Origin of the sequence: Mesorhizobium salmacidum (SeqCode) (assembly GCF_037179605.1) — a bacterium.
In the GTDB taxonomy this organism is placed as follows: Bacteria; Pseudomonadota; Alphaproteobacteria; order Rhizobiales; family Rhizobiaceae; genus Mesorhizobium; species Mesorhizobium salmacidum.
The window spans coordinates 225,029-280,261 of sequence record NZ_JAPYKS010000002.1 but is presented as its reverse complement, the minus strand read 5'-3'; the positions used below and the strand labels follow the sequence as shown (position 1 = coordinate 280,261).

Annotated in this window: 56 protein-coding genes, 4 pseudogenes and 1 riboswitch (1 of these 61 running past the window's edge); of the genes and pseudogenes, 44 read left to right on the top strand and 16 right to left on the bottom strand. The window is 63.1% G+C overall.

Annotation, left to right across the window (positions count from 1 at the left end):
• Positions 1-230: 230 nt before the first annotated feature.
• The 8 genes from O7A60_RS03940 (at position 231) to O7A60_RS03905 (ending at position 6,312) form a co-directional block, all read left to right on the top strand.
• A complete protein-coding gene (locus tag O7A60_RS03940) occupies positions 231-626 on the top strand; it encodes a terminase large subunit domain-containing protein (protein WP_337105108.1) in 396 nt (131 codons plus the stop codon).
• Positions 536-2,854, top strand: a complete 2,319-nt coding sequence (locus O7A60_RS03935; protein ID WP_337105107.1) for an SGNH/GDSL hydrolase family protein — start codon at positions 536-538, stop codon at positions 2,852-2,854. The genes O7A60_RS03940 and O7A60_RS03935 overlap by 91 nt, the downstream gene beginning before the upstream one ends.
• Positions 2,855-2,935: 81 nt before the next feature.
• Positions 2,936-4,018, top strand: a complete 1,083-nt coding sequence (locus O7A60_RS03930) for an acyltransferase family protein (RefSeq protein WP_337105106.1) — start codon at positions 2,936-2,938, stop codon at positions 4,016-4,018.
• A gap of 541 nt (positions 4,019-4,559) precedes the next feature.
• Positions 4,560-5,273, top strand: coding sequence for a glycoside hydrolase family 108 protein (locus O7A60_RS03925; protein WP_337105105.1), 714 nt, complete (start codon positions 4,560-4,562; stop codon positions 5,271-5,273).
• Positions 5,274-5,275: 2 nt separating this feature from the next.
• Positions 5,276-5,476, top strand: a complete 201-nt coding sequence (locus O7A60_RS03920) for a hypothetical protein (protein ID WP_337105104.1) — start codon at positions 5,276-5,278, stop codon at positions 5,474-5,476.
• The gene (locus O7A60_RS03915) at positions 5,473-5,712 is read left to right on the top strand and encodes an ABC transporter permease (RefSeq protein WP_337105103.1); all 240 of its coding nucleotides are present in this window, start codon (positions 5,473-5,475) and stop codon (positions 5,710-5,712) included. The genes O7A60_RS03920 and O7A60_RS03915 overlap by 4 nt, the downstream gene beginning before the upstream one ends.
• Positions 5,712-5,891 (top strand): hypothetical protein, encoded by a 180-nt coding sequence (locus tag O7A60_RS03910; RefSeq protein WP_337105102.1) that lies wholly within the window; start codon positions 5,712-5,714, stop codon positions 5,889-5,891. Before O7A60_RS03915 ends, O7A60_RS03910 begins: the two co-directional genes overlap by 1 nt.
• 103 nt (positions 5,892-5,994) lie before the next feature.
• Positions 5,995-6,312: a hypothetical protein gene (locus O7A60_RS03905; RefSeq protein WP_337105201.1), complete on the top strand. Its 318-nt coding sequence runs from the start codon at positions 5,995-5,997 to the stop codon at positions 6,310-6,312.
• 194 nt (positions 6,313-6,506) lie between these two features.
• Here the strand turns inward: O7A60_RS03905 and O7A60_RS03900 are convergent, their stop codons facing one another.
• On the bottom strand, positions 6,507-7,454 hold the full coding sequence (locus O7A60_RS03900) for an IS481 family transposase (protein ID WP_337105101.1): 948 nt from the start codon (positions 7,452-7,454) through the stop codon (positions 6,507-6,509).
• An 84-nt stretch (positions 7,455-7,538) separates the two neighbouring features.
• Positions 7,539-8,246 carry a hypothetical protein gene (locus tag O7A60_RS03895; protein WP_140510677.1) on the bottom strand — a complete coding sequence of 236 codons (708 nt, stop codon included), beginning with the start codon at positions 8,244-8,246 and terminating at the stop codon, positions 7,539-7,541.
• A 231-nt stretch (positions 8,247-8,477) separates the two neighbouring features.
• On the opposite strand from O7A60_RS03895, the gene O7A60_RS03890 reads away from it, so the two are divergent.
• Together O7A60_RS03890 and msrA are read left to right on the top strand one after the other, a co-directional pair.
• On the top strand, positions 8,478-9,992 hold the full coding sequence (locus O7A60_RS03890) for a glycosyltransferase family 39 protein (RefSeq protein WP_337105099.1): 1,515 nt from the start codon (positions 8,478-8,480) through the stop codon (positions 9,990-9,992).
• A 186-nt stretch (positions 9,993-10,178) separates the two neighbouring features.
• Positions 10,179-10,697 carry a peptide-methionine (S)-S-oxide reductase MsrA gene (msrA, locus tag O7A60_RS03885; RefSeq protein WP_337105098.1) on the top strand — a complete coding sequence of 173 codons (519 nt, stop codon included), beginning with the start codon at positions 10,179-10,181 and terminating at the stop codon, positions 10,695-10,697.
• Between the two features lie 192 nt (positions 10,698-10,889).
• On the opposite strand, the gene O7A60_RS03880 is transcribed toward msrA, so the two are convergent.
• Complete coding sequence (locus O7A60_RS03880; RefSeq protein WP_337105097.1) at positions 10,890-11,198, bottom strand: hypothetical protein; 309 nt, start codon at positions 11,196-11,198, stop codon at positions 10,890-10,892.
• A gap of 274 nt (positions 11,199-11,472) precedes the next feature.
• A riboswitch (TPP riboswitch) is annotated at positions 11,473-11,586 on the top strand.
• Between O7A60_RS03880 and O7A60_RS03875 the strand changes: the two genes are divergently transcribed.
• The 9 genes and pseudogenes from O7A60_RS03875 to O7A60_RS03835 all read left to right on the top strand — a co-directional run bounded on the left by O7A60_RS03875 (position 11,577) and on the right by O7A60_RS03835 (position 18,590).
• Complete coding sequence (locus O7A60_RS03875; protein WP_337105096.1) at positions 11,577-12,185, top strand: YkoF family thiamine/hydroxymethylpyrimidine-binding protein; 609 nt, start codon at positions 11,577-11,579, stop codon at positions 12,183-12,185. (Overlaps the previous riboswitch by 10 nt.)
• Before the next feature lie 104 nt (positions 12,186-12,289).
• A complete protein-coding gene (locus tag O7A60_RS03870) occupies positions 12,290-13,045 on the top strand; it encodes an ABC transporter permease (RefSeq protein WP_415926797.1) in 756 nt (251 codons plus the stop codon).
• A complete protein-coding gene (locus O7A60_RS03865; protein WP_337105094.1) occupies positions 13,042-13,809 on the top strand; it encodes an ABC transporter ATP-binding protein in 768 nt (255 codons plus the stop codon). Before O7A60_RS03870 ends, O7A60_RS03865 begins: the two co-directional genes overlap by 4 nt.
• Entirely contained in the window at positions 13,802-14,818 is a 1,017-nt protein-coding gene (locus O7A60_RS03860) for an ABC transporter substrate-binding protein (protein ID WP_337105093.1), read from the top strand. Before O7A60_RS03865 ends, O7A60_RS03860 begins: the two co-directional genes overlap by 8 nt.
• A gap of 243 nt (positions 14,819-15,061) precedes the next feature.
• Positions 15,062-15,697, top strand: a complete 636-nt coding sequence (locus O7A60_RS03855; protein ID WP_337105092.1) for a methyltransferase family protein — start codon at positions 15,062-15,064, stop codon at positions 15,695-15,697.
• Between the two features lie 285 nt (positions 15,698-15,982).
• Positions 15,983-16,147, top strand: coding sequence for a DUF3309 family protein (locus tag O7A60_RS03850; protein ID WP_023768317.1), 165 nt, complete (start codon positions 15,983-15,985; stop codon positions 16,145-16,147).
• A gap of 329 nt (positions 16,148-16,476) precedes the next feature.
• A pseudogene (locus O7A60_RS03845) lies at positions 16,477-16,603 on the top strand (spermidine/putrescine ABC transporter ATP-binding protein); the annotation flags it as partial.
• 302 nt (positions 16,604-16,905) lie between these two features.
• Complete coding sequence (locus tag O7A60_RS03840) at positions 16,906-18,153, top strand: aconitase X (protein WP_337105091.1); 1,248 nt, start codon at positions 16,906-16,908, stop codon at positions 18,151-18,153.
• Entirely contained in the window at positions 18,150-18,590 is a 441-nt protein-coding gene (locus tag O7A60_RS03835) for an aconitase X swivel domain-containing protein (RefSeq protein WP_337105090.1), read from the top strand. The genes O7A60_RS03840 and O7A60_RS03835 overlap by 4 nt, the downstream gene beginning before the upstream one ends.
• An 8-nt stretch (positions 18,591-18,598) precedes the next feature.
• On the opposite strand, the gene O7A60_RS03830 is transcribed toward O7A60_RS03835, so the two are convergent.
• Positions 18,599-19,627, bottom strand: a complete 1,029-nt coding sequence (locus O7A60_RS03830; RefSeq protein WP_337105089.1) for a LacI family DNA-binding transcriptional regulator — start codon at positions 19,625-19,627, stop codon at positions 18,599-18,601.
• 6 nt (positions 19,628-19,633) lie between these two features.
• Positions 19,634-19,933 carry a hypothetical protein gene (locus tag O7A60_RS03825; protein ID WP_337105088.1) on the bottom strand — a complete coding sequence of 100 codons (300 nt, stop codon included), beginning with the start codon at positions 19,931-19,933 and terminating at the stop codon, positions 19,634-19,636.
• 51 nt (positions 19,934-19,984) lie between these two features.
• Here O7A60_RS03825 and O7A60_RS03820 point away from each other — a divergent pair, with 51 nt between their 5' ends.
• The 12 genes and pseudogenes from O7A60_RS03820 to O7A60_RS03765 all read left to right on the top strand — a co-directional run bounded on the left by O7A60_RS03820 (position 19,985) and on the right by O7A60_RS03765 (position 32,194).
• Positions 19,985-21,598, top strand: a complete 1,614-nt coding sequence (locus tag O7A60_RS03820; RefSeq protein WP_337105087.1) for an extracellular solute-binding protein — start codon at positions 19,985-19,987, stop codon at positions 21,596-21,598.
• A gap of 173 nt (positions 21,599-21,771) precedes the next feature.
• Positions 21,772-22,599, top strand: a pseudogene (locus O7A60_RS03815) (ABC transporter ATP-binding protein); the annotation flags it as partial.
• A 3-nt stretch (positions 22,600-22,602) separates the two neighbouring features.
• Complete coding sequence (locus O7A60_RS03810; protein WP_337105086.1) at positions 22,603-23,664, top strand: ABC transporter ATP-binding protein; 1,062 nt, start codon at positions 22,603-22,605, stop codon at positions 23,662-23,664.
• Positions 23,665-23,699: 35 nt separating this feature from the next.
• The gene (locus O7A60_RS03805) at positions 23,700-24,797 is read left to right on the top strand and encodes a Gfo/Idh/MocA family protein (protein WP_337105085.1); all 1,098 of its coding nucleotides are present in this window, start codon (positions 23,700-23,702) and stop codon (positions 24,795-24,797) included.
• Between the two features lie 74 nt (positions 24,798-24,871).
• Positions 24,872-25,786 carry a sugar phosphate isomerase/epimerase family protein gene (locus O7A60_RS03800; RefSeq protein WP_337105084.1) on the top strand — a complete coding sequence of 305 codons (915 nt, stop codon included), beginning with the start codon at positions 24,872-24,874 and terminating at the stop codon, positions 25,784-25,786.
• A 56-nt stretch (positions 25,787-25,842) separates the two neighbouring features.
• Complete coding sequence (locus O7A60_RS03795; RefSeq protein ID WP_337105083.1) at positions 25,843-26,787, top strand: sugar ABC transporter substrate-binding protein; 945 nt, start codon at positions 25,843-25,845, stop codon at positions 26,785-26,787.
• 43 nt (positions 26,788-26,830) lie between these two features.
• A complete protein-coding gene (locus tag O7A60_RS03790; protein WP_337105082.1) occupies positions 26,831-27,850 on the top strand; it encodes an ABC transporter permease in 1,020 nt (339 codons plus the stop codon).
• Positions 27,851-27,852: 2 nt separating this feature from the next.
• Positions 27,853-28,635, top strand: coding sequence for an ATP-binding cassette domain-containing protein (locus O7A60_RS03785; protein ID WP_337105081.1), 783 nt, complete (start codon positions 27,853-27,855; stop codon positions 28,633-28,635).
• A 10-nt stretch (positions 28,636-28,645) separates the two neighbouring features.
• Positions 28,646-29,827 carry an aldose 1-epimerase family protein gene (locus O7A60_RS03780; protein ID WP_337105080.1) on the top strand — a complete coding sequence of 394 codons (1,182 nt, stop codon included), beginning with the start codon at positions 28,646-28,648 and terminating at the stop codon, positions 29,825-29,827.
• A gap of 85 nt (positions 29,828-29,912) precedes the next feature.
• Entirely contained in the window at positions 29,913-30,995 is a 1,083-nt protein-coding gene (locus O7A60_RS03775) for a fatty acid desaturase family protein (RefSeq protein WP_337105200.1), read from the top strand.
• A 28-nt stretch (positions 30,996-31,023) separates the two neighbouring features.
• Positions 31,024-31,335, top strand: coding sequence for a MocE family 2Fe-2S type ferredoxin (locus tag O7A60_RS03770; RefSeq protein ID WP_337105079.1), 312 nt, complete (start codon positions 31,024-31,026; stop codon positions 31,333-31,335).
• Positions 31,336-31,393: 58 nt separating this feature from the next.
• Positions 31,394-32,194: a 3-methyl-2-oxobutanoate hydroxymethyltransferase gene (locus tag O7A60_RS03765; protein ID WP_027141523.1), complete on the top strand. Its 801-nt coding sequence runs from the start codon at positions 31,394-31,396 to the stop codon at positions 32,192-32,194.
• Here O7A60_RS03765 and O7A60_RS03760 read toward each other — a convergent pair.
• Positions 32,159-33,676: an HAL/PAL/TAL family ammonia-lyase gene (locus O7A60_RS03760; protein ID WP_337105078.1), complete on the bottom strand. Its 1,518-nt coding sequence runs from the start codon at positions 33,674-33,676 to the stop codon at positions 32,159-32,161. The genes O7A60_RS03765 and O7A60_RS03760 overlap by 36 nt on opposite strands.
• The gene (locus O7A60_RS03755) at positions 33,673-34,674 is read right to left on the bottom strand and encodes an ornithine cyclodeaminase family protein (protein ID WP_337105077.1); all 1,002 of its coding nucleotides are present in this window, start codon (positions 34,672-34,674) and stop codon (positions 33,673-33,675) included. The genes O7A60_RS03760 and O7A60_RS03755 overlap by 4 nt, the downstream gene beginning before the upstream one ends.
• 115 nt (positions 34,675-34,789) lie before the next feature.
• Here O7A60_RS03755 and O7A60_RS03750 point away from each other — a divergent pair, with 115 nt between their 5' ends.
• From O7A60_RS03750 to O7A60_RS03690, 13 genes and pseudogenes are all read left to right on the top strand, one after another.
• Positions 34,790-36,253, top strand: a complete 1,464-nt coding sequence (locus tag O7A60_RS03750) for a DHA2 family efflux MFS transporter permease subunit (protein ID WP_337105075.1) — start codon at positions 34,790-34,792, stop codon at positions 36,251-36,253.
• A 240-nt stretch (positions 36,254-36,493) separates the two neighbouring features.
• A complete protein-coding gene (locus O7A60_RS03745) occupies positions 36,494-37,480 on the top strand; it encodes an ABC transporter permease (protein ID WP_337105074.1) in 987 nt (328 codons plus the stop codon).
• Between the two features lie 88 nt (positions 37,481-37,568).
• Positions 37,569-38,264 (top strand): annotated as a pseudogene (locus O7A60_RS03740) (sugar ABC transporter substrate-binding protein); the annotation flags it as partial.
• Positions 38,186-38,446: pseudogene (locus tag O7A60_RS03735) on the top strand (ABC transporter permease); the annotation flags it as partial. The pseudogenes O7A60_RS03740 and O7A60_RS03735, both read left to right, overlap by 79 nt.
• Before the next feature lie 60 nt (positions 38,447-38,506).
• Entirely contained in the window at positions 38,507-38,824 is a 318-nt protein-coding gene (locus O7A60_RS03730) for a hypothetical protein (protein ID WP_337105073.1), read from the top strand.
• Complete coding sequence (locus O7A60_RS03725) at positions 38,821-39,873, top strand: SMP-30/gluconolactonase/LRE family protein (protein WP_337105072.1); 1,053 nt, start codon at positions 38,821-38,823, stop codon at positions 39,871-39,873. Before O7A60_RS03730 ends, O7A60_RS03725 begins: the two co-directional genes overlap by 4 nt.
• Positions 39,873-41,369, top strand: coding sequence for a sugar ABC transporter ATP-binding protein (locus tag O7A60_RS03720; RefSeq protein WP_337105071.1), 1,497 nt, complete (start codon positions 39,873-39,875; stop codon positions 41,367-41,369). Before O7A60_RS03725 ends, O7A60_RS03720 begins: the two co-directional genes overlap by 1 nt.
• Positions 41,370-41,767: 398 nt before the next feature.
• Entirely contained in the window at positions 41,768-42,178 is a 411-nt protein-coding gene (locus tag O7A60_RS03715) for a carboxymuconolactone decarboxylase family protein (protein ID WP_337105070.1), read from the top strand.
• Positions 42,179-42,324: 146 nt separating this feature from the next.
• A complete protein-coding gene (locus O7A60_RS03710) occupies positions 42,325-43,161 on the top strand; it encodes a metallophosphoesterase family protein (RefSeq protein WP_337105069.1) in 837 nt (278 codons plus the stop codon).
• Entirely contained in the window at positions 43,158-44,315 is a 1,158-nt protein-coding gene (locus O7A60_RS03705; RefSeq protein ID WP_337105068.1) for an ABC transporter ATP-binding protein, read from the top strand. Before O7A60_RS03710 ends, O7A60_RS03705 begins: the two co-directional genes overlap by 4 nt.
• On the top strand, positions 44,308-45,231 hold the full coding sequence (locus O7A60_RS03700) for a carbohydrate ABC transporter permease (RefSeq protein WP_337105067.1): 924 nt from the start codon (positions 44,308-44,310) through the stop codon (positions 45,229-45,231). The genes O7A60_RS03705 and O7A60_RS03700 overlap by 8 nt, the downstream gene beginning before the upstream one ends.
• The gene (locus tag O7A60_RS03695) at positions 45,228-46,058 is read left to right on the top strand and encodes a carbohydrate ABC transporter permease (protein WP_337105066.1); all 831 of its coding nucleotides are present in this window, start codon (positions 45,228-45,230) and stop codon (positions 46,056-46,058) included. The genes O7A60_RS03700 and O7A60_RS03695 overlap by 4 nt, the downstream gene beginning before the upstream one ends.
• 26 nt (positions 46,059-46,084) lie before the next feature.
• Entirely contained in the window at positions 46,085-47,350 is a 1,266-nt protein-coding gene (locus O7A60_RS03690; protein ID WP_337105065.1) for an ABC transporter substrate-binding protein, read from the top strand.
• Between the two features lie 48 nt (positions 47,351-47,398).
• Here O7A60_RS03690 and O7A60_RS03685 read toward each other — a convergent pair whose 3' ends face one another.
• The 9 genes from O7A60_RS03685 to O7A60_RS03645 form a co-directional block, all read right to left on the bottom strand.
• Complete coding sequence (locus O7A60_RS03685) at positions 47,399-48,286, bottom strand: amidohydrolase family protein (protein ID WP_337105064.1); 888 nt, start codon at positions 48,284-48,286, stop codon at positions 47,399-47,401.
• Entirely contained in the window at positions 48,286-49,422 is a 1,137-nt protein-coding gene (locus O7A60_RS03680) for a vWA domain-containing protein (protein WP_337105063.1), read from the bottom strand. The genes O7A60_RS03685 and O7A60_RS03680 overlap by 1 nt, the downstream gene beginning before the upstream one ends.
• Before the next feature lie 202 nt (positions 49,423-49,624).
• A complete protein-coding gene (locus tag O7A60_RS03675; protein WP_337105062.1) occupies positions 49,625-50,506 on the bottom strand; it encodes an AAA family ATPase in 882 nt (293 codons plus the stop codon).
• Between the two features lie 9 nt (positions 50,507-50,515).
• Positions 50,516-51,517 (bottom strand): xanthine dehydrogenase family protein molybdopterin-binding subunit, encoded by a 1,002-nt coding sequence (locus tag O7A60_RS03670; protein WP_337105061.1) that lies wholly within the window; start codon positions 51,515-51,517, stop codon positions 50,516-50,518.
• Position 51,518: 1 nt separating this feature from the next.
• Positions 51,519-52,886, bottom strand: a complete 1,368-nt coding sequence (locus tag O7A60_RS03665) for a xanthine dehydrogenase family protein molybdopterin-binding subunit (protein WP_337105060.1) — start codon at positions 52,884-52,886, stop codon at positions 51,519-51,521.
• Positions 52,887-52,897: 11 nt separating this feature from the next.
• Positions 52,898-53,380: a (2Fe-2S)-binding protein gene (locus O7A60_RS03660; protein WP_337105059.1), complete on the bottom strand. Its 483-nt coding sequence runs from the start codon at positions 53,378-53,380 to the stop codon at positions 52,898-52,900.
• Between the two features lie 57 nt (positions 53,381-53,437).
• Positions 53,438-54,226, bottom strand: a complete 789-nt coding sequence (locus O7A60_RS03655) for an FAD binding domain-containing protein (protein ID WP_337105058.1) — start codon at positions 54,224-54,226, stop codon at positions 53,438-53,440.
• 11 nt (positions 54,227-54,237) lie between these two features.
• Positions 54,238-54,681: an SRPBCC family protein gene (locus O7A60_RS03650; RefSeq protein WP_337105057.1), complete on the bottom strand. Its 444-nt coding sequence runs from the start codon at positions 54,679-54,681 to the stop codon at positions 54,238-54,240.
• A gap of 115 nt (positions 54,682-54,796) precedes the next feature.
• Positions 54,797-55,233, bottom strand: partial view of an AraC family transcriptional regulator gene (locus tag O7A60_RS03645; RefSeq protein ID WP_337105056.1) — the 3' portion only. Its footprint extends 391 nt past the window's final position; 437 of the gene's 828 nt are visible here — the last part of the coding sequence; its start codon lies off the right edge, out of view — the gene reads right to left on this strand; its stop codon occupies positions 54,797-54,799.

The following is a 55,233-nucleotide window of genomic DNA, read 5'->3' as shown; positions in this document are numbered from 1 at the left end:
AAGCGCCGAGACCGTTGAGGGGTGATGGCGGGAACACCGGCCTCGCCAAGCTGGAACACCCCTCATCCGACCTCGCTTCGCGAGGCCACCGCCCTGGGCGAGTCACTGGCCTCGCCCGCCCTTCGGGCCCCACAAGGGGAGAAGGTAAGTGATGTCGCACCAAGCCCGAAAACGCGGTTCAACCAACGCGGTGCGACCCTGGGCTGGTATAATGGTTCAAGGGACAAAAAATGAGCCGCCATGTCACCTTCATGACCATTGACGATGCGGCTCACTACAGTGCCGAGCAGCGCGCGGCGATCGTCGCCGCCTATCCCGAGCATGAGCGCGAGGCCCGCGCGCGGGGTATTCCGGTGCTGGGTTCGGGCCGCATCTTCCCGGTCGCCGAGGCGCTGATCGCCTGCGAGCCATTTCGCCTGCCGCGCTATTGGCCGCGCCTTGGGGCGCTGGACTTCGGCTGGGATCATCCTTCGGCCGCCGTCGAGCTCGCCTGGGATACGGAAGCCGATGTCGTCTATGTCACCAACGCGAACCCGTGCGCCTGGCGACCACCGTCAACATTGCCCTCCAAGGGCTGCAAACCATCGATGGCGTGGCCACCGCCGTGGGCGACCGCGTGCTGGTGAAGAATCAGGCCACGGCTTCCGAGAATGGCATCTACACCGCCAGCGATGGCCAGTGGTACCGCGCGGCGGACGCCCGCAGCGCACGCACCCTGCAGAAGGGCACGACCGCCTTTGTCCAGGACGGAGCCTCGAACGGAGAGATTACGTTTCGGTTCAACACGATGGACCCGGTCATCGGCACCGACGCAATCGACATCACAGGGGACGGCGATGCCCTTCTCAGGGCGGACCTTCTCGACGAAGACGATATGGCGTCCGACAGCGACTCGAAGGTCCCGACGCAGCAAAGCGTCAAGACCTACGTCGATGGAAAAGTGTCGCCGCGATACACTACCGAGTTCGGCTTTGTGGACGACGGTATCACCAACAATGATGCCGCGTGGAACCTTGCCGTAGCAAGTTTGACGCAGGGCCAGATACTCGTCACCGTCAAGCAGCATGCCACGCACAATTACAAGTTCTTCGCTGTCGGGGATTTTACGGCCCTGGCGATTGACGCTACCAGCGGCCCGACTTTCACCGGCGATTTCGTCTACAACTACGGTACGACGAACATCAAAGCCGGCAATCTGAAACTGCTCAACACCGGAGCAACTTCGTGGAAGCGTGGTTTCGACATAGTGCCGAAGCCTGACAACAGGCGGCCCAAGGAAACCTTCCTTCACGCGCAGAATTTCGACCCAGCGGCGGTCGTGCCGATTGACCTTTCCAACGCAAGTCTTGAACGCATAGCATGGCCGGCCGGCGACACCTGGGCAGTCGGGCCAGCCGGGGCAATGCAGACGGCGACACAGGCATCCTTCGACCTTGGCACTATCGCCACCGCCTTCTGGTACGGGGCTTTTGTGCCGGCCAAGTCGGGAGGTGAGTACAAGGCTTGCTGGCACGGCAACGGCACCACTCGCGGCATCATGGTCCGCACTGAAGCCGGATATCGTATCGCCTACGGCACGACCCTTGCCGAGGCCGTGACTTACACGACACGCACCTATGGTGTCGGTTCCTCCTCTGCTTCCCTTCCGTCCGTAATGAACAACGACAACCAGGACGGCTATCGACTACCCAATGCCACGCTTGGGGTGCGCATTATCAGCCCCACGAAGTTTTGCTTTACGCTCAATGGGATAGACATCACAACACAGCAAACAACCGCTAGCCCAATCGTTGATGTGGGGATGGTAGTCTTTCAAAACCCCGGCGAGACTGGGAGCGTCGTTACCGACAATTGGGTGCGGGTGGATAATGGACCGGCTCCGGTGCCGAACGGCCAACGTATTCTCATCTTCGGCGATAGCATCACGGATGGCGTCAATCCCGGCTGGCCCGAGTGGCTTGCTTGGTTCCTGCAGGGCTCCTGCGGTCTGCAAGTCGATTACGTCAACAACATCGCAGTGGCGGGGCAGACGGCAGAACAGCAAGACACCATTATGGCTGGCATGAGCTTGTCCGGATACACATTGGCGATTGGTATGGTAGGCACGAACAACATTCAGGGACAAACGGCCAGCTTCCCGACCGTCATGCAGAGCATCATAAACCGTCTGGCGAATGCCTTTATCCCACTGGTGGTTGCGGTGCCGCCGATGTTCTACAACAGGGCCGATGCAGTTCGGAATGGCGCGGTCGGCCAAAACTCCGTTAATGGCGGGTTCGGCTCGTATTATCGAAACGTAATCATGAAGACCATCGCGGATAAGGCAGCTCAAGGCTATCTGGTCGGGATGGTCGAAGCCGCGCAAGCCATGACGCCAGCTCTTGCCTATCATCTCGCCTGGAACGCAACCGGGATGATGCAGACTGGGGCCGTATTCGACAATATCCATCCAGACATGCAGAATCGTATCGCCTTCGCCTTCGCCCTGGCGCGCAAAGCGATGGCCCTTCTCGCTCCGCCCTATGACAAGAGCTTGCCGTTTACCGCCATTCCAGCCAGCTGGTACAGGAACAGCTGGCAGGCTCTTACCACGCCAGTTTTTTGGCTGGATGCCACAGGCAGGAAGCATCTGGACGGGATCATCAACACGGCCGCCGGCCCAACTGCGGATGGCACCCAAGTGTTGCAGTTGCCAAAATACATGTGGCCGCAGCGGGCACAATGGCAACCGGTGATCACACAGAAGGCCAATGTGCAAAGCTGGCTGGATGTTACCACGGCAGGGGTGGCTACTGCTTACGGGGTCGATGCGACAAACAAATTCATCCGGCTTGGCGACGTGAACTGGGAGTGATGCAGAGTCAGGAGCGGCCAACATGGTTGCCGCACGCGGCCGTCGCTGGTATCGCTCTGCCGCGGGGAGAAGGCAGGATCGGTGCTCTATAAGAACATTCAAGGCCTACGAGCAGTCGCAGCATTGATGGTGGTGATAAGCCATATCTATTGGCCTATCCTGCCGATGCGCATTCATTGGACACAACAATTTGTGACTGCGGTCGGCCCCGGCGGCGTCGACCTGTTCTTTGTGATATCGGGCTTCGTGGTGTTCCTCGCCGCTCAAAGGCTTGGTGACAAGGCAGAGGTCGTTGGCCGGGTGAGCGCGTTCCGGGAGTTCGCGATTAAGCGAGTATTTCGAATCTATCCTATTTATTGGGTGGTGTTTGCTATCGCAACGCTTCTCATGCCATGGGTAGAGTTCTCGCCGGCCTTCATCAAGGTGGCACCTACATGGCAGCAGGTGCTTCTGATCAACAGCCCCAACAGTCGCGTTCAAGCGGCGTGGACGCTGCAATACGAAATGTATTTCTACGCCATGTGCGCGCTCGGGATCCTGTTCTTTCCTCGCAGGATTGCTCTGATACTTGGTGCATGGTTCGCGATGGTTGCCGCTGCTTCGATGGCGTCGTGGTTCGGAGTCTCTACATCGTCTTCGTGGCTGAATATCCTCGCGTTGGAGTTTGGCCTTGGCATCGTGATTGCCCTTCTGGCCTCACGGAAGTATTCGGAATATGCAGTCGCAGCGATCGGAGTGGGATTGGCTGGTTACCTCTGGGGCGCGATATATTTCAATCTCAATGGGGGGTGGACCCTGCCGAGTTCGTGGCGCGTCGTCTGCTTCGGCCTTCCGAGTGCGCTGATCGTCTATGGTTTCGTCGCCCTCGAAATCAGGCAGATGTGGACGTTCTCGAAAGGATGGGTCGCGCTAGGAGATGCTTCGTACTCGCTCTACCTATGGCATCAGGTGCTTTTCGCAACAATCGCTGCGTGGCTTGTTGCTGGCGATCTGATCAATAGACTGCCAGCCCCAATCTACGGCGTTGCATTCGTCTGTGTGGCGGTGCTGGTCGGGTTTCTCAGCTTCAATCTAATTGAACAGCCTATCAACAAAAGCGCATGGCTTGCGCGTCTGGCCAAGGGATCGAGTGGAATTGTGGCGCGTGAGCCGGTGCCCGCCTAAATTAGAAATGCCGACTGCCCTTTCGCTCTCAGGGCGCGCCGACCAGGTTTTTGAAGTGGTCAGCCTCATCCTTGGTCATTTTCCGGTATTGCCAGCGGTCACCCGACCAGCGGCTCATGATAGGGACGCCGGACACGTCCACCCCATCTTCGACCGTAACATACGCATCAGGGGTGTAATATTGCCACTGGCCGTCCTTGCTCAGCCCGAGATGGTCCCCCTGACCAGACGAAGAAGACCACTGCGGCCAAGAAGACTGCAAAGCTTGCCCTGATCCGCTCTGATTGCCTGAGCGTGAATATCGAAGTGAAATAGCTCATCCGCATCCTTGCGCAATCAACCGCCAGCCCGAAACCAGTTCGTGCGCTCGCTGACAACCTGCGTCACCCGGACCCATTCCCCCGAAGTCGGCTCCCGGCCCAGCCTTGACCGGCCAAGCGTTGCCGCTGCCTTATCAAAGGTCCCGGCCTGAACATCGGTTCGCTTCACGGCCACGCCGTCCACTGTGAACTGCATCTCTTGACCATAAAAGGAAATCCCCATGGACCGCAACTTCGCGCGGGCGCTTGCGCTCGTCTTGAAATCCGAGGGCGGCTGGTCGGACAATCCGGCCGATCCGGGCGGCGCCACGATGAAGGGCGTCACACTCGCCAACTTCCGTCGCTATGTGAAAGCCGACGCCAGCAAGGCCGATCTGCGCAAGATCGGGGATGACCAGGTGGCCACGGTTTACCGCCGCTTCTACTGGGATGCCGTGGCCGGCGCGGAACTGCCCGATGGCGTCGACTATGCTGTCTTCGATTTCGCCGTGAACAGCGGCCCGGGCAGGGCGGCCAAATACCTGCAGGCAACCCTGGGCGTCTCCCAGGATGGCCGCATCGGGCCAGCCACGCTCGCCGCGGCCAGGGCAAAACCGGCCGGCGTCGTGATCGACCAGCTCTGCGATGCGCGGCTGGCGTTCCTGCAACGCTTGCCGACATGGGCGACATTCGGGCGCGGCTGGTCGGACCGGGTCAAGTCGGTGCGATCGCAGGCCTTGCTGATGTCGGCGCCGGCGGTTGTGTCCGCGCTGCCCGCAAAGCCGCCGCCGGAAGCGGCTCCGCCCAAGGCCGCGATGCCCGAGGGCAATGCGCCGGCGCCTGACAGTTCCGGCATGCCGATGGCCGCGAAGACAGGTGGGATCATCGCCGCCTGCCTGATCGTCGTCCTCGCCGCCTGGCGCCATATCGCTATCGCCCTTGAAGGGATGTTTTGACCATGGCCGCCGTCACCCAGCCGACTATCCGTCCAACCAACAAGCTGACGGCTGCCACGATCGCTGCCGCGGCCATCTCTGTTTCCGGCGTCTTCGTGCGCAATGTCTGGCCTTCCTGGTACGACGCCGAGACATGGGCGACGCTTCTGCCGATCGCAGTCTTTGCCGTCGGCTACCTGGTGAAGGACGAGCCAAACCGATGAACACGCTGCTTAATCTCCTGCTCATCAATCCGACCATTCTGGGCGTTGGTGCCGCGATACTGGCGGCATTCGGCTGGGGAGTTCGTCAGCGGCTGGCCGGCGAACGAGCGGAGCGCGTCCGACAGGCCGCCACCGAAGCCGAGGCGCGCGAGGTTGCCGACCAGGTCCAGAACGACATCGGTGCGCTGCCCGCCGCCACCGCCCGAAAGGAGCTCAAATCACGGGCAAGGGATTGATGCTCGCCTGCGTCGTGGCCGCGCTGGTTGGCTGTACCACCGCCAAGGGCGGATTTTGCGCGGTGTCGAGCCCGCTGCGCCTGTCGGTGGCCGCGATCGACGCGCTGTCGGATGCCGAGGTCAAGGCGTTGCTGGCGCACAACCGCAAGGGCGAAAGACTGTGCGGATGGAAGCCATGACCGTCATCTTCCTTCCGATGGGCTCGGTCCTGCTGCTTGGCGGCGTGACCATTTTCAGCGCTGGATCGATCTTCGGGTTTCTCGTTGCGAGGGCGGTGAAATGATGCACGATCTGTTCGACCTGCTCGGCATCAAGGGGCCGGTGGTTGCCGCCGGTCTTGCCGGCGGCGTCCTGCGGGCTTTGTCGCGTCATCGCTACAAGCTGCGCGAGATGGTGGCATCGCCAATCTGCGGCGCGCTCGCCGCGGCCTATCTGACGCTGCCCGTGGTCCAGTATGCCCGCGCCACCGGGCTGCCGCTGGCCAGTGACGACACGACAACGCTGGCGGCGGCTTTCCTCATCGGCGTCTGCGCCATGTGGATCTCGGATATATTGTTCGAGGTGATCGTGCGGAAGTTCAGGCCAGCGGGGGAGGGATGATCCCGGGCCTTGCCCGGCGTTGAGAATCCGCGGCTCGGTCGAGCCAAAGCCCGCCTCGGCTCGCGCCGGGGCGGGCTTTTTGCATTTGTGGCTCCTGCCCAAGGCGCGTTTGAATGGTCGAGGCGCCGCGCGCTCAGGTCTTCGTCTTCATGCCTGCCGTTCTCCCGGTGCCCGGTGGGCTTGGGTGACGTGCCTTAGGTGTGGAGCCTCAACACGTTGTCCTTGGTCAGGCCCAGGCGACTGATTGGCGGTTTGGACTTTAGGCTTCCGTGCGGACGGTGCCAATTGTACCGATGCAGCCATATGGGCAACTCGGCGGCGCGATGGTCGGAGTTCGCATAAGCCACGGCATATGCCCACTCCCTGAGTGCGGTCTGGATGAACCGCTCGGCCTTGCCGTTAGTCTTGGGGGTATAGGGCTTGGTCCTGACATGCTTGAGGCCGAGATCGCGGCAAGCGAAAGCCTTTGATCTGTAGCAGGAGCCGTTGTCGGTCATGACGCGCGTTACGGTGACGCCGAGGCTTGCATAATAGGCGACCGCCGCCTTGAGGAAGGCGACGGCGCTTTCCTTCTTCTCGTCGGGCCGGATTTGCGAGAAGGCGATGCGAGAGGCGTCGTCGATGCAGACATGGACGAACTCCCAGCCGGCGCCGCGCGATTTGTCCTTTTGCGGATCACCGGTGATGCGGTGCCCGACCTGGCTGAAGCGGCCGAGCTTCTTGATGTCGATGTGGATCATCTCGCCGGGGTGCTCGCGCTCGTAGCGCCGGATCGGTTCGGCAGGTTCAATGTCCTTCAGCCGCGACAACCCGGCGCGCTTCAGCACCCGACTGACAGTGGCGGACGACACACCCACCTCCATGGCGATGTGCTTGCCGGTCAGCCGCCTTCGGCGCAATGCCACGATGCGCTCGGCCACCGCCTGTTCGGTCATGCCCGGCATGGCATGGGGCCGGGATGAGCGGTCGACCATGCCAGCCCGTCCCTCCGCCTTGTAGCGCTCGACCCAACGCGCCACGATCTTCGCTGACACACCATATCTCCGCGCCGCATCGGCTTTGGAAAGACGGCCTTCAATAATCGACAGCGCCATCTCCTCTCGACGCAGCGGCGTCAGACGGGCATTCTTGTGGATGTTCATTCGGACCCTCCGATGTGTACTGAAGCCTGGTAACTCCAGTCTCCTCGGTCCGGTCCGAATGGACAACCTCCCGAAAGCTCACACTTAGGCCAGGATGTTCACGGCGCGGGCCGCGACCAGCGCGATCGTCAGCAGCGAGATCATCGCCTCGGCCATCATCAGCAGCTTGGCGCGTTGGGAGAGCGGCAATGTGTCGGTTGGCGAAAACGCGGTCGCATTGGTGAAGGCGAGGAAGAAATAGTCGACGAAGCCCGGCAGCCAGTCGCGGATTTCGCGGTCGCTCAGGGTCATTTGCGGAAACAGGAAATCGGCATGGGCGCGTGTGACGAGGCCGCAGGTCGGCGGCCCGCCCCGGTCGGTGCTCCAGAACCACAAGGCAAAGACGATCACGTTGGTGACCCAGATGTTGAGCGCGTCGACCAGCAGCGTCTGGCCGCTGGAGCCCGCATGGCCGGCCAGCAAGGCGCGCACCAGAAGCGCCAGCGAGCCGCAATTCATGACGCTGACGAGGCCGGTCATCACCAGGGCCGTCCTGCGGATCATCACGCGAAACCGGCCAACCAGATACCAGTGCTCCTCCTCGACCGCTTTCTGGGTGGCGACCTGCGTCCAGGCGGTGGCTACGGACAGGGGTACGAGCAGCGCGGCCTCCAGCGCCGGCGCCAGCCAGCGGGGGCCGAACGAAAGATCGTTGATGACCAGAAGCTGCAGGCAGATGATGACGAGGACCGCCGCGCGCGCCAGCCAGAAGTCGAGCGCGCGGTGGTGGATGACGGCATGCTGGTGACGCATCGAGTATCCGGGATGTTCAAGTGGGATCAGTGTGCGGGCTGTTCTGCCCGGCGACGGGTGTGAGAGACCGTAGATCCCGCTCAATCTTGGTCTTGCAATGACCTGCAAGTATACTTTTTTGTAAGCTTTGATGTTTGGGGCTGTTCGGCAAACCAGGCGATGTGGTCTAAGCGCCGCATGGCGGGAATTGACGACTCCATCGATCGTTGGATGCCGGCAGGGCTGCCTGCCGTGGAACTGGACTCGTCGTCGGTCTGGTCCGCCCTGCTTCAGCACCCCTGGGGTTTGCTGGCGCTTTTGTGCCTGGCGCAGACCCTGTGCTGGACGGTGGTGCCAACACTCATAAATCCCGCACCGCCCGGTGATGTCGTGGAAGGCTTCATGTGGGGCCGCGAATGGGTGCTTTTAACCTACAAGCATCCGCAACTGCCCGGCTGGCTGCTCGAGACCAGCCATCTTCTGACCGGATCGTTCCGCTGGCCGCAATATCTGCTCGCTCAGCTGACGATTTCGGCCACCTTCGTCCTGGTCTATCTGCTGGCCCGCGACATGCTCGGACAACGCCGCGCGCTGGCTGCCGTGCTTTTGATGCCATCGATATATTTCTTCGGTTGGCCGACGCCGCAATTCAATCACGACTATGCGCAGATGCCGTTCTGGGCCGCGATCTGCTGGCTGTTGTGGCGCGCCGGCCGCGGCGACGGGCCAGGCTGGTGGCTGGCGCTCGGACTGGTGTCCGGCGTCGGGCTCTACGCCAAGTTCTCTACCGGCCTGCTGCTCGCCTTCGGCGCTCTCTGGCTGCTGTACGAGCCGCGCGCGCGCAGCCGGCTCGCGACACCCTGGCCATGGCTTGGCCTGGCCGTTTTTCTCGTGGTCGCCGCGCCGCTGGCCATCGCACTCTACCGCATCGATTTCCTGCCGTTGACCTATTTCGCCGACCGCGATGCGTGGGTGAGCGAGCACCGTGCGCGGCTCTACTATATCGGCGTCCAGATCGCCGGGTTTTGCGGCTTTCTCCTGGTGTTGGCGCTATCAGGGCTCTTGCGGCGCTCACCAGCCCCGCAAGAGACGGTCGAGCGCGGCACGCTCGTCTATCTCCTATGGATGGGGCTTGGGCCCGCGGCGCTGGTCATGGTGGCCTCGCTGTTCACCGGCGCCGGCGAGGCCTGGGGCGCGCCGATGTACAATCTTGTCGGCATCGTAGCGTTGGCCTTTCTCGGTCACCGGCTCGGCGCCGTCGAGATGCGAAAGCTGGCGATCTGCGCCTTCATCTGCATCGTCACCATGTCGGGCGCCTATGCGGCAATCCGCTGGACGGACTGCAATGTGCGCGGGCGCATGGACGCCGTCTGCTGGCCGGCGCAGCCGATCTCGGACGAGGCCGAGGCAATCTGGCACGCGGCGGCGCCCGGCCAGCTCGACATCGTCGGTGGCGACACCAATCTTGCCATGCTGGCGGGCCTCAATGCCTATGACAAGCCGTCGATCTTCACCGACCTCGATATGCGGTTCGCACCCTGGATCACGAGGCAGCGGTTGCGCGACCATGGCATGCTGATGATTTGGCGTGGTCATGGCGTGCCGCCACAGTTGCGGGCATGGTTGGACAACATCCCGGTCAAGACGGTTCTTTTCAACTGGTCGCGCGAGGCGCCTCCGGTGGCGATCAGTTTTGCCGCCATTCCGCCTGGTACGCGATATCTGCCGGGTGCCGCCAGCAGCCGGACCCGGCATCCGCGCGTCTAAGGCGGGCAGTGTCATGCGCCGGTTCGTTAGGGGGCGCCTTCCATCGGTATGACCGAATGGCCGCTCGTCTGACTGGACGAACCAGGCGACAATGCCCATTTATGGGAATATCCAAATTTGTTGTCGCGCAATTCCCCGGGAAAGCCGCTACACTTTTCCTGGGATTGCCTTTTGAGGAGACGTTACATGGCGACTTCGAGCGAACGTGCAGTGCTTGCCGGTGGCTGCTTCTGGGGCATGCAGGATCTGATCCGGCGCTTCCCGGGCGTCCTCGCCACCCGTGTCGGCTACAGCGGCGGCGACGTGCCGAACGCCACCTATCGCAATCATGGCACGCATGCCGAAGCCATCGAGATCACCTTCGATCCGGCGAAAATCGGCTTCCGCCAGCTTCTGGAATTCTTCTTCCAGATCCACGATCCGACGACGCGCAACCGCCAAGGCAACGATGTCGGCATGAGCTATCGCTCGGCAATCTACTACACCAGCGAGGAGCAGAAGCGTGTGGCGGAGGACACCATCGCCGATGTCGATGCCTCCGGCCTGTGGCCCGGCAAGGTTGTCACCGAGCTCGCGCCGGTCGGTGCGTTCTGGGAGGCCGAGCCCGAGCACCAGGATTATCTGGAGAAATATCCCAGCGGCTACACCTGCCATTTCATCAGGCCAGGCTGGAAACTGCCGGTTCGCGAAAAGGCAGTTTCATAAGATTTTTTTGGCGGCGGGCAGAAGCTCCCGCTGGTTGCCACAAGACCATATCAATAGCGGCTGTTAACCACCGTCCGGCGGTTGACAGTTCGAATCGGCGCGAGGGGTGCCGCCGGCCGGTCGTGGCGGACACTGAAATCGATGCGCATGGAAATCGCGGAACCTCAGTCCGCGATTTCCATGCTGCGAAAATTATTTCCCGCAGTTGCTGTCGTTAACGGTCGGCGCGGTCGCATTGCCATTGGCATCCGTCTGCGCGCCCTGCGGATTGTTCGGGCAATTCTGGTCCGCGTTGGAATTCATGTCACCCGGCGCGATGGTCGTGCTGTTGGTTGCGCCCGGATCGATTGTATTAGGCGAAGCCGGGGTAGCTGGGTCTACAGTGACCGACTTGACGCTGCCGCCGGGCCGATCCGCGCGGGTTGCGCTATTGCTTTGCGCCATGGCGGATGTTGCAAAGGCAATGGTGAAGGCCGAAGCCGCGAGGATTTTCATAAGCATGGTTTGTCTCCATTTCTATGAATTCGTCGCCAGAGCGATTCACGGGCTTCGCGGAAGCAACTGACCGCTCTATCTCTTTGTTTTGACGCACTGCCAGAAACCGCCTCACACTTTTCCTGCGATTGCGTCTGGTGGGGACAACCCTCGGCATTGCGAAGGTTCCAGACAAATTTCCGAGCCGGCGGCACCCGGTTGCGTCTGCGCTGGCGCAATGCTTTTGGCGCAGCTTGCTGAAAAAACAGCTTCCCCAACCGAACGAATGGTGCTTTAACGCCGCCATCCACAGGGGTGCTCCGTACGGTCGGGGCTGAGACGGGGGCGGCAAGCCCACAGACCCTAGAAGCTGATCTGGGTAATACCAGCGGAGCGAGGCGGGCGATGTTTTCAGGTGCACAGGTTTCCCTATATCCAATGGCCGACGATTTTGTCGGCGTCATCCTGGGCGCGCTCGGCGCGCTCGAGCCGTACCGCGACAAGCTCAGGATCGAGACCGACGACATCTCGACCCTGCTGGTCGGGCCCCCCGAGGTGTTGTTCCCGGCGCTGCGCGACCTTTTCGTGGCTGCGTCCGGCAGCGGCAAGCATTGCGTGCTGTCGGCCACCATTTCGCGTGGCTGTCCAGGGGAGCCGGACGATCCAATCTGCCGCTCCGACACGTTCGGCGGACCCGCCGGGCCACTCGGACCACGCAAGCAAGCGGCCATCACCGCCGTGCGCGGCGCGCCCGCCACTGGCCAGCCAGCGGCGGCGCAGTTCTCGCTCTATGTGATGGGCACGGACGACCACATGGACGAGATCTATGGCTGCATCGATTTCCTGAAGCAGTCCGGCGTCTACGATCGCTCCAAGAGTTTCTGCACCAAGCTGCGCGGCGATGCCGGCGCGATCTTCTCGGCGCTCGATGAAGCGTTCTGCCGCTTCGGGCCAGGCGCCGGCCACGTAACCCTCGACGTCACGGTTTCGGCCAACAGTCCCACTGCCGTTTGAACCGCTCGCGCCGAAGCGCGCGCCGTCAAGGTTATCTTCTCGTGGTTTCATCGTCATTCAACTCGCGTCAACTCGCGGGCTTCTTCGCCCAGGCAGCGCCGGCCGTGATAACGATCGGTCTGGTGCTCGTGGCTTGGGAACTCTACGCAAACCATTCCGGCATCAAGCCGACGGTTCTGCCGGCGCCCTCGCGCGTCTTCGAACAGACGATGCTCAATCGTGACGCGCTGCTCGACAATGCCATTCCCACCATCCGCGCCACGCTGATCGGTTTTGCCTGTTCGCTCAGCGCCGCCTTCGCGCTGTCGATGCTGGTCGACTTCTTCCAGCCTTTGCGGCGCGCGCTGTTTCCCGTGTTTATCGTCAGCCAGACTTTGCCGCTGGTCGCCATCGCGCCATTGGTGGTGCTTTGGTTCGGTTTCGGGCTGACGCCCAAGATCATGCTGGTGGCGCTGGTCACCTTCTTCCCGATGCTGGTGGCCCTCGTACAGGGCTACGAGGCGACCGAGGTCGAGATTGGCCAGATGCTGCGCGCCATGGGAGCAGGGCGCTGGCGGGTCTTCATGCTGGCACGGTTGCCTTCGGCGCTGCCGTATTTCTTCGCGGGCCTCAAGATCTCCATCACCTACGCCGTCGTCGGCGCCATCTTCGCCGAATATGCGGGCGCGGCCAAAGGGCTGGGCATCTACATGCTCAACGCCAAGAACAATTTCCGTCCCGACCTGGTGCTCGCCGCCGTCGGCGTCAGCGCCGCGCTCACCCTCGTCCTGTTCGGGCTGACGGCGCTGCTGCAGCGTCTGGCCATGCCCTGGGAACAAGCCGCTGGCAGGCAAGCCGCCGGAAAAGGCCCGCAAGCATGAGCCGGCTCGAATTGCGGCATATGCGCAAGGTCTTTGGCGGGCTCGAAGTGCTCGCCGACATTTCACTGCGCGTGGATGCCGGCGAATTCGTCTCGATCCTTGGGCCTTCGGGTGCCGGCAAGTCGACGCTGTTCCAGCTTTTGACCGGCGCCGAGCATGGCCAGGGTGAGATGTTCTTCGACGGCGCGCCGCTCGACGATCACGGCAGGCATTTCGCCTTCATGCCGCAGCGCGACGCGCTGATGCCGTGGCGGTGCATCCTCGACAACACGACGCTGGGGCTCGAGGTGCAAGGCGTCAGCCGCAAAGAGGCGCGGACGCGCGTCGCGCCGCTGTTTGCCGAGTTCGGGCTTGCCGGCTTCGAGCGGCATTTTCCAGCGCAGCTTTCGGGCGGCATGCGCCAGCGCGCGGCGCTGCTGCGCACTGTCGTGCAGGAACGCGACATGTTGCTGCTCGACGAGCCGTTCGGCGCGCTCGATGCACTGACCCGGGCGGCCATGCAGCGCTGGCTCGAACAGATGTGGCGGCATCATCGCTGGACGGCGATGCTGATCACCCATGATGTGCGCGAAGCCGTGTTCCTGTCCGACCGCATCTATGTGCTGTCGGCGCGGCCGGCCCATGTCGTGCGCGAAATCAAGGTGCCACTGCCGCGCCCGCGTGATCCGACCAGCACCGCCACACGGCAGGCCGGGGCACTCGAGGCCGAAATCCTCGATATTTTGCTCAACCTCCAGCCATCCAAAGGACATGACCATGACTGACTTGACGCGCAGGCAAGCTCTGCTGCTCTCCCTTGCCGGCAGCGTACCGCTGATCACCGGATCGAGCCGCTCCTTCGCGGCAACGCGGAAGGTTACCGTCGCGCTCGACTGGACGGTCAACACCAACCACATCGGGCTGTTCGTCGCCCGCGACAAGGGCTTTTATCGCGAGGCCGGCCTCGAGGTCCACATCCTGCCCTATAGCGATACCGGTGCCGGTACGCTTGTCGCCAACCGCGTCGCCGATTTCGGCATCAACGGCACCATCAGCCTGTTCACCCAGAGGACCGCTGGGGCCGACTTGAAGGGTGTCTATGCCGTCGTGCAGTCCGAGACAGGCCGGCTGGTGTTCAATGCGGCGCGCAGCGAGATCAAAAGTCCGAAGGATCTGGATGGCCTGACCTATGGCGGCTTCGGCAGTGCCTGGGAGAACGCACTGATTTCAACCATCATCCGGCATGATGGCGGCAAGGGCGATTTCGAGACGGTGACGCTCGGCACTTCCGCCTACGAGGCGCTGGCCAACGGCTCGGTCGACTTCACGCTCGAAGTGTCGACCTGGGAGGGCGTCGAAGCCGAACTCAAGGGCGTCAAGCAGCGCAGCTTCGTCTACGCCGACTATGGCGTCCCCGACGAGCACACGACGCTTATCTCTTCGAGCGAAGCCTATCTCCAGGCAAATCCCGACCTGGCGTCATCCTTCATCCAGGCAACGCGGCGAGGTTATCAGTTCGCGGTCGATCATCCAGGGGAAGCCGCCACGCTGCTGATCGCCGCCAACAAGGATGCCCTGAGCAATCCGGCGCTGATCCACGCCTCGCTGAAGACACTGATCGAGGGGCACTATCTGCACGGGCAAGACGGTACCATCGGCATCATGGATCCGGCCAAGATGGAAGCGATTGGCTCCTATCTCCTTGCTGCCGGCATTCTGCACGACGCCGATGGCAAGATCGTCGCGCAACGTCCCGATTTTGCGAAATATTTCAGCAATGTGTACCTCAGATAGGCATCAATGCGGAAACCGCGAAAGGATCGTCCGATGCTGGACGCCGGGATGTCGCCAAGGTTGCGACCCCGACAAACCCCGGGTGCGGCCCTCACCTTCGATCCGGTTTGATGCCGATCTGATCTTCTCGGTTAACGGCTCGGCAATGGTTGCGTGCGAGGGTCGCCCCGAGGGATCATCGGGATGCTTGCCTTGCTCATGTTAAAAAGCGACACACTTTCGCCTGCAGCAGATAACCGGTTTTTGTCCGCGGCGCGCAAGCGCGAGATTCTGCTCGACCTGCGCGAAGGTTTCTTTCGTGTCTGCGCCTTGATGTGCGCGGGGCTGTTCGTCTATCGCGGCGTCTATCAGCTTATCGAGGATCCGACCCGGCTCAATGCCGCGCTGGTGGCGATTTCCGAGATACTCACCTTCACCTGGCTGCTTCTGTCGCGGCGTCCGGTGACGCGTGACTGGAATCCGCTGACGGTCATCGTTTCGGTGTCAGCCAGTTTTGGCGTTGCGTTGATCACCCTCCAACCAGGCATTGCACTCATCCCCCTTTATGTCGCCGCGCCGTTGCAGTTCATCGCACTGTTGTTCGTTATCTGGGGTAAGATCTCGCTGGGGCGCTCTTTTGCGATCCTGCCCGCCAATCGCGGTGTGATGACGGGCGGTGCCTATCGGCTGGTGCGGCATCCGATCTATGCCGGTTACCTCGCCGGCCATGTGCTCTACCTCCTGTCGGCCTTTTCCTTCCACAATCTCGCGGTCTATGCGGTAATTACCTATCTCCAGCTTTACCGCATCTTGCGCGAGGAGGCCTTGTTAGCCACCGTGGCGGAGTATCGCGCCTACATGGAACGCGTGCACTACAGGCTGTTCTATCGGCTATTCTGAGAGCAAGATCGCCAAGGCACTGTTGGCGAATCCATTTTTGGGCTGTTCAGGGGCGGGTCGCCTCAACATCGCCCAGTGAATCAAAGACTCCCGGCAAAAGCCAGGGTTGTCAGCAGTCCGAGCCCGCCGTCCAGGCGGGCTTTTCTGCGTTTCGGGGCTGAATGTTCCGCAGCCGCAATGGTCCGGCGGAACGCCAGCCCCCCTAAAACGTTCATACCTTGCAACATCCGAAATGGCGCGATGTTGAAACAGCGCGAAAGCGCGCATTCAGGAGCAGGGAAGGCCATGGGTCTAGGAACGATACTGATCATTATTCTAATCCTCGCGCTGCTCGGCGGCTTCAGCGGTCTCGGCGGTGGCCCGTTCTACGGAACCGGTTATTATGGTGGTGGCGGTCTCGGACTTGTGTTGCTCATCGTCATCATCCTTGTCGTTCTGGGACGCATTTAGCAGTTCGATCACGGCGGCAATCGCAATCGCGTGACCCCGCTCACGTCGCCGGGCACCGGATTGTGATGCAAGCAAGCCGGCTTGTGATCCGGCATTCCGCGGGACTCGCATATGGTGATTGCGGTCCACACCCCCGTGGAAACAAGAGGAGAAGGTCCCACCCTTTCATCCTCCTCCAAGGCCCGCCCGGTGTCCCCGGAGCGGGCTTTCCTTTTTCATCAAAGCGATTGCCTCGAAGTGCTGGCTCGCCGCAGGGTGATGCTGGGCCACTTGCGGTGAAGCGTCCGTCCGCGCCGATCGCTGACAGAGTTCACATAGCTGCGCGTGCTCTCGACGAGTCGCTCGGCGCGCTCGACAAGGCGTTGCGCTTCCATGCAGATCGAATTGAAGCGCATCCAGCGCGAGATCGGCATCACCACCATCTTCGTCACCCACGACCAGGAAGAAGCGCTGACAGGCTGGCGGAGGGGCAGGATGTGGTGCTGCGGTGGTCACCGGAGAGCACGGTGCTGATCGCGGCGGGGGTAGTCAGGGCGTCTATAGCTGCGACGGTTGGCATTCCTTCGCACCCCCTCTGTCCTGCCGGACATCTCCCCCACGAGGGAGGAGATCGGCTGTCATCGCCGGTTTCACAGATGTTCCACGTTGCAAAAAGTGTAGTAAGGCTGAAGCTGCCAATCTCCCCCTCGTGGGGAGATGCCCGGCAGGCAGAGGGGGGCGCTGTCCCGCCAAAGGTTGGTAGAGTCCGGAGCACACCGATGACTTTGGAACTGAGTGCGCTGGACAAATCCATGCTCGGCAGTGAGCAAGGCCCTTCCGTCGTCGCCGCCATGAAGATCCTCATCGCCTTTTCCAAAGCCATCGGCGCCGGCAGCCTGCTCGACATCACCGGTGCCCATATCGATGGCTGCCTCTACCACGGCAAGGCAGGACTCGATTTCGTCGAACGGCTGGTCGAGGGCGGCGGCCGTGTGCGTGTCCCGACGACGCTGAATGTCGGCTCGTTCGACCTTATCCATCCCGGCATGGTGAAGATGACCGTCGCGGAAGAAGTGCCGGCGCGGCGGTTGATGAAGGCGCATCTGGAGCTTGGCTGCCAGGCGACCTTCACCTGCGCGCCTTATCAGACCCGCTTCCGACCTGAATTCGGCCAGCAGATCGCCTGGGGGGAATCCAACGCCATTGTCTTCGCCAATTCGGTGATCGGCGCGCGCACCAATCGCTATGGCGATTTCATCGATCTGTGCTGCGCCATGACCGGGCGCGCACCGGCCTGGGGCCTGCATCTGAGCGAAAACCGGCGCGGCCGTATCCTGTTCGAACTCGACGCCGGTTCAGAGCCGAGCGACAGTCTGTTTGTCGGCGTCGGACTAATTATCGGGCAAGCCTGTGGCGACCGCGTTCCGGTGATCGCGGGCCTGCCGAAGCCGCGTGACGAGGATCAGCTGAAAGCGCTTGGCGCCGCGGCGGCAACAACTGGCGCGGTGGCGCTGTTCCATGCCGTTGGCATCACGCCGGAGGCCGGAACCGTCGACGAGGCCTTTCAAGGCACGGTGCCCGAGGAGATTGTCCGCATCAGCCGAGCCGACATCGACCATGCGTTGTCCAGGCTGTCGATGGTGCCCGATGGCGCGCCGCTCCGCGCCGTGTCGCTGGGCACGCCGCATTTCTCGCATGACGAATGGATGCGCTTGCTGCCGCTGCTGCGTGCGGTCGCGCCTGACAGGGGCATTCCAATCTATGTCAACACGGGCCGCGCGACGCTGAGCCGGCTGCGGGAGGAAGGGTTGCTCGACGGCATGGAGGCGTTCGGCCTGATCCCGGTCGCCGACACCTGCACCTACGTCACCTCGATCCTCGAGCGGCTCGACGGCGTGGTGATGACCAATTCCGGCAAATGGGCGCATTACGCGCCGGGCAATATCGGTGTGACCGTCGCCTTCGCCGATATGAAGGACTGCATCCAGTCCGCCGCGGCCGGCCATGTCGTGCGGGGTGCGTCATGACGCAGCCGATTGAAGTGAAGGTCGTTGAAAGAGCCGGGACATTCCAGCTGACCGGCGCCGCCGAAGGGGAGGCTTTGGTGTTTTCGCAGCCGCTCAGCTTCTGGGGCGGCATCGATGCCGACACCGGCAATATCGTAGATCGTTCGCATCCGGGCCTTGGCCAGAATGTCGCTGGCAGGGTCCTCATCATGCCAAGCGGTCGGGGATCGTCATCCTCATCCTCGGTCTTGGCCGAGGCGATCCGCAGAGGCACGGCGCCCGCGGGTATTTTGTTGGAGCGGCCGGACCCGATCCTGGCCGTCGGCGCCATAGTCGCCGAGTTCCTCTACGGGATCAGCATGCCGCTGGTCGTGTGCGACATAGCCGGTATCGGTTCCGGCGAACGCATTGCGGTTGGTGTTCGCGAGGACGGTGGGGCGAGCGTGCGCAAGATCTGAGACTTGCCTCAAATCTCCGGGATGTTCTCCTTGAAGATTACCTGCAGCCTCGGCTGGTGCAGTTCATAGGGTAGGCCCCTGACCGCATGGGTCAGGATGTTGAGCGCCTCGCGGGCCTCGACGCGCGGATTCTGGTCGATGACCGCGTCGAGCGTGCCGTCGAGCAGCAGTTCCTTGGTGCCGTCCGTCGCCTCGTGGCCGAGGAAAACCATTGATTGCGCACGGCCGCGCTCCTTGAGCGCGCGCGCGATGCCGGTGTTGCCGGCGCCGACATTGTAAATCGCGGCAAGGTCGGGATGCCGTTCCAGAAGGGCCGACGCCTCCGAATAGGCCTTTTCGCGATCGTCGAGCATTTCGCGCATCTCGACGATCTCGAGATTGGGCGATTCCTCTGTCAATATGTGCCGGAAGCCCATCTCTCGTTCCTCATGGCCGCGATAGGACAGCGAGCCGGCGAACAGCGCCACCTTGCCGGGACGTCCAGAACCCATGAAACGGTTGAGCAGATAGCCGGCCAGCCGCCCGGCGGCGCGGTTGTCGATGCCGATATAGGCGACCCTGGGCACATGCAGGATGTCTGAGGCGATGGTCACCACCTTGACGTCGTTGGCCGACAGCGAGCGGATCGCCTCGCGCACCGTTGGATGGTCGAGTGCGATGACGCCGACGCCTTGCGTCTGGCCGCGCAGATCCTGCAGCAGGCGGGCGAGCCGGTCGGGATTGAAGCCTTCTATGGTGGCGATATAGACGTCGAGATCCGGGCGGGCCAGGGCCTGTGCCTCGATGTGGCGGTGCAGCATCTTGATGAAGGAATTGGTGCCCGCCGGCAGCGCGAAGTCGAGCCGGATGATCTCGCCGGGAATGGGTCGCAGCGACGCTCCGTTTGGGCTCTCGGCGATGTAGCCGAGGCGCTGCGCCATTTCGAGCACGACCTCGCGCGTGCGAGCCCGCACGCCGGGCCGATTGTTGAGCACGCGGTCAACGGTGGCGGCGGAGACGCCGGCTTCCCGGGCTATGTCAGTCAGGGTGGAACGCACCGTCTTTCATCTCCTCAATGCATCAAGATCAGCAATGCCGGCTGCTGGCCTGATGACGTCAGCCGCCTCGTCATCCGCGATTCTGATGGGAAATGATGTATCCGGCCTTAGCCGATGCGCAACCCGTTGGGCTAAAATCAAGCCGCCCGGTACAATCATGCAGGGAAAGGAAAACACATTTCCCATCAAATCGAGGCATCTGGAGAGGTGCAGGAACTTCGGTATGACGCATTTCTCCGCCTTGTTGCCATGTTGTGAGGTATTTTGATTATTTATGATGTTGACAGCCTTGGATACTGCCGTCAATATCCCTCATGGGCTCGTGGAGGAAACATTGGGCCTGAGGGAGGAATTCCAATGTCTCATCTGATCCGCATCTCGCGGCGCCGGTTGCTGGCGTCCGGAGGAAAGGCGGCGGTATTCGTAGCCGCTGCAGGTATCGCACCGCAATTCATCCGTCCCGGCCGCGCCTTCGCGGCCGATGCCCTGGCGCCCGGCATGATCGGTGGGCCGACCGGCTTCGACGGCGCCGAGCGTTATCAATACGGCCCCGACACGCCTGAGGGTCGCGCCGTCGAGGCCGCCAAGGCGCTGAAGGGCGCCGGCAAGGCGCCGGCCAAGATCGTGCTTGGCCTGTCGGACGGTTCGATCGGCCAGCTCACCCAGCCTTTCCCTGCCGGCGCGCCGTCGATCAAGGAGCTCTGGGAAAAGGAGACCGGCATCCCGATCGAGATCGTCGGCCTGCCGAACGGTCAGGAATTCACCAAGACCATGCAGGACATCTCCACCAAGGGTGGGGCCTACGATATCTATTCGACCGAGTGGAACCGCCTTGGCGATCTCGCCGAGACCGGCGGTATCGCCAAGCTCGACGATTTCGTCGCCCAGTATAAACCCGAGTGGGACGATCCCAAGACCGGCTATGTCGACGGCGCCAAGGGCGTGTCGCTGCTCAACAAATATCGCGGCTCGAACTATGGCGTGTCGCTGGACGGCGACTTCCAGACCTGGGTCTACCGCACCGATCTGTTCGGCGACGAAGCCGAGAAGAAGGCCTTCAAGGACAAATACGGCTATGATCTGGCGCCGCCGAAAACCTGGAAGCAGCACGGCGATATCGCTGCCTTCTTCCAGCGCCCGGACAAGGGCCTGTTCGGATCCACCGACCTGCGCAACCAGGGCTGGGGCTACACCAACTGGTACCAGCGCTATGTATCGATGGCCTCGCCCAACCAGTTCCTGTTCGGCGACGACGGCAAGCCGCTGATCAATTCCGAACACGGCATCGCCGCCACCAACGAATATGTTGAATCGCTTGCCCATCATTCGCCGGACGCCATTTCATGGGGCTGGCCCGAGCAATACGGCAATTTCGCCAAGGGCGGTACGGCGATGACCTGCGCCTTCTCCAACCTGCCGAAATTCCTAGACAATGCCGGCAACAAGGACTCCAAGGTCACCGGCAAGATCGGCTCGATGCTGCCGCCCGGCCGGGAGATCGACGGCAAGCTGATCAGCCGCTCCGTGCTCTGGTTCTCACTGACCGGCATGGTCTCGTCGCAGTCGAAAAACCAGGAAGTCGCCTATCTCCTGCTGCAATGGCTGGGTTCGGCCCGCATCTATGCCTGGATGAGCGCCAACCCCGGCGGCTATCTCGATCCGTTCCGGCTTTCGGACTTTTCCGATCCGCTGGTGCGCCAGACCTATCATGCCTACCACATGGACGTGGTGCGCGAGACGGTCGCCCGCACGGTGCCAACCATCAACTATCCCGGCGCCACCGCCTTCCACAACGCGCTGGACGAAAACCTCATGGCCTCGCTGACCAAAGCCAAGACGTCGGAGCAGGCGATGGCCGACACGGAAGCCGAGTGGAAGAAGATCGTGCGGCGCATCGGCGAAGACAAATTGCTTGAAGCCATCAGGGCCAACAAGGAGGCTTGGCCGACCGTTCTCGATCCGATCAGCTGATCCGTCTCCCTGGATCAGAGACGGAGGGGAGGGGCGAAAGTTCTTCCCCTCCGCAACCGACGCCACCAGCAAAGCAGCCAGATGAAGCGTTCCGTCCCCTTCGAGATATTCCGCTACGCCGCGATCCTCGCGGCGATGGCTGTCACGCTGGTGCCCATCTTGTGGATGGTCTCCATGGCCTTCTGCGCCAGAATCTTGCCTACGGACCGAGGATGCGCGGTGCCGCCAAGGCCGAGATCGACCGCCGCGTCGGGGCGATCGCCGAGCTGCTGCAATTGACGCCGCTGCTCGACCGCAGGGCCGACCGGCTCTCGGTCAACATATTGCAGCGCGTGGCGATCGGCCGGTCGGCGATCATGGAGCCGGCGATCTTCCTGCTCGACGAGCCGCTGTCCAATGTCGACGCGGCCTTCCGCGCGGTCATGCGCACCGAGCTGAAACAGCTGCAGCGCCAGTTCAGGCAGACGATGGTCTACGTCACCCACGACCAGCTCGAGGCCATGACCATGGCCGACCGCATCGCCGTCATGGACCACGGCGTGCTGCAGCAGGTCGGCACGCCGCTCGAGGTCTACAACAATCCGGCCAATGTCTTCGTCGCCCGTTTCATCGGCGCGCCGGGCATGAATCTGCTCAAGGGCAGGCCGGCGGAGAGTGACCGGGGTCTGGTCGTCGATCTCGGGCCTCTGGGTGTCACGCCGCCGCTGCCGGACGAGCTGGCGGCCAGCTTGCGCGGCGCACGCGGCGAGGTTCTCTACGGCTTCCGGCCGGAAGAGGTGACCCTGGCGCAAGACGGGCGCGGGCTGGCCATGCATGTCACCTTCGTCGAGCGCATCGGCGCGCGCACCATCGTTCATCTCGGCCAGGGCGAGGGCGCCGTGAAAGCGGTGTTCGACAATGATGTCGGGTTGTCGATCGGGCAGACCGCGGTCGTCGCACCCGCGGCGTCATCGGTGCGCGTCTTCGACGCCGCCAGCGGCGTAGCGATGAGGGCGGGCTGAACCATGGCCGATATCGTCTTCCGCAATGTCACCAAACGCTACGGCACGACGCTTGCCGTCGATGACGCCTCGTTTACCGTCAACGACAACGAGTTCTTCTGCTTCTTCGGGCCGCCGCTGTCGGGCAAGTCGACAATCCTGCGCCTGGTGCTCGGGCTGGAAACGCCGGACGCCGGCGAAATCCTGATCGGCGGCAAGCCGGTCAACGCGGTGTCGCCGGCCGAGCGCAATGTCGCCATGGTGTTCCAGAACCTGGCGCTGTTCCCGCATATGAGCGCGCTCGACAATGTCCGCTTCCCGCTGGTCGAGCGCGGGGTCGCCGAGCTCGATATCAAGAAACGCGTCGCTGACGTCGCGGCCAAGCTGCATATCAGCCATATCCTGCACAAGCCGCCGGCGCAGCTTTCGGGCGGCGAGCGGCAGCGCGTGGCGATCGCGCGTGCGCTGGTGCGCGATCCCAATGCCTATCTGATGGACGATCCGATCTCGGCGCTCGATGCGCGACTGCGCGAGGAAACGCGCGTCGAGTTGAAGCGCATCCAGCGCGATCTCGGCAAGACGCTGATCTATGTCACCCACGACCAGGAGGAGGCGATGTCGATCGCCGACCGCATCGCTATCCTGGACAATGGCCGTATCAGGCAGATCGGCGCGCCGGTCGAGATCTATGACCGCCCGGCCAGCACCTATGTGGCGCGGCTGCTCGGTTCGCCTGTCATGAACATCCTCAAATCCGTTCGTGGCGAGGGCAGTGTCGAAGCCGCCGAAGGCTTGATCCGCATTGCCGACAAGACGGCTCCCGCCGATGCCGTCGAGATCGGACTCAGGCCGGAAGATATCAGGGTCAAGCCGTGGGCGGATGGCGGCTCGGGCCGCCCGGCGCGGGTGTTCGAGGTCGAGCCGCTTGGCGGCTACACCGTGGTGACGCTCGCCGCCGGGCAGGCGCGGCTGAAGGCCTTGCTGCGCGGCCAGCCTGACATCAGGCCTGACGCGATGGTGGCGATATCCTGCGAGCCGACACGGGTGCATTATTTCGGACAGGGCGGAGGCGCGTTGGCAAGATGAATGCGGCCGCGAGGACAGGATTTCGGGAGGAAGGCATGACAGACAAGGGCTTCGAGCCGGACGTGAAGGTCCGCACGAAGGAATATCGGATCGGCTGCGTCGGCGCCGGCATGATCATGGGCGAATGCCATTTGGCTGCCTACAAGGAGGCGGGATTCCCGGTGGTGGCGATCGCCTCGCGCACCAAGGCGAATGCGCAAAAGGTCGCCGACCGTTGGAGCATCTCGACCGTCCACGATACGCCCGAACAGCTGATCGAGGACGCAAACGTCGAGATCATTGACCTCGCCTTTCCGCCCGACCAGCAGCCGGCGCTGATCCGCCATGCGCTGAAGCAGAGCCACATCAAAGGGATCCTGGCACAGAAGCCATTGGCGCTGTCGGTTGAGGAAGCCGTCAGGCTGCGCGACGAGGCGGCGAAGGCCGGCAAGATCCTCTCGGTCAACCAGAACATGCGCTACGACCAGTCGATGCGCGTGTTGAAGCAGATCATCGACAGCGGCGCGCTGGGCGACATCGTCTTCGCACAGATCGACATGCATGCCATCCCGCACTGGCAGACCTTCCTTCAGGGCTATGACCGGCTGACACTCGCCAATATGAGCGTGCATCACCTCGACGTGCTGCGCTTCCTGTTCGGTGATCCCGACGAGATCACGACGCTGACGCGCAAGGATCCGCGCACAAGATTCGACCATTCCGACGGCATCACCATCTCGACCTTGCGCTTCCCATCCGGCGTGCTTGCCGTGTCGCTGGAGGACGTATGGTCGGGTCCGCGCCAGGACGGCTACAAGGACGATCAGCACATCAACTGGCGCGTCGACGGCACCAAGGGCGTCGCCAAGGGCACGATCGGTTGGCCGACGGGTGCCGCCTCGACACTGACTTACGCCTCGGCCGAGACGACCGGCGGCGAATGGATCAGCCCAAGCTGGGAGACGATGTGGTTCCCGCATGCCTTCATCGGCGTGATGGAGCAGTTGCAGCACGCCGTGAAGACCGGCACGCCGCCGGCGCTCACCGTCGCCGACAACGTCAAGACCATGGCGCTGGTCGAGGCGGGCTACCGCTCGATCGCGTCGGGCCGCACCGTCAAGCTCTCCGAAATCTCGACAAACTCAATCAGCTGAAGTCACCGGCAGCTGAAATCACCGGCACCTGAAATCACTGGCAACTGAATCGCTTACTGGGAGGAATTCACATCATGATGCAGGCAGGCATTTTCACGGGCTATTTCCCGTACGGTCTCGAAGAGACGGCGAAGAAAATCCGCGGGCTCGGTTTCAACACGGTGCAGCTCGACCTGCATTTCAGGGATGTCGACCTGTCGGCCGGCCAGATCACCAAGGACAAGGCCAAGCAGGTGCGCGACGTCTTCCGCGACCACAACCTGCCGGTCTGCTGCGTGTCGGGCTACACCAACATCATCCATCCCGACAAAGCCGAGCGCGACAAGCGCGTCGGCTATCTCAAGGAGATCATCCGCAACGCGCGCGCGTTCGGCTCGCCTTACGTGATTTCGGAAACCGGCACCTACAACACCGAATCCGACTGGGTGCATCACCCCAAGAACAAGACCGAGGAAGGGTTCGAGGAGTGCCGCAAGGTGATCGCGGACCTCGCCCAGACGGCCTATGACCACGGCGCGGTTTTCCTGCTCGAAACCTATGTCAACAACGTCGTCGGCTCGGTCGAGGAGACGGTGAAGATGTTCGCGCAGGTCGACCATCCCGGCCTCGGCCTGCTGATGGACCCGACCAACTATTTCGAGACCCACAACATCGACCGGATGGATCAGATCCTGAACCAGGTGTTCGACACGCTGACCGACAAGATCAAGATCGCGCACGCCAAGGACGTCAAGCGCTCGGGCGACGACAAGTCGGAGAAGCATGCCGACATCGGCGACGCCGACGCGATGGAAAGCCACACCTTCCGCGGCGTCGGCGAGATCGAACTGCCGGCGCCCGGCCTCGGGTCGCTGAACTACGACCTCTATCTCCAGCGGCTGGCCGAGAAGCATCCGAACATCCCTGTGATCATCGAGCATCTGTCGGAGGACGACGTACCGCGCGCCAAGACATTCCTCGATGGGAAATTCCGCGCCAACGGCCTGTGATGGCCGGCCGCGCCGCCCGGCGCATGGCGGCGCGGCTTCAAACAAGGGAGGAAAGAATGTTGAAATTCGCATTGAAATTGGCGGCCGCCGCGACAGTGCTCGCCGGCGTTGCCCTTGGCACGGCGGCGCAGGCGCAGGACGGCCAGAAGACCTTCTATCTCTTGTCGCACGGCGGCCCGTCGGATGCGTTCTGGATCGACTGGAACGCCGGCGCGACCAAGGCCTGCGACCAGCTCAAGGTGACCTGCAAGATCTCCTTCAGCGGCGGCGACATGGCGGCACAAAAAGAGGCATTCAACTCGGCACTCGCCGCCAAGCCCGACGGCATCGCCACGACGTCGGCGCAGCCCGGCCTGTGGACCGAAGAGGTGAAAGCGGCAAAGGCCGCCGGCACCCCGATCGTGTTCTTCAACACCGACGATCCGGCGACAGGACGGCAGGCCTATGTCGGGGCCGACCTCAGGGAAGCCGGCGTCACCTGGGCCAAATATCTGGTGGACCACAAGATGGTGAAGCAGGGCGACAAGGTCTTCCTGCCGGTCGAGGTTCCCGGCGCCAGCTACCAGCAACTCGAGACCGAGGGCATCGCCAGTGTTTTCGATCCGTTGGGGATCAAATATGACGTGGTCGACTGCGGCACCGATCCGGCTGGCATCATCGCCAAGATGACCGACTACATGGTCGCCAACAATCCGCCGGCGATCATCGCGCTCGGCGATTCCGTGGCGGCTAGCGTCAAGCGCGTCTTCGATGGCGCCGGTGTGCCGGCAGGCAAGATCCCGGTCGTCGGCTGGGGCAATTCCAAGGAGACGGCGCAGGCCGTCAAGGACGGCTTCGTCAACGCCGCCGCCTGGCAGTACCCGTCGGCGCAAGGCTTCATGCCGGTGGCGCTGCTCGGGCTTGCCGCCTCTGGCGAGCCGATCGGCTACGACGTCCACACTTTCGGTCTCTACGACGCCTCCAGCGTCGAGCCGATCCTGAAACTCTACGACAAGAAATGAGAAAACAAGCGCCCGCAGCGAAGGCGGCGGGCGTCTTTCAAGCATGGTCCAAGCAGTCATGACAATTGCCGCAGAAGACGACGCGCCGAGAGTGAGGGGCAGATCGCGCCTAATGCGCTCGCCGCAATTCTCCTCCTTCGTCATCCTCATCATTTTGCTGGCGGTGTTCGCTGTCGCCGACGCCAATTTCCTGTCGCCGCTCAACATCTCCAACATGATGGCATTCCTGCCCGAGCTCGGCATCATCGCGCTCGGCATGACACTGCTTTTGACGGCAGGCGAATTCGATCTTTCGGTAGGCGCGGTGTTTGGACTGGCGCCAGTGGTGGTGATGCTGCTGGTGCAGAATGGCGGGATGGATATCGGCGTCGCGCTTCTGGCCGGACTCGTGCTGTGCATCGCGATCGGCGCGATCAACGGGCTGATCGTCACCAAGATCGGCATCTCCTCCTTCCTGGTGACGCTGTCGATGCTGCTCGTCGTGCGCGGGGCAGCGCTCTACATCACGCAAGGCTTTCCGCTGAAATCCTGGGACCAGCCGGGCTTCTTCGTGACGCTGCTCGCCGGCAGCTTCAACATCGGTTCGTTCCGCTTCTATACCTCGCTGTGGTGGTTCATCGGCCTGTCGCTGTTTGCCATCTACATCCTGCGTTACGCCAAGCTCGGCAACTGGATCAGCGCCATCGGTTCTAATCGCAACGCGGCGGTGGCGCGCGGCGTTCCCGCCGACACCGTCAAGATCTGGCTGTTCATCGCGACCTCGGTGCTGGCCGGCCTTGCCGGCATGATCAGCGCCTTCCGCATCTCGGCCGCCTCGCCCGTGGCCGGCACCGGCTATGAGCTGGAGGTGATCGCCATGGTGGTGGTCGGCGGCACGGCGCTGACCGGCGGACGCGGCACCATCCTTGGCACAATCGTCGGCGCGCTGATGCTGCGCGCCATCCGCAACGGCATCGTGCTGATCGGCGTGCCGGGGCTCGCCTACAACATCTTTGTCGGCCTTATCATCCTCGCCATGCTCATCCTGCACGCTTTGCTGCAGAAGAACGCCGCAAGGGGCTGACGATGATGCAAGAAGTACTTCGGCTGCAGAACCTGCAAAAGTCCTTCGGCAGCGTGCGGGCGCTGAAGAATGCCTCGCTGACACTGCGGGAAGGCGAGGTGGTGGCGCTGCTTGGCGACAATGGCGCGGGCAAATCGACGCTGATCAAGGCGATCTCGGGCGTGTTCCCTGTCGACCGGGGCGATATCTTTGTGCGTGCCGAGAAGGTCTCGATCCGCTCGACGCGCGATGCGATGGACCTCGGCATCGAGACCATCCACCAGGATACGTCGCTGGCGCCGGACCTCAGCATCGCGCGCAATCTTTTCCTCGGCCGCGAGCCGGTCAATTTCGGTTGGCTCGGCGTGTTCGCGCCGCTAGATCTCGCGAAGCTGCGCAAGGCCGCTTCCGAATTGCTGAAACGCGTTGGCATTTCCAAAAAACTCGACGCCGACGCGCTGGTCTCGACGTTGTCAGGCGGCGAACGTCAGTCGATCGCCATCTCGCGCGCCATGCAGTTTGCAGCCAAGGTCATCATCCTCGACGAGCCGACCAACAATCTCGGCGTCGAGGAAACCCACGGCGTGCTGCGTTTCGTCAAGGAGGTGCGCGACGCCGGCCATTCGGTGCTGCTCATCACCCACAACATCCACCATGTCTTCCAGGTCGCCGACCGCATCGTCCTCATGCGGCGGGGCGAGATCGTCGCCGAACAGACGGTCGCCGACACCGATCTTCTGACCGTGGAGAGCATCATCACCGGCGCCGACATGTCGGCCTTGCTCAGGGAGGCGAGGGCAAAGTGAAGGGCGTCGCATGGTAGAGCTTTACGGCAAGACGCTGTCGCGCCGGCAAGTGGCCGAGCGATCAGGCATGCTGTCGCAATTCGCCGGCGTGCGGCTGATGACGCTCGGCGACGGTGTGGAGCGCGGCATCCGCATGCTGGAGTTCCGCACCGGCTCGGGCCTGCGCTTCACCGCGCTGGTCGACCGGGCGCTCGATATCGCCGATTGCGACTATAGGGGGCAGGCGATCGGCTGGCATTCGCCGAGTGGTTTCCGCAACCCTGTTCTGCATGAGTATGAAGGGGAAGGGGGGCTGGCCTGGGCGCGCTCTTTCTCCGGCCTGCTGGTCACTTGTGGGCTCGACCATATTCTGGCCCGTGAGGACGTGCCGGCCGACAACTACAATTATCCGGGCAGGAAGACAGTGCTCCATTCGCTGCATGGCCGTGTCGGTACGATCCCGGCGCGGCTTACGGGTTATGGCGAGCGTTGGGACAGCGACCGCTGCGTGCTGTGGGCCGAAGGCCTCGTCCAGCAATCGGCGGTGTTTGGCGAGGATTTGCATCTCATCAGGCGCATCGAGGCCGATGTCGGCGGCAACGAAATCCGGCTTTCCGATCGCGTCGTCAATCACGGCTTCAACCGCACGCCGCATATGTATTTCTACCACGTCAATGTCAGCCATCCCTTGCTGGATGAGGGCTCGCGCTATCTGGCACCGATCCGCGACGTCGTCTGGGCCGGCCATGCCGGCGAGCGCTACGAGGCACAGGGGGTCGGCTATCGTACGGCGCCGGCGCCGCAACCAAGCTTCAGCGAGCAGGTCTGGCAGCATGAGATGGCTGCCGATGCCTATGGCGAGGTGCCGGTGGCCGTCGTCAACGACCGTCTTGGGCTCGGTCTCGAACTGGTGACGCGCAAGGACCAGTTACCGTGTGCCTATCAGTGGCAGAATTTCCAGGCCGGCCAGTACGCGCTGGGCATAGAGCCATCGACCCACCACGTCCTCGGTGATCTCGCCGCCCGCGAGCGCGGCGAGATGATCTGGCTGGAGCATGGCGAAAGCCGGACGTACGACGCGGTGTTCCGGGTTCTCGATGGCGCCGGTGAGATCGCAGCGGCCGAAGCCAGGATCGCGGCTATCGCCCGACAGCCCGCGCAGGATTATCCTCGGCCTTCCGGAAACTTTCCAAGACTGGCCGGCAGGACATGAGTGCGACATTTATCCAAAGCAAACCCTCCGGCGGGCGGACCGGATTGCCAGCGGTGCGCGACGGTTGGAGGTCAGTGTGACGACGATGGCAAAGAAGCGCGACTACAGCCTTGTCGGCGAAAGCACCAGGGCGGCGATCGAGACCGGGCTTGCCTCGGCCGAATGGTACCATACCGACGTCCCGCGCAAGGCGATGAAGGAACTGATGCAGCGTTCCGACGGGCCGGCGATCCGCGACACCGTCATCTGGATTGTCGCGATCGTCGGTTCGGCCGCCGGTATCGTCTGGTTCTGGGGTTCGTGGTGGATGGTGCCGTTCCTGTTCGTCTACGGCGTGCTCTACGGCTCGTCGAGCGACTCGCGCTGGCACGAATGCGGCCATGGCACGGCCTTCCGTACGCGCTGGATGAGCGATGTCGTCTATCACATCGCCTCCTTCATGCTGATGCGCAATCCCGTGCAATGGCGGTGGAGCCATGCCCGCCACCACACCGACACCATCATCGTCGGCCGCGATGCCGAGATCGCCGTCATGCGTCCGCCGGATCTGTTGAAGGCCGCGCTTGCCTTCACCGGCATTCTCGATTTCCGCTATTCGCTGCCGACGCTGGTGCGCCAGGCATTCGGCACGCTGTCGGAGGAGGAGAAGAGCTATATCCCCGAGATGGAACAGCATAAGGCCGTGGTCGCGGCCCGCTGGCACGTCGCGATCTATGTGGCGACAATCGCCCTCGCGATCGCGATGAGGTCATGGATACCGCTGGTGCTGATCGGTCTGCCGCGCCTCTACGGCACCTGGCACATGGTGACGACCGGCCTGCTGCAGCATATCGGCTTGGCCGACAATGTCGTCGACCATCGGCTCAACACGCGCACCGTCTACATGAACCCGATCAGCCGGTTCATCTACTGGAACATGAACTATCATGTGGAACACCACATGTTCCCGATGGTGCCCTATCATGCGCTGCCCAGGCTGCACGAACTGATCAAGCATGATCTGCCCGCGCCCAATCCCTCGATGTGGCATGCCTATCGCGAGGTCTGGCCGGTCCTGCTCAGGCAGCTGAAATACGAGGATTACTACCTCAAGCGCGAATTGCCGCCGACGGCGAGGCCCTATCGCGGCGAATTCCACGAGGTCGATCTGTCGGCGGCGGCCGAATAGCGATCGCGAATGGTTGCAGGAGATTGAGATGGCGGATTGGGTTGAAGCTTGCGCGGTGGACGATGTCGAGGACGAGGATGTCATCCGCTTCGACCATGGTGGGCGGAGCTTCGCGATCTATCGCTCCCCGGACGACGAATTCTTCGCTACCGATGGTTTTTGCACGCATGAGAAGGCGCATCTGGCCGACGGGCTTGTGATGGACGACATCATCGAATGTCCCAAGCACAATGGCCGCTTCAATTACAAGACCGGCCAGGCCAAGGGTGCGCCGGTCTGCGTCAACCTCGCGACCTATCCGGTGAAGGTCGAGGCCGGTAAGGTGATGATCCAGATCTGAAGCGGGGGCATGATCAACCGATCGGCATCGCGATGGTAACCAACAGAGGGACGTTTTAATGAGCCGAAAGAGACCGACCGTCGCCGATTTGCGCGCCATGAAGGGCAAGCGGCAGCTGACCATGTTGCGGGTGCTGACCCTGGATGAGGCGGAGGCCGCCGAACGGGCAGGGGTCGACATCGTCTCGGTGCCGCCCGAACTGGTGCTCAATCCGCAATACCGCGATGCGGCACCCAGCCTGTTCACCATGCCCGGCGACAATTTCTTCGAAATCGGCACCGCGGATGATTTCGTCCGCTGGGCCTTCCGGCTCTATAAGGCAAGCGCCGACGCGGTCTATTGCAGTGCCGGCTACGCAACCATCAAGCGGATGGCGGACGATGCCATTCCCGTCATCGGCCATGTCGGCCTCATTCCTTCCCGCGCGACCTGGACCGGCGGCTTCAAGGCGGTCGGCAAGTCCGCCGACACGGCGATGCAGGTGTTCGAGGCGGTGAAGCAACTGGAGGCGGCCGGCGCCATCGGCGCCGAGATCGAGGTGGTGCCGGTCGAGGTCGCCAAGGCGATCTCGGAGCGCACGTCGCTGATCATGCTGTCGATGGGCGCGGGCACGGGCTGCGACGCGCAATATCTGTTCGCCGACGACATCCTTGGCCAGAACAGGGGTCACATGCCCCGCCACTCCAAGGTCTATCGCAACTTCGCCGCCGAGTATGACCGGCTGCAGGCGGAACGGGTGGCGGCATTTTCCGAATTCGTCGCCGACGTCAACGGCGGCGCCTATCCCGAGGACCGGCACATCGTGCACATGGATCCGGCCGAGCTACGCCTGTTCCTCGACAAGGTCGGCCGGGGATAAGGCCGGCTGCCACACACTGCCGGCCAGTGCGGCGTGGAGTGCTTCCGCATCGACGCCGAGCGGCCGGTCCTCCTTCAGCGTCAGAACGAGCGCGCGTATCGTCGTGTGGACAGCCGATGTGCGTGGCGCCAGCGTCAACCCTTCACGCAAGTCGATTGCCTGTGCCGCCGCCATCAGTTCGAAAGCGATCAGCCGGCGCCACAGCGCGATCATGTCCGCGCATTTCGATATCGCCAGCGGCGTCTGCGTGGCATGATCCTCGACGCCTTCCGAAACCGGCAGGAAGTCGAGCATCACCGGATTGGCCTTGTGGCGGATGGCGGCCAGGATCGATGTCGCCGTCTTCTGCAACGGCACGAAGCCGGCCGAGGCGCCACCGACCGGCGACAGGTACTTGGGCAGGCCGTTGCGGCCCGAACCGGTGAGCTGGATGAAGCGGGCGGCACTTGCGGCGGCGCATTGCGCGATTGCGAGGCCTAGCGTCTCGAAGGCGAGCGAGAGCGCCGCCGTGTGGAAGTTGCCAGTCGACATCACCACGCCGTCGTCGCCCAGCACCAGCGGATTGTCGGCGGCGGCATTCAGTTCGATCTCGACGGCGCGTCTTGCCTGGCCGATCGCCTCGATCAGTGCGCCATGGATCGAGGGCATGCAGCGGATCGACAGCGGATCCTGTATGGTGGTGGGCGCCGGCGCTTCGTCGCGGGCGAGAAGATCGTGCAGCGCCTTGGCGGCTTCCTGCTGGCCGGCTGCCGGCCGCGCCATGTGCAGGCGAGGATCGAGGATGGCGCGGTTGGCGCCGATCCCTTCCATGGTCAACGCGCCAGCCTGCTGCTGTTGGGCCAGAGCCGACAGCGCGTCCGTGACAACAAGCGCGCCGCTGCCAGCGGAGACGGCGGATGCGTTGATCAGCGACAGCCCATCCTTGGGCGCCAGGCCGATGGGGCCGAGGCGGGCCATCATCAGCGCCTTGACCGCCGGCATGCGCCTTCCCTGATAATCAGCCTCGCCTTCGCCGATCAGCAGGCGAGCAAGCGCCGTCATCAGCACAAGGTCGCCGGCGCCGATCGAGCCCAGCGACGGCATCACCGGATGGACGCCGGCGTTGAGCGCATCGGCCAAGGCGACAAAGACTGGCGGGGAGAGGCCTGATCCGCCGGCCGACAACATTGTCAGGCGGGCGAGCATGGTGGCACGCACGGCCTCGACCGGCAGCGCTTCACCGACCGCGCCGCTGCGGCCTTCGAGCAGCTGGCGCTGGAAGGCGCTGGCGTCACCCTCGACCGATGTGCCGAGATTGGCGCCGAGCCCGGTGTTCAGGCCGTAGATCCGCTGGCCGGAGGCCGCGGCCTGATCGAGCACTTTTCGCGCCTTCTCCAGCCTGCCAATGACATCGGGTCCGATTTCCACCTTGCGCGCCTCGCGGGCGACGGCGGCGACATCGCCGATTCTGAGGCCAGCCCCGGTGAGGACGAGCGCGGTCATGCGAAGCGCAACCTTTGGCCGATGCCTTGCGCCTGTGCCTTGGCCAGCATCGTCTTGCCGAGCGCAATGTCGGACAGCGACAGGCCACGATGCCAGAACAGGATTGTTTCGTCGTCACTTTGCCGTCCTGGCTTGAGTCCGGCGGCGATCTGGCCGAGTTCGGCATGCAGCGTTGCTTCGCTCAGCCGTCCGGCCTCGACATGGGCGCGCAGCGAGCCGAACTTACCGCCTTTGCACTGGCCCCAATCGTCGACGACCATCTTCTGCATGATGTCGGTCAGCGACAGCTCCACCGCGCTCATCGTGCCATAGGGGACGACCAGCGCGCCCGGCTTGATCCATTCTGTCTTCAGCAACGGCTGCGGCTCGGGCAGGCGCGATGCTTCGACGACAATGTCGGCGCCCTTGACGCAGCTCTCCCAGTCGGCGACCGCAGTGACGGGTTTGCCAAGGTCGGCGGAGAGTTTTGCTGCAAAGCCATCGCGGCTTTCCGGCCGGCGCGAATGGACGCGGATTTCGTCGAAATCGAAGAGATGGTCGAGCAGGCGCACGTTCCAATAGGCGGTGCCGCGTGCGCCGATATGGGCGAGCACCTTCGAATTCTTGCGAGCAAGGTGTTTGGCGCCGATCGCGGTGACGGCGCCGGTGCGCATGTCGGTGATGACGGTGGCGTCGAGGATGGCACGCGGCGTGCCGGTGCGCGGGTCGAACAAATTGAGGATGCCGAATTCCGACGGCAGGCCGTGCAGGTAATTGTCGACATAGTCGCCGACGATTTTCACGCCGGCCGCGTCGAGCGGCGCCACGTAGCCGCGCAAGACATTGAAATGACCGTGGAAGGATGGGTCGGGTTCGAGGTGGACACGCGGCTCGATCACCGTCTGGCCCTTGCCTTGCGCAACGAGCCCGGCCTCGACCGCGCCGATGATCTCGGCATCGGTCATGGCAAGCGCTTCGATGTCCAGGGCATTGAGGTAGTCGATATAGATGGGCTTCATGCGCACGCTGTTCCTCGGCCACCCCGCCCATCCATAACAGGCCGCGGCGCGACACGAAAGTTTGTTGGCTGTTGTCTGGACGCAGTCGGCCAAATGCTGTTCAAAGCGGTCCGTCATGACCGCCATTTCCGAGACCGAAGCTTCAGCCGAACGAGCCGGGAATTCGCGGCGTGTGGCGCTGATCGTCGCCATCGCCTTTTTCATGCAACTGCTGGATTCGACGATCATCTCGACCTCGCTGCCGCAGATGGGCGCCTCCTTCGGCGTGCCGGCGGTGGCGATGAGCATCGGCATCACCGTCTACATGCTGACCATGGCGGTGTTCGTACCGCTGTCGGGCTGGCTCGCCGACCGTTTTGGCGCACGCAACATCTTCCTCGCGGCAATCGCGCTGTTCACTCTGGCTTCGCTCGTCTGCGGCTTCTCGCAGAACCTGACGGAATTCGTCATTGCCCGTGCCGTGCAGGGCCTGGGCAGCGCGCTGATGACACCGGTCGGCCGCATCCTGGTGCTGCGCAACGCGTCGAAATCCGAATTGCTCAACGCCACGGCGCTGATCACCTGGCCGGCGCTCTTCGCGCCTGTCGTCGGGCCAGTGCTTGGCGGCTTCATCACCACCTATCTGTCCTGGCACTGGAATTTCTTCATCAACATTCCGCTCGGCATGATCGGGCTGGCGCTGGTCGCCCGTTTCATCCCGGGCGACCGTGAAGCCGATGCCAAGCCACTCGACTGGCCGGGTTTTTTCCTGACCTCGCTGGGGCTCGCCTGCCTGCTCTATGGTCTCGAGCGCATCGCGCATCCGGAGGATGGCGCCTTGCCGACGGTGGGGCTGATCGTTGCCGGCGTCGTCGTCGGCTGGGTAGCGGTGCGGCATCTCCGCCGCGCGCCGCATCCGCTGCTCGACCTCTCCTCGTTCAAGGTGCAGACCTTCGCCATCTCGACGCTCGCCGCCGGAACCATCTTCCGGGTGGCGATCAACGCCACGCCATTCCTTTTGCCGCTGCTGTTCCAGGTCGGCTTCGGGCTATCGCCGGTCGATGCCGGCATGATGATCCTAGCCTATTTCCTCGGCAATCTCGGCATGAAGACGGTGACGACGCCGACGCTGCGCCGCTTCGGCTTTCGCTCGGTGATGGTCGTCAACGGCATCATCGCGTCCGCATCGATCATGGCGTGCGCGGCGGTCTCGCCGCAGACGCCTCAGGCCCTGGTGGTGGCGCTGATGCTGATCGCCGGCCTGACGCGCTCAATGCAGTTCACCGCGCTCAACACGCTGGCCTTCGCCGATATCGCGGCTGGGCAGCGCAGCTCCGCGGCGACGTTATCCTCCATGCTGCAGCAGGTGGCGATGCTGTTCGGCGTTGCCGTGGCGGCGGCGATCCTCAACCTGTCGCAGATCGCCAGGGACCGGCCGGCGCTCGATCTCGTCGATTTTCGAGCAGCCTTCCTGGTGATCGGCGTCATCGGACTGGTTTCGTCGTTCCGTTTCCTGGGGTTGCCGAAGACCGCCGGCGCCGAGGTCTCGGGCCATATTGCCCGAACTGAAATCGAATTTTCCCGCCGACCGCAGGATTAAATCCGTCTTCGCCTTTCGCCTTGGTGCTGTATCTCCGCAGGCACGGACGATGACACAAACAATTGCCAAAAAGCGCAGGAGTTTCCGGGCATTGCGCCAGATTCGGCAATCACTGCGTCCACTTTGCGAATCTCATCGCCAGACCGCCTTTTGAACGCGGATTCATTTGACGAAGCGGCACTGAGCCGATTAGCTTTCTCTTCCAGGGACGGCGGCGCTGCCACCGGGTGAAAGCAGACAATGAACATGGGCGGCTGGCTGAACTTCAGGAGCCTGAATCAGGAAGGCATTGTCTTTGCCATAGCGGTGGTGCTGTTCGTTGCCGCGGCTATAGGCCTGCCTGGCTTCATAGATCCCAACAATCTCGTCGCCATCGTCCGCTCGGTCTCGGTGCTGGGTATTCTGGCGCTGGGCATGGCGGTCGTCATCATCGGCCGCGGCATTGACCTGTCGGCGGTGGCGATCATGGCGATGTCGGTCGCCTGGTATCTGCAACTGCTCAATACCGGAACGCCGGATGGGCTGGCCTTCACCTATGTGCTGGCCGGCGTGCTCGCCATCGGCCTGCTCAACGGCTTTCTCGTCGCCTACGCCGATGTGCCGGCGATCTTCGTCACGCTGGCGACCGGCTCCTTCGTCTTCGGCTATGTCCGTTCGCAATTGATCACCCAGGACGCGGTGCCGGTGCCGCAGGGCCATTGGGTGGAACTGCTCGGCGGCCTGCGCTTCCTCGACGTCCCGATCGAGGTGTTCGTCTTCGCGGGTCTCGCCTTCCTGTTCTTCCTGTTCCTGCGCTACACCAAATGGGGCCGCTATATCTATTTCGCCGGCGACAATCCGGTCGCGGCACGCAATATCGGCATCCCGGTACGGCCGATGCTGGTGCTGCGCTATGTGCTGTCCGCTTTCGTGGCACTGATCGCCGGCCTTTTGACCGCGGCCAGCCTGCATTCGATCAACACGCGTGTCGTCAATTCGACGCTGCTCTACGACATCGTGCTGGTGGCGGTGATCGGCGGCATCGGGCTGTCGGGCGGGCGAGGCGGGGTGCGCAACGTGCTGGTCGGGGCAGCACTCATCGGCGTCCTGCTCAACGCCATGACCATCATCGATATTCCGCTGCTCTACCAAAACCTGATCAAGGCGGCGATCCTGCTTGGCGCCATCATCGTCGACGGCATCATCAATCCACGTGACGAACAGACAGCGCAGCAGGGCGACATTTAGAGCAGATGGGCTAGCCCATCTTGCTCGGGGTACCCGGCGCGATCGGGGGCGATCGGCCGGCAATGAAAACCGAACCAGAGGATGACACATGAAACTGATCAGAACACTCATGGCGGCGGCCACGGCCCTTGCCGTCACCGCCTTCGCGGCGCCGACCTTCGCCGCCGACGATCCAGGCCCCGCTGCCTATGCGCAAGCGCTGAAAGGCAAGCGCGTCATGCTGGTGCCGCTGGCGATGGGCTTCGACCTGGCACAGGGCTGGGCACATTACCTGAAGAAGGAGGTCGAGGCCTGGGGCGGCACGTTCGAGACGCGCGATCCGAACTGGGTGGTCGATGCCGGAGCGCAGGCGATCACCGATGCGATCTCGTCGGACACGAGGCCCGATGTGCTGATCATCCATGCGCCGGACCTTAACTCCTATTCCAAGCTGATGAAGAAGGCGCAGGCCGCCGGCACCTATGTGATCCTCGTCGACAATCCGGCGAATTTCCCCGCCGACGCCTTTGTCGGCAGCGACTGGGACCGGCTCGGCCAGCTCGAAGCCGAAGCCGCGATCAAGGGCTGCGGCGAGAACTCGTCCAAGAAGATCGGGCTGGTGCAGGGCGACCAGGCCAACTCTTCCAGCCTGTACCAGTATGCCGGCATCATGAAGGTGCTGGACAAGCATCCCGACTTCAAGGTCGTGGCCAAGCCCGACTCCAACTGGGACGCCACGACCTCGCGCAACGTGACGACGACCATGCTGCAGCAGAACCCGGACATCTGCTCGATCATCGACTTCACGATCCCAGGGACGGTTCCACGAAGACGCTGCTCGATGGCTACCGCTACACCAATGGTGTCTGCATGGCGCATGACGGCAAGTCGCTGTTCTTCGCCGAAAGCTGGGCCTGCCGGGTGCACCGCTATTGGCTGGAAGGGCCGAAGGCCGGCACCGCCGAATGCGTCATCCGCGACATGCCGGGTTATCCCGACAACATCAACCGGGCGTCGGACGGCAATTACTGGATGGCGTGGCTGGGCATGCGCACGCCGAGCTTCGACCTCTCGCTGCGCCATCCCGACATGCGCAAGCGCATGACGCGCCGGCTGCCGCAGGACGAATGGCTGTTTCCCAACATCAACACCGGCGGCGTGGTGAAATTCAACGAGAAGGGCGGCATCGTCGAGGCGATGGGCGACTTGACAGGCGGTGCGCACCCGATGGTCACCTCGATGCGCGAGCACAAGGGATATCTCTTCGTCGGCGGCATCCTCAACAATCGCATCGGCCGCTACAAAATTGCCAGCGCCGACCCGAGCTGGACCAGCCCCGCCTCCTACTGGGGAGCGAAGCCATGATCCTCGATCCGATCCTGGATATGTTTCGTGGCAAGGCGGTCACCATCCCGCCGCTCGACGGCGCCTTCCGCCCCAACACGCGGCTCGATGATGCGCCGGCGTTCGCCGAGCTGACCGAGCCGGACAATCTGCTGGTTGCCGATGGCCGGCTGCTGGCCTCAAGCGGCAACGCCGTCTACGCGATAGTTGCTGGTGTGGAACCTGCCGTGGTCGAGACCTTTCCGTCACCAGTCACGGCGCTGACGCTGTCGCCTTCAGGCGAACTGACGGTGGGGCTGGAGAGCGGTAAGCTGTTGATTGCGGGCAGGGAGTTGTCCTTGCCGGCAGGGATTGGCTGCATCACCGCGCTTGCCTATGCAGGAGATGGTACGCTGTGGCTGGCCAATGGTTCGGCCGAATTCGCGCCGTCGCAATGGGCCGCCGACCTGATGAAGAAGGGCGCGTCCGGTTCGCTTTGGGCGCGGGCGGCGGGTGGCGAGTTCCGCAAGGTGGCTGGCGACATCGCTTTTCCCTATGGACTTCACATCCTTGGCAGCGATGTGCTGGTCAGCGAAAGCTGGCGCCACCAGCTTGTCCGTTTCGATGGCGCGACCGGCAACCGCTCGACGGTGCTGACGCATCTGCCCGGCTATCCCGCGCGGCTGTCGCCTGCTGGCGATGGCGGGGCGTGGCTGACGCTGTTCGCCCCACGCAACCGGCTGATCGAATTCGTGCTGCAGGAGACGCATTACCGTCAGGACATGATCGACCAGGTGCCGCCGGCCTACTGGATTGCCCCGGCGCTGGCATCAAACCGCAGTTTCCTCGAGCCGCCGCAATGCGGCGGCATCCGCACGATGGGCATTCACAAGCCGTGGTCGCCCAGCCGCTCCTACGGGCTGGTGGTCCGGCTCGACCGGGAGATGCAACCACAATTCAGCCTGCACAGCCGCGCCAACGGCACGCGCCACGGCATCTGCAGCGTGGTGGAGAAAGGCGGCGAGCTGTTCATTGCTTCCAGGGGTGGCGATTGCGTGCTGGCCGTCGACCTTGCCTCGGGAGGTTTCTGATGGAACCGATCGTTCGCCTCGAAAACGTCACCAAGAATTACCGCGGCGTGCCCGCGGTGAAGAACGTCAGCTTCGAGCTACGCAAGGGCGAAATCCATGCGCTGCTCGGCGAGAATGGTGCCGGCAAGTCGACACTGACCAAGATCATCGCCGGTGTGGTCGATGCCACGTCGGGCAAGATGTTCCACAAGGGCCGGGAGACAGCCTACGCCTCGCCGCATGCGGCGCTCGAGGCCGGCATCGCCATGGTGTTCCAGGAGACCAGCCTGGTGCCGTCGATGACGGTGGCGCAGAACCTCTATCTCGGTACCGAAAAATTCCTCAACCGGCTGCGCGGCACGTATATTTCAGCACAGCAGTTCCTGCAGTCGCTGAATTTTCCGGTCGATCCCAACGCCATGGTGGCGACACTGGGTGCTGCCAAGCGGCAGATGGTCGAGATCGCGCGCGCCGTGCACCACAATGCCGAGATCATCATCTTCGATGAACCGACGGCGACGCTGACGCCGGAGGAGAAGCGGCATTTCTTCGCGCTGATCCGGCGGCTGAAGGCGAACGGTGTGTCGATCGTCTTCATCAGCCATGCTCTCGAAGAGGCTCTGATGATCGCCGACCGCATCACCATCCTGCGCGACGGCGAACTGGTCATCACCGACGACACATCAACCTTCGACCGCGACAAGATCGTCGCCGCCATGGTTGGGCGCACGCTGTCGGGACAGATTTACCGCCAGCGCGACGAAGCCAAGCTGCACAAGGCCGGCAAGAAGGTGCTCTCGGTGCAGGACATCTCGATGAGCAATGTCGTGCGCAACAATTCCTTCTCGATCTTCGAAGGCCAGATCACCGGCGTTTTCGGGCTGATCGGTTCCGGCCGCACCGAGACCTTCAAGATCGTGTCGGGCATCTACAAGCGCGATTTTTTGCGCGGTGGGGCGATCGAGCTGGACGACAGGCCGGTGCGCTATCTCGTACCGAGCGAAGCGGTGGCGGACGGCATCGTCTATGTCACCGAGGATCGCAAGAGCGAAGGTATCTTCGAGACGATGGGCATTGCCGAGAACCTGTTCGGCGGGCTGCTGGCGGCAGGCCGCCAACAGGCGTGGGTGATCAACCAGCAGGAGATGCGTCAGCTTTCGGCCGAATGGACCAAGACGCTGAACATCAAGGCGATCAACGACAATGCGCGCGTGGTCGAGTTGTCCGGCGGCAACCAGCAGAAGGTGGTGATCGGCAAGGGGCTGGTACAAAAGCCGCGCATCGTCATATTCGACGAGCCGACGCGCGGCGTCGATGTGGGCGCAATCGCCGAGATCCACCAGATCATCAACAGGCTGGCCGACGAGGGCCTCGCGGTCGTTGTCATCTCGTCCTATTTGCCGGAGATCATGAACCTGTCGGATCGCATTTTGGTCTGTCGGCAGGGCCGCATCGTCGAGGAGTTTTCCCCGGCCGAGGCGACGGAGGAGAAGATCATGTACGCGGCGGTGCATTAGGGTGTGTTCGAGGAATACCCGATATGTCTGACAATCTTTGCTGCAGACTTCGGAGATTAGCCGACAAGACGATCACTTCGTCATCCTGGGGCGAAGCAAGGAGCGAAGCGACGCGGCGCAGACCCCAGGATCCATGCCGGGACTCCGGTGCGTTGCCACGGGGCAGGATTCTGCTCCGCTGCGCTCTACAACTAAGGTCGCGGCATGGATCCCAGGGTCTCCGCGACGGAGCTTCGCTCCTGCTTCGCCCAGGGATAACGAAATTTTAGGTGCTTCGGCCAACCTTCAAGGTCCCGTGCATTGAGCGCCAAAACTGAGTCAAAAAAGTTGGTTAGCCGTATTTGCTCGAGACGTGATTCAACGGCCTAATTCATCGATCCAAACGAAAGGACCAGACCATGGCCACCACAAAACTCCTCAGCGATGCCGAGGTGGAGAAGATCCCGGTAGTGAAGGCGGTGTTCGACGACATCAGGGCGACGCGCAAATCGGACTTCGTCAACAATTTCTGGCGGGGGCTCGCCAATGATCCGGCGGCGTTGAAGCGCATCTGGGAGCAGCTGAAGGTGGTGATGGTCGCCGACAGCGCCATCGACCCACTGACCAAGGAAATGATCTACATCGCGGTATCGACGGCCAATGGCTGTTCCTACTGCGTTCATTCGCACACGGCGGCAGCGCGAGCCAAGGGCATGACCGATGTACAGCATGGCGAACTGGTGTCGATCATCGGGCTCGCTGGCCAGACCAATCATCTGGTCACGGCGATGCAGATCCCTGTCGATCCGCAATTCGAGGTGAAGAGCTAATCTGGGAGTCAGCCGGCCAATCGGCGTGGAAGGAAAATTTGCCCCCAGCCTGTTAAGGAAGTGACATGTAACGGCTCTAAGGAGACCCCACGCGAAGTCGCTCGCCGGTGGTTTTTCCGGCAGCCGGCTCTCGCAGTGGAGCCGGCATGAAAATCGTCCAGATCACCGATACCCATTTCAGCCCGACCAAGCCGCATTTCAACGGCAATTGGCAGCCGCTGGCCGCCTGGATCGCGCAAAACGGCGCCGATCTCGTCATCCACACCGGCGACCTCAGCGTCGATGGCGCCGACAAGGATGCCGACATCAGCTTCTGCATGGACCTGATGCGGGAGATTTCGGTCCCGATGCTGCTCGTGCCTGGCAATCACGATGTCGGCCATCTGCCCGGCTCGTTGCAGCCGGTCAATGCGGAACGTCTTGAGCGCTGGCGCCGGCTGGTCGGTCCCGATTACTGGATGGAGGACGCTGGAAACTGGCGATTTATCGGCCTCGACAGCCTGCTGATGGGCTTTGATGATGCCGAGGAAGAGGCCCAGTTCGAATGGTTGCGGACTGTGCTGGAAAGCCGCGGCGGCCGGCGCGTCGCGCTCTTTGCCCACAAGCCGTTGTTCATCGATGAGCCGGGTGAGGGCGACACCGGCTACTGGAGCGTTCGGCCGACGCAGCGCCAGCGTCTTTATGACCTGATCGGTTCCCATGATGTTGCATTGTTCGCCAGCGGTCACCTGCACCGGGCATGGCAAGGCAAATACGAAAACACCGCGCTGGTATGGGGGCCATCGGCAGCCTTCGTTGTCGGCGCCATGGAGCGCGACATGCCGGGCGAGCGGCTGCTCGGTGCGGTCGTACATGATTTCGGCGACGCAGTCACCAGCGAGATCGTCGCAATCCCAGGTATGAGCGTCCATGTCCTCGACGACGTGGTCGAGGAGGTCTACCCGCACGAGGCGCACAAGGTCCGCAGGAAGGTCGCATCATGAGCGCGCTCTCGCTTCGCGATCTGAACAAGTCCTTTGGCGGCAATGCCGTCCTGAACGGCGTCAGCCTCGACGTCGAAGCGGGCGAGTTCATCGCCCTGGTCGGCCCCTCGGGCTGCGGCAAAAGCACCTTGCTGCGCATTCTGGCGGGGCTTGATCATGCCGACAGCGGCGAGATTTTCGTCGGCGGCAAGGACATGTCGGCGGTCGCCGCGGCCGATCGCAACATCGCCATGGTGTTCCAGTCCTACGCGCTCTATCCGCATCTGACGGCCAGCCAGAACATCGCGGTTCCACTGGCCATGAAGCGGCTGAGCCGGACGCAGCGGCTGCCGCTGGTAGGCTCGGTCCTGCCGGGCCAGAAAGAGGTCCGCGCCGGGATTTCGCGCGATGTCCACGAGATGGCGACAGTGCTGAAGATCGACCATCTGCTCGACCGCAAGCCGGGACAGATGTCAGGGGGGCAGCGGCAGCGCGTGGCCTTGGCGCGCGCCATGGTGCGCCACCCCAGCATCTTCCTGATGGATGAGCCGCTTTCCAATCTCGACGCCAATCTGCGCGTCCATGCCCGCGGCGAGATCGTCGAACTGCACCGCCGTGCCGGCGTGCCGACGCTCTATGTGACGCATGACCAGGCCGAAGCGCTTTCGATGGCCGATCGCGTGGCGGTGATGATTGGCGGCAACCTGCTGCAGCTGGCCGCGCCCGAAGCGATCTACAACGATCCCGCCCATATCGAGGTTGCGCGCTTCGTCGGCCAGCCGAGGATCAACATCATACCGGCACGCGCCGAAAATGGCCGTGTCGATTTCATGGGCATCCGGCTGGCCTTGCTGGAGAAGGTGGCGAATGGCCCGGTCAGCCTCGGCATCCGGCCTGAATTCGTCAAACTGTCTCCCAGCGGGCGGAGCGGCCTTGCCGGGCGGATCGAGCGTCTGGAATTCCTCGGGTCGGAGGTCGTTGCCTATTGCCGCCTCGACGCGACCGGCGACATCATCATCGCCAAGCTGGCGCCGCACGAGGCGAGGGAGCTCATTGCGGGAATGCCGGTGGGTGTCCTTCTGGCACCTGAACAGGCCATGGTCTTCGGGCCGGAGGGAAGGCGGCTGCGCACGGCGAGTGCCGCGCCCACACGCCAGGAGCCGGCCTATGTCTAGTATCGCGCTGGCGGGCAATGTCCCGAGCGCCGCAGCCCTCCACAGGCGCAGCGAGGATCGCACCGCCTGGCTGCTGGCGGCTCCCGCGATCGTGCTGTTGCTGCTGTTCGTGCTGCTGCCGGTGGTTGCCGTTATTTTTCTCGGCTTCACCGATTTCGAGCTCGGCTATGGCAAATTTCGCCTGGTCGGCTTCGAGAACTACGCGCATCTCCTGACCGACCGCACCTTCCGCAGATCGCTGTGGAACACGTCAGTCTATACCGCGATCGTTGCGCCGGTCTCGATCGTGCTCGGTCTCGGCGTTGCCTTGCTGATCGAAGGCGAACCGCGCGCGCGCGGCTTCTTCCGTACCGTCTATTTCCTGCCTGTGGCTTCGCTGATCGTCGCCATGGCGACTGTCTGGCAGTACCTCTTCCATCCGACGATCGGACCGCTCAACGCGCTGCTTGCACTGGTTGGTATTCCCGGCCCGAACTGGCTCGGCGCCTCGAGCACCGTGCTCTACAGCCTGTCGATCATCGGCGTCTGGCAGTCGGTCGGCTTCAACATGGTGCTGTTCCTGGCGGGCCTGACGGCGATTCCGCGCGAACTCTATGCCGCCGCACACGTCGACGGCGCGAAATCGGCGCTCGACCGGTTCTTCCTGGTCACCTGGCCGATGCTCGGACCGACGACGCTGTTCGTTGTCACCATCAGCATCAGCAACGCGGTGAAGGTCTTCGAAACCGTGAAGATGCTGACCGACGGCGGCCCTAACAAAGCCTCCGAAGTGCTGCTGTTCACCATCTACCAGGAAGGTTTCGTCTATCTGCGCGTCGGCTATGCCTCGGCAATGACGGTTGTCTTCCTGGCGATCCTCGTCGTGCTGATGCTTCTCCAATACCGCGTGCTCGACCGGCGGGTGCACTACACATGACCAGCATTCCGGCCGGCCGCATCATCCGTTTCGCGCTGCTTTCGCTCGGCGCACTGATGATCCTTGCGCCTTACATTTTCATGATCTCGACCGCGGGCAAGACGCAGAGCGACATCTTCACCTCGTCGCTGTCGCTCATCCCCGAGCATTTCTATTTCGCCGAGAATTTCGCCAAGGCGCTGAGCAAGGTGCCGATGGCAACGCTGCTGTGGAACGGCGTTGTCGTCTGCGGCCTGATCTTCTTCTTCCAGGTGCTGGTCGCCATTCCTTGCGCCTACGCCATGGCCAAGCTGAAGTTCCGCGCCGCTCGGCTGATGATGGTGCTGGTCATGCTCGGCCTGCTGGTGCCGATCCATGCCACGGCGCTGCCGCTCTACGTCGCCTTCGACAGGATGTCGCTGCTCAACAGCTACACCTCGCTGGTGGCGCCGTTCACCATCTCGGTGTTCGCGATCTTCATGTTCCTGCAGTTCTTCCGCGCCATGCCCGACGACCTCATCCACGCGGCGCGGCTCGACGGCATGTCCGAACTCGGCATCGTCGCGCGCGTCATCGTCCCCAACGCCTGGCCGGCCGTCACCGCGTTCGCGATCTTCTCGGTGGTCGCGCACTGGAACGATCTCTACTGGCCGCTGATCGTCGTCAGCAAGCAGGCCTACGCCACGCCGCCGCTCGGCCTGATGTATTTCCGCGCCGCCGAGGCAGGCGACGACTATGGCGCGCTGATGGCCGCCACGCTGATCATCACCCTTCCACTCGTCGTCGCCTTCCTGTTCGCACAGAAGCGCTTCGTCGAAGGCATCACCATGACCGGTCTCAAAGGCTGACCGGGTCGAACCAGGAGCACGAGCATATGACGCAACCTCCCAGGATTCTCGCAGCGGCGGCGGTTTCGCTGGCGTTCGCCCTTCCGGCCTATGCCGACACGACGCTGACGGTTCATTACCCGATGCCCGGCTTCTTCAAGAACGTGATGGACACGATCTCGAAGAAGTTCATGGAAGAAAATCCTGACATCAAGATCCAGTTCGCCAGCCCGTCCGCAACCTATGAGGAAGGCATCCAGACCGTCCTTCGCCAGGCCGGCACCGACGAAATGCCCGACATCACCTTCATCGGACTCAACCGCCTGCGGATGCTCAACGAGCGCGACGTTGCCGTCGATCTTGGCCCGTTGGTCAAGAAGGAAGGCAACATGGCGGAGCTCGGTTTCTCAGACACGATCCTGAAGCTGGCGCAGGTCAACGGCAAGCAGGTCGGCCTCGCCTTCGCCACCTCGAACCCGATCATGTATTACAACGCCGACCTGGTGAAAGCCGCTGGCGGCGATCCGGACAATCCGCCCAAGACCTGGGACGAGGTCATCGCGCTCGGCGGCAAGATCAAGGCGCTCGGCAACGGCGTCGACGGCATCGATTTCCGCTGGCAGGGCGACGACTGGATGTTTTCGGCGCTGCTGTTCGGCGCCGGCGGCAAGATGCTGAGCGACGATGAAAGCAAGGTCGCCTTCAACGGGCCGGAGGGCGAGAAGGCAATGGAAATCCTGCAGCGGATGGTGAAGGAGGGCGGCATGCCGGTCTTCACTAAGCCGGCTGGCGAGCAGGCCTTCGCGGCCGGCAAGGTCGGCTTCGAATTCCAGACCACCGGCGCCCTGGTCAACACCATCAAGAATGTCGGCGACAAGTTCACGCTGCGCACGGCCAAGATCCCGCTGATCGATCCAATCAACGGCCATCTTCCGACCGGCGGCAACGCCGTGGTCATCCTGACCAAGGATGCGGCAAAGCAGGACGCCGCCTGGAAGTTCGCGAAATTCGCCGCTGGTCCTTACGGCGCGTCGGTCGTCGTGCCGGGCACGGGCTATGTCCCCAACAATGAGCTCGCGGCGAAATCGCCGGAATATCTCGGCGATTTCTACAAGAAGAACCCGCTCTTCCAGGCCGGGCTCAGCCAGATGCCGCGGATGATTCCGTGGTATGCTTTCCCGGGCACCAACGGTGTGAAGGTGACGCAGACCATCGTCGACAACCTGTCGCGGATCGTCGACCAGTCGGCGACCCCGAAGGAAGCGCTCACTGACGCGGCAAGCGATGTCGAAAGCATGCTGCCGACGCAGTAAGGGCTGTGCAGGGTATCGCCGCGCCAATGGCGCGGCGGTCCCGGGCGATCAAACCGGCCGGTAGACCCGCTCCGCCGTGTTCCAGAAGATATCCGCCTCGGCGGCCGCACCATGCTTTGCCACGGCATCGCGATGCGCCATGATCAACTCGGCGTGGCTGGTCCAGAGTTTCTCGATGGGGAAGTTCGAGCCGAACATCAGGCGATCCGCGCCTAATATCTCGATCGCGTTGTCGACGATATAGCCAATCAGCGCCGGGTCGTTGCGGTGGACGAAGGTGCCCAGACCGGACAGCTTGGCGTAGAAATTCGGCGCCGCCGACAGCGCGCGCAGGCCGGCCTTCCAGGCCTCGGTGGTTTCCGCGTCCATGCCGGTCAGCATGCCGGCATGTGTGAGAATGAAATTGGTTTGCGGGTTCTCGCCGACCAGCGTCAGTCCGTCCTTCATCTGGCCAGGAAAGAGCTGCAAGTCGAAGGGCAGGCCATAGTCTTTCAGCCGGGCGACATTGGCGCGTACCTTTGGGGCGATGACCTGATCGGCCGAGGCGGCGAAGCGGAAGGCCGGCGTCTCGTGCCAATGCAGTTGCATGCGCACGCCGCGCAGCAGCGGATATTTTTTCAAGCGGTCGATCTGAGGTCTGATATCGTCCACCGTCAGGTCGGTGTAGCCGACGATGGCGTGCGGCCAGCCGGTCTCGTCAGCCGTTTTCTGCAGGAAGGCGACTTCCTTCTCGAAATCGTCCTTGGCCCAGTTGGTCTGGACATAGACGGCCTTCTCGACACCCGAATCCTGCTGGTCGGCGAGAAACTCCTCGATCGGATAATCGCGGCGGATCGGCTCGTAGGGGCCGAAGATGCGCGGCACCATCGGCCCGACCAGCCAGGGCTGGTCCCGCTGGCGCCAGATGTGGAAGTGCGCGTCGATGGCTTTCTGCATCACGATACCCTTTTCCAGATGGTCTCGGCCGCCGGGGCGGGGCGGGCAAGCGACAGGATGAAATCGGTGAGGCTGTTCACCGACGAGCCGTCGACCAGGTCGTCGAGCACTGGCAGGATGGCGCGGAGTGCCGCCGTTGCCGGCTGGAAGCGCGGGTCGCCGGCCAGAGGTGTTGCCAGCGACAGCCGGAAGGCGCGGGCGCTCAGCCGGCGGATAGCCGTCTCCAGTTCGGCATGGTCGCCGCGCTCCAGCGCGTCGGACAGGATGACGATGGCCGCACCACGCGCGAAGGACGAAAAGCGTGGCACCGATAGAAAAGCGAGCAGCGTCGGTCCCATGCGGGTTCCGCCGTCCCAGTCGTCGACCTGGGCGGCCGCGCGCGCCAGCGCCTGCTCGCGATCGCGGATGCGCAACGCCGTGGTGATGCGGGTCAGACGCGTGCCGAAAGTGAAGATTTCCGCCCGGTCCGTGCCCTGCACGGCGGCATGCGCGAGCTTGAGGTAGTCAGCCGTGTGAAGCTTCATCGAGCCTGAGACGTCGATGAGGATCAGCAGCTTGCGCGGCACTGTCTGGCGGCGGCGCAACAAGGGCGAGGGGATATCGCCATCGGCGCTGACGATTTCCCTGAGCGAGCGGCGCAGGTCGAGCTTGCCGCGCGAATGGGTGCGCACCGTGCGGAAGGAGCGGCGCGCGGGCAAGGCGCTCGACAGTCGGCGGCGAAAGACGGTCAGCCTGTCGCCGTCGCGCTGGAAGTCGCGGCTGCTCAACTGCTCCAGCGCCGAGGAAAGCTCACCGCCTTCCTGTCGCTGCTCGGCCTCGATCCGCTCGTCGTCGGCGCCGCCATCATCCTTGATGCGGGTTTCCTCGTCGGCGTCGCCTTCCACCACGGCTGATGTGTCGCCGTAAAAATGGCTCTGGAAATGCGCCTCGAATTCGTCGCGGCGGTCAGGTGGCGGCGCCAGGGTGGCCAGTGCTGCTTCGCGGATATCCGCCATCGAGCGTGGTCCAAGCAATGTCACCGCCTGCATGAAGCCGGAGACTTGTTCGGGGGCGATGGCGAAACCGTAGCGACGCAGCAGCCGGGCGAAGGCGAGGAAGGGTGCGGCGGCGCGGGGCAAGCTTGTTTCCCGCATCATTGCGTGGCGCCCCCCTCTGTCCTGCCGGACATCTCCCCCTCAAGGGGGGAGATTGGCAGCTTCGATGCTTCGCCTGGTTCTGCGATCTCGGGGATTAGCGAAAGCCGGGATGACAGCCGATCTCCCCCCTTGAGGGGGAGATGTCCGGCAGGACAGAGGGGGGCACTGTCCCGCCAGCGTTGCGGATTGCGCCGGTGGGATCTCACGCCAGCGCCTCCTCGACGATGCTGCCAAGCTCGGACGCGATGTAGGAGAGGTCTTCCTCGTCCTTGATCAGCACGCCGATGGCGCGGCGGAAGGCTTCCGGCCACGGGCTGCCGCCTTTTTCAAGAATGGTGGCCGCGTTCGCCCATTCGACCGCCTCGGCGATGCCGGGTGGCTTGGCCAGCGGGCGAGCTCGGATGGTCTGCACCGCTGTCGCCACGGCGCGTGCGGTGGCCTGGGCGACATTGCCGGCGCGCAGCATGATGATGGCGGCCTCGCGTTCGGCGTCGGGGTAGCCGATCCAGTGATAGACGCAGCGGCGACGCAGCGCCTCTGCAAGTTCGCGGGTGCGGTTCGAGGTCAGGATGACGATTGGCTGTGCCTCGGCGCGGATGGTGCCGCGCTCGGGAATGCTGATCTGGAAGTCGGAGAGGAATTCCAGCAGCAGCGCCTCGAATTCATGGTCCGAGCGGTCGATCTCATCGACCAAAAGCACGCGCTGCTGCGGCGCCTTCAACACCTGCAGCAGCGGCCGGGCAATGAGGAAACGGTCATCATAGATGTCGATCTCGTGCTCGGCGGCACGGCGGATGGCGAGCAGTTGGCGCTGATAATTCCACTCGTAGAGCGCGTGCGCGGCGTCGATGCCTTCGTAGCATTGCAGCCGCACCAGATCGCGGCCGAGCAGCTCGGCGATCGCCTTTGCCGCTTCCGTCTTGCCGACGCCCGGCGCGCCTTCGAGCAGCAGCGGCTTGCCCAGCCGGACCGCGAGAAAGATGGCGGTTGAAAGGCTGTCGTCGGCCAGATAGCGCGAGGCGGCGAGATGCTGTGCCACCGCCTCCGGCGAGGTCGCGACAGTCTCGGTGTTCACATCGGGCATTTCTGGCACTCAGTTCGCTTGCGCTTTCAGCGCGCGCAAAATGCGCTCGGGCGTGATCGGCAGCGTGTCGATGCGCACGCCGATGGCGTCGAAGACGGCATTGGCGACCGCCGGTATTTGCGGGTTGGCGCACATCTCGCCCGGACCCTTGGCGCCATATGGTCCGTCGGCCGAAGGCCGCTCCAGCACGATGATCTCGGTCTCGGCGAGGTCGCCGGGGCCAGGCATCAGATACTGGTTGAAGTCGGTGCCGCCATGGTCGCGGTTGGGATAATAGGGCTCGGTCGTTTCGTAGAGCGCGTGGCTGATGCCCATCCAGGAGCCGCCGACCAGCTGCTGCTCGACCATTTTCGGGTTCAGCGCGCGGCCGATCTCGAAGACGTTCTTCACTGTCAGCACCGTGACTTCGCCGGTCTCGTCGTCGACCTCGACTTCCGCCACCGTGCAGGCGTGCGCATAACAGGTCGACGGCTTCATCGCGCCGGTTTCCTTCTCCGGATATGAGCGCGGGATCAAAAACATGCCGCGGCCGGAGATCGAGCGGCCGCGCTTGAAATGCGCCGACAGCGCGACATCGAAGATCGAGATGGATTTCTGCGGCGCGCCCTTGACCAGTATGTTGCCCTGGCCGTCGGTTTCGAGGTCCGAGGCGTTCACCTCCAGCTCTTCGGCCGCCACTTCCAGCATCACCTGGCGGGCTTCCCTGGCGGCCTGGATGACGGCGTTGCCGGCGCGGTGGGTGCCGCGCGAGGCGAAGGTGCCCATGCAATGCGGGCCGGTATCGGTGTCGGCGGTGTCGACAACGACGCGGTCGGTCGGCACGCCGATCGTCTCTGCGCAAATCTGCGCCATGATCTGCTTCATGCCCTGGCCGAGATCGACCGACGACAGCGTCACCATGAAATTGCCGGTCGGGGTCGAATGTACCAGCGCCTGGGTCGGGTCGCCGCCAAGGTTCATGCCGGTGGGATAGTTGATCGCGGCGACGCCGCGTCCGCGCCTGATCGCCATCTCAAGCTCCGTTCTTGTAGGAGGACATCGCCATGAATTTCTCCGCCACCGGCCAGTTGGCGGCGCGCGAGGCTTCCTGCATGCATTCGATCAGTGCTGCGCCCTCCGTCGGCTGGCGATGGGCCTTCATGTCGCCGTCGCGATAGGCGTTGATGAAACGGAATTCGAGCGGGTCCATGCCGATCAGCCGCGCGAGCTTGTCCATCTGAACCTCCAGCGCGAAATCGCCGATGGTGACGCCGAAGCCGCGCATGGCCGACGATGGCGTGCGGTTGGTGTAGACGCAGTAGGTGTCGATCCAGACATTCGGGATGGTGTAGGGACCGGGATAATGGCCCGCCCCCTTCTGCGCGCCATAGGGCGAGTGGCGGGAGTAGGCGCCGGCATCGGTGTAGCCTGTGACTTTCCGCGCGACGATGCGGCCGTCCTTCATGACGCCGTCCTTGATGACGACTTTTTCGGCCGCGCGGGGCGATGAAATCTGCATCTCCTCCTCGCGGCTGTAGATAAAACAGACCGGTCGCCCGGTTAATTTTGCGCCGAGGATGGCGATCGGCTCGACGATGACATCAACCTTGCCGCCGAAACCGCCGCCGACCGTGCCGCCGACGAAATGCAGCTTGCTGCCCGGCATCTGCAGGATGATCGAAGCGTTGTCGAGGGTGAAGAACATCGCCTGCGTGTTGGTGTAGCAGGTGAAGCGGTCATTGCCTTCGGGCACCACCACGCAGCCGGTGGTCTCGGTCGGCGCGTGCTCGATGGGCGAGGATTGGTAGCTCTGTTCCAGCACGTGATCGGCTTGAGCAAAGCCCGCCTCGACATCGCCGAAGCGCACCTTGCGGCACGCGCCGCTGTCATAGAGGTAATAGTTCTGGCCGTGATATTCGTTGACGATGGGCGCGCCGGGCTTCAGCGCTTCCTCCATATCGAAGACGGCGGGCAGCACCTCATAGTCGACCTTGACCTTGGCGGCGGCTTCCTGCGCGGCCCGCTCGGTTTCGGCCAGCACCGCCACCACGGCCTCGCCCTTCCAGCGCACCTTGCCGTCGGCCAGCACCGTCTCGTCCTCAGGGCCGACCTGGATGAGGATCAGGATGGTGTAGACATTGTGTGGTACGTCCTTGGCCGTCAGCACTCTGACAACGCCTGGGTGTTTTTCGGCCTCGGAGGTGTCGATCGAGCGGATGCGGGCATGGTGGTGCGGGCTGCGCACCATCTTGAGGTGCAGCATGCCGGGGAAATTACGGTCGGCGAAATAGGCGGTTCTGCCGGTGACGTGGCCGGGCGAATCCGAGCGTGGCCGGGGCTGGCCGATCTCGTGCAGATCGTCCTTGCGGACATCGGCGAAGTAGCTCTTGCGTAGTTCCATGCTTTGGTCCCTCAAGCCGCGTTCTGCGAATTGGCGCGGGCGGCGGCGAGCACCGCCTGGATGATCGGCTCGTAGCCGGTGCAACGGCAGATGTTCCCAGACAGCGCCTCGACGACGTCCTCGCGGCTGGGATTGGGGGTGTGGTCGAGCAGCACCTTGGCCGCCATGATCATGCCCGGCGTGCAGAAGCCGCATTGGGTGGCGAATGTGTCGAGAAAAGCCCGTTGCAGCGGGTGCAGCACGCCGCCTTCGGCAAGGCCCGACGTGGTGGTGATCGTTGCACCGTTGCAGGTCTCGGCCAGCGTCAGGCAGGAGAGCCTCAACTCGCCGTCGATAATAACGGAGCAGGCGCCGCACGTGCCCTGGTGGCAGCCGCCCTTCGGCGAGGTGTCACCGATCTTGTCGCGCAAGGCATTGAGCAACGTCGTGCCGCTGTCGATGAATTCGGCCTTTTCAGAGCCATTGAGCGTGAATTGAACCGGGACCTTTGCCATTCTTCCTCCTTGCGCGCTTGCCGCCAGGGCAAGGGCGCCCCCCCGACGTGTTTCAGGCTAACTCAACAGCAGCCGGCCGAGGTGGACCGGCAGGACTTCGGCGCGATACCAGGCGCTGGCGATGGGATCGGTGATGGGCGCGGTGCCTTTGGTGGCGGCGGCCAGCGCTGCCGCGATGCCGTCCGGATCGAGCGTCCTGCCGAGCAGCGCCTTTTCCGCTGCCTTGGCACGCATCGGCCGATCGGCCATGCAGCCGAGCGCGATCCGCGCCGAGGATACGGTCCCGTCTCCAGCCTGTTCCAGAACGACGGCGATGCTGAGCACCGCGACTCCCTTGGGCTTGACCCGCGACACTTTGAGGAAGCGGAAGCTGTCGGCCTTGGTGAAACTGACCGACGTGACGATGGCGCGACTATCGTCCCGTCCGGCCAGGAAGGTCTCGATGGGCGTTTCGCCGTCATCGGTGCCGACCGTTGCATCGAGCGCCAGCAGGGTGACGGCGAAATCACCATAGGGCGCCGGCGCGAACAGATTGCCGCCGACGGTCGCCATATTGCGGATCGCCGGGCCGCCGACAGCGCGGGCGGCCTTGGCAAGGGTACCGAGTTCCGGATGGCGGCCGATCTCCGCCATGGTCACCGAGGCGCCGATGCGGACCTTGCCGCCGCTGACCGCGATGGCCGACAGCGCCGGGTCGGTCGACCTGACAAGGCCGGAGACCGAGACATCGCCTTCATTGGCCGCACGGACGACGAGTGTACCCCCGCCGAGATAGCGCGTGCCGGCGGACTTCAGGGCGGCATCCGCGTCCTTCACCGTCGAGAATGTCTGCAACGCCAGCGCCATGGCCCGCTCCTTCAGCTCTGGCCGGCGAAATGGCTCTTCAATGCATTGAAGCCGCCTTGAAAAACATTGGTTCCCATGCCCTCGGCCAGCTTGTCGGCTTCCTCCGGGGCCGCGTCGAAGCTGGCGGTCCATTCGGCATAGGTGCGGTCGCCGTCGGTGACGCGCCTGAGCTGCAGCGTCGCCTTATGGTTGGTGAGCGGCTGCGGCGTTTCCAGGATGGAATAGCTGACCAGGAAATCGTCATCGGAAAAGTCGAGCAGTTTTTCGCGCAGCCGTGCACCGCTGGCGAGCTGAAAGTTGCGCACGCAGCCAATCGTGGTGGAATCCTCGCCGTCCTCGATATGGCTTTCGACCATGCGCGGATGCCAGCCCGGCAGGCCGTTGAAGTCGCGTATGCGCGCCCAGACCTTTTCGACCGGCGCGTCGATGACGCTGGAGATGGTGACTTTCGCCATAAAATGTTCCCTTCCGAATGATCGTTACGGCAAGGGTAGGGCGCCAGAGCGGGCAGCGCTTATCAATGCGTCTTGAGTGTGTATCAACCAGTCTGAAAAACAGATGGCTGCCGGTTCAGGCCGTCGCCCGCGCGGCCTCGCGGTAGAGCGTCGGCGGCACGCCGACATGATCGCGGAAGAAGCGCGAGAAATTGCCTTGCGTGGTGAAGCCGAGATTGCAGGCGACAGAGATCAGCGGCTCCCGCGACCATTGCAGCTGCCGCACCGCTTCCTCCATGCGCAGCGTGTTCCAGTAGACGTTGGGCGTCAGATTGGTTTGTTCCTTGAACAAGGCGAAGAAATGCGGCCTGGACAGGCCAACGGCGCGGGCGACGTCGTCGAAGGAGATCCGCTCGCAGACATTGGCCTTCATCAGCTGGATCGCCTTGCGGACACGGAAATCCTGCATCGTGTTTATGCGGCCGCGCGCCTCCTGCGGTGCCGAAGCGTCGGCGGCATCGAGCACGGAGTCGATGAAGCGCTCGATCTCGTAATTGGCGACATCGTCGACGC

Bases quoted from the DNA above. Each gene is read 5' to 3' on its own strand.
- O7A60_RS03695 (WP_337105066.1), top strand. From the start codon at position 45,228: ATGACCAGCATTCCGGCCGGCCGCATCATCCGTTTCGCGCTGCTTTCG.
- O7A60_RS03920 (WP_337105104.1), top strand. From the start codon at position 5,276: ATGGCCGCCGTCACCCAGCCGACTATCCGTCCAACCAACAAGCTGACG.
- O7A60_RS03670 (WP_337105061.1), bottom strand. From the start codon at position 51,517: ATGGCGATCAGGCGCGGACGCGGCGTCGCCGCGATCAACTATCCCACC.
- O7A60_RS03860 (WP_337105093.1), top strand. From the start codon at position 13,802: ATGACTGACTTGACGCGCAGGCAAGCTCTGCTGCTCTCCCTTGCCGGC.
- O7A60_RS03650 (WP_337105057.1), bottom strand. From the start codon at position 54,681: ATGGCGAAAGTCACCATCTCCAGCGTCATCGACGCGCCGGTCGAAAAG.
- O7A60_RS03760 (WP_337105078.1), bottom strand. From the start codon at position 33,676: ATGACCGCGCTCGTCCTCACCGGGGCTGGCCTCAGAATCGGCGATGTC.
- O7A60_RS03800 (WP_337105084.1), top strand. From the start codon at position 24,872: ATGATGCAGGCAGGCATTTTCACGGGCTATTTCCCGTACGGTCTCGAA.
- O7A60_RS03665 (WP_337105060.1), bottom strand. From the start codon at position 52,886: ATGGAACTACGCAAGAGCTACTTCGCCGATGTCCGCAAGGACGATCTG.
- O7A60_RS03775 (WP_337105200.1), top strand. From the start codon at position 29,913: ATGGCAAAGAAGCGCGACTACAGCCTTGTCGGCGAAAGCACCAGGGCG.
- O7A60_RS03685 (WP_337105064.1), bottom strand. From the start codon at position 48,286: ATGCAGAAAGCCATCGACGCGCACTTCCACATCTGGCGCCAGCGGGAC.
- O7A60_RS03835 (WP_337105090.1), top strand. From the start codon at position 18,150: ATGACGCAGCCGATTGAAGTGAAGGTCGTTGAAAGAGCCGGGACATTC.
- O7A60_RS03710 (WP_337105069.1), top strand. From the start codon at position 42,325: ATGAAAATCGTCCAGATCACCGATACCCATTTCAGCCCGACCAAGCCG.
- O7A60_RS03655 (WP_337105058.1), bottom strand. From the start codon at position 54,226: ATGGCGCTGGCGTTGCAGACATTCTCGACGGTGAAGGACGCGGATGCC.
- O7A60_RS03785 (WP_337105081.1), top strand. From the start codon at position 27,853: ATGATGCAAGAAGTACTTCGGCTGCAGAACCTGCAAAAGTCCTTCGGC.
- O7A60_RS03680 (WP_337105063.1), bottom strand. From the start codon at position 49,422: ATGATGCGGGAAACAAGCTTGCCCCGCGCCGCCGCACCCTTCCTCGCC.
- O7A60_RS03910 (WP_337105102.1), top strand. From the start codon at position 5,712: ATGCTCGCCTGCGTCGTGGCCGCGCTGGTTGGCTGTACCACCGCCAAG.
- O7A60_RS03700 (WP_337105067.1), top strand. From the start codon at position 44,308: ATGTCTAGTATCGCGCTGGCGGGCAATGTCCCGAGCGCCGCAGCCCTC.
- O7A60_RS03805 (WP_337105085.1), top strand. From the start codon at position 23,700: ATGACAGACAAGGGCTTCGAGCCGGACGTGAAGGTCCGCACGAAGGAA.
- O7A60_RS03765 (WP_027141523.1), top strand. From the start codon at position 31,394: ATGAGCCGAAAGAGACCGACCGTCGCCGATTTGCGCGCCATGAAGGGC.
- O7A60_RS03795 (WP_337105083.1), top strand. From the start codon at position 25,843: ATGTTGAAATTCGCATTGAAATTGGCGGCCGCCGCGACAGTGCTCGCC.
- O7A60_RS03810 (WP_337105086.1), top strand. From the start codon at position 22,603: ATGGCCGATATCGTCTTCCGCAATGTCACCAAACGCTACGGCACGACG.
- O7A60_RS03750 (WP_337105075.1), top strand. From the start codon at position 34,790: ATGACCGCCATTTCCGAGACCGAAGCTTCAGCCGAACGAGCCGGGAAT.
- O7A60_RS03940 (WP_337105108.1), top strand. From the start codon at position 231: ATGAGCCGCCATGTCACCTTCATGACCATTGACGATGCGGCTCACTAC.
- O7A60_RS03660 (WP_337105059.1), bottom strand. From the start codon at position 53,380: ATGGCAAAGGTCCCGGTTCAATTCACGCTCAATGGCTCTGAAAAGGCC.
- O7A60_RS03905 (WP_337105201.1), top strand. From the start codon at position 5,995: ATGCACGATCTGTTCGACCTGCTCGGCATCAAGGGGCCGGTGGTTGCC.
- O7A60_RS03925 (WP_337105105.1), top strand. From the start codon at position 4,560: ATGGACCGCAACTTCGCGCGGGCGCTTGCGCTCGTCTTGAAATCCGAG.
- O7A60_RS03705 (WP_337105068.1), top strand. From the start codon at position 43,158: ATGAGCGCGCTCTCGCTTCGCGATCTGAACAAGTCCTTTGGCGGCAAT.
- O7A60_RS03865 (WP_337105094.1), top strand. From the start codon at position 13,042: ATGAGCCGGCTCGAATTGCGGCATATGCGCAAGGTCTTTGGCGGGCTC.
- O7A60_RS03755 (WP_337105077.1), bottom strand. From the start codon at position 34,674: ATGAAGCCCATCTATATCGACTACCTCAATGCCCTGGACATCGAAGCG.
- O7A60_RS03820 (WP_337105087.1), top strand. From the start codon at position 19,985: ATGTCTCATCTGATCCGCATCTCGCGGCGCCGGTTGCTGGCGTCCGGA.
- O7A60_RS03730 (WP_337105073.1), top strand. From the start codon at position 38,507: ATGCGCACGCCGAGCTTCGACCTCTCGCTGCGCCATCCCGACATGCGC.
- O7A60_RS03725 (WP_337105072.1), top strand. From the start codon at position 38,821: ATGATCCTCGATCCGATCCTGGATATGTTTCGTGGCAAGGCGGTCACC.
- O7A60_RS03900 (WP_337105101.1), bottom strand. From the start codon at position 7,454: ATGAACATCCACAAGAATGCCCGTCTGACGCCGCTGCGTCGAGAGGAG.
- O7A60_RS03780 (WP_337105080.1), top strand. From the start codon at position 28,646: ATGGTAGAGCTTTACGGCAAGACGCTGTCGCGCCGGCAAGTGGCCGAG.
- O7A60_RS03720 (WP_337105071.1), top strand. From the start codon at position 39,873: ATGGAACCGATCGTTCGCCTCGAAAACGTCACCAAGAATTACCGCGGC.
- O7A60_RS03875 (WP_337105096.1), top strand. From the start codon at position 11,577: ATGTTTTCAGGTGCACAGGTTTCCCTATATCCAATGGCCGACGATTTT.
- O7A60_RS03840 (WP_337105091.1), top strand. From the start codon at position 16,906: ATGACTTTGGAACTGAGTGCGCTGGACAAATCCATGCTCGGCAGTGAG.
- O7A60_RS03790 (WP_337105082.1), top strand. From the start codon at position 26,831: ATGGTCCAAGCAGTCATGACAATTGCCGCAGAAGACGACGCGCCGAGA.
- O7A60_RS03915 (WP_337105103.1), top strand. From the start codon at position 5,473: ATGAACACGCTGCTTAATCTCCTGCTCATCAATCCGACCATTCTGGGC.
- O7A60_RS03675 (WP_337105062.1), bottom strand. From the start codon at position 50,506: ATGCCCGATGTGAACACCGAGACTGTCGCGACCTCGCCGGAGGCGGTG.
- msrA (WP_337105098.1), top strand. From the start codon at position 10,179: ATGGCGACTTCGAGCGAACGTGCAGTGCTTGCCGGTGGCTGCTTCTGG.
- O7A60_RS03880 (WP_337105097.1), bottom strand. From the start codon at position 11,198: ATGCTTATGAAAATCCTCGCGGCTTCGGCCTTCACCATTGCCTTTGCA.
- O7A60_RS03850 (WP_023768317.1), top strand. From the start codon at position 15,983: ATGGGTCTAGGAACGATACTGATCATTATTCTAATCCTCGCGCTGCTC.
- O7A60_RS03745 (WP_337105074.1), top strand. From the start codon at position 36,494: ATGAACATGGGCGGCTGGCTGAACTTCAGGAGCCTGAATCAGGAAGGC.
- O7A60_RS03895 (WP_140510677.1), bottom strand. From the start codon at position 8,246: ATGCGTCACCAGCATGCCGTCATCCACCACCGCGCGCTCGACTTCTGG.
- O7A60_RS03690 (WP_337105065.1), top strand. From the start codon at position 46,085: ATGACGCAACCTCCCAGGATTCTCGCAGCGGCGGCGGTTTCGCTGGCG.
- O7A60_RS03715 (WP_337105070.1), top strand. From the start codon at position 41,768: ATGGCCACCACAAAACTCCTCAGCGATGCCGAGGTGGAGAAGATCCCG.
- O7A60_RS03770 (WP_337105079.1), top strand. From the start codon at position 31,024: ATGGCGGATTGGGTTGAAGCTTGCGCGGTGGACGATGTCGAGGACGAG.